The sequence below is a fragment of the Azospirillum sp. TSO22-1 genome, assembly GCF_003116015.1.
Lineage (GTDB): Bacteria > Pseudomonadota > Alphaproteobacteria > Azospirillales > Azospirillaceae > Azospirillum.
In genome coordinates, this window is sequence record NZ_LGQZ01000025.1 from 1 (window position 1) to 42,653 (window position 42,653).

The 42,653-nt window shown below is 70.6% G+C and carries 38 protein-coding genes and 1 pseudogene; 12 read left to right on the plus strand and 27 right to left on the minus strand.

The annotated features are described in order from the left end of the window. Positions 1-482 (plus strand): annotated as a pseudogene (locus TSO221_RS07090) (acetyl-CoA C-acetyltransferase); the annotation flags it as partial. 98 nt (positions 483-580) lie between these two features. Then, positions 581-1,303, plus strand: a complete 723-nt coding sequence (gene phbB, locus TSO221_RS07095; RefSeq protein WP_109117783.1) for an acetoacetyl-CoA reductase — start codon at positions 581-583, stop codon at positions 1,301-1,303. A gap of 212 nt (positions 1,304-1,515) precedes the next feature. On the opposite strand, the gene TSO221_RS07100 is transcribed toward phbB, so the two are convergent. The 4 genes from TSO221_RS07100 to TSO221_RS07115 all read right to left on the minus strand — a co-directional run bounded on the left by TSO221_RS07100 (position 1,516) and on the right by TSO221_RS07115 (position 4,514). Then, positions 1,516-1,920, minus strand: a complete 405-nt coding sequence (locus tag TSO221_RS07100) for a hypothetical protein (protein WP_109117818.1) — start codon at positions 1,918-1,920, stop codon at positions 1,516-1,518. Positions 1,921-1,930: 10 nt separating this feature from the next. Continuing rightward, complete coding sequence (locus TSO221_RS07105) at positions 1,931-3,184, minus strand: MFS transporter (RefSeq protein ID WP_109117784.1); 1,254 nt, start codon at positions 3,182-3,184, stop codon at positions 1,931-1,933. A gap of 103 nt (positions 3,185-3,287) precedes the next feature. Further along, complete coding sequence (locus TSO221_RS07110) at positions 3,288-4,211, minus strand: LysR family transcriptional regulator (protein ID WP_109117785.1); 924 nt, start codon at positions 4,209-4,211, stop codon at positions 3,288-3,290. Positions 4,212-4,250: 39 nt separating this feature from the next. Beyond that, complete coding sequence (locus tag TSO221_RS07115; RefSeq protein WP_109117786.1) at positions 4,251-4,514, minus strand: hypothetical protein; 264 nt, start codon at positions 4,512-4,514, stop codon at positions 4,251-4,253. Positions 4,515-4,643: 129 nt separating this feature from the next. Here TSO221_RS07115 and TSO221_RS07120 point away from each other — a divergent pair, with 129 nt between their 5' ends. Continuing rightward, positions 4,644-5,117 carry an NUDIX hydrolase gene (locus TSO221_RS07120; RefSeq protein ID WP_109117787.1) on the plus strand — a complete coding sequence of 158 codons (474 nt, stop codon included), beginning with the start codon at positions 4,644-4,646 and terminating at the stop codon, positions 5,115-5,117. Here the strand turns inward: TSO221_RS07120 and TSO221_RS07125 are convergent. Beyond that, the gene (locus tag TSO221_RS07125; protein WP_109117788.1) at positions 5,065-5,946 is read right to left on the minus strand and encodes an EAL domain-containing protein; all 882 of its coding nucleotides are present in this window, start codon (positions 5,944-5,946) and stop codon (positions 5,065-5,067) included. The two genes, TSO221_RS07120 and TSO221_RS07125, sit on opposite strands and share 53 nt — an antisense overlap. Before the next feature lie 197 nt (positions 5,947-6,143). Then, entirely contained in the window at positions 6,144-7,244 is a 1,101-nt protein-coding gene (gene ychF / locus TSO221_RS07130; RefSeq protein WP_109117789.1) for a redox-regulated ATPase YchF, read from the minus strand. A 196-nt stretch (positions 7,245-7,440) separates the two neighbouring features. Between ychF and TSO221_RS07135 the strand changes: the two genes are divergently transcribed. Beyond that, on the plus strand, positions 7,441-7,947 hold the full coding sequence (locus tag TSO221_RS07135) for a pentapeptide repeat-containing protein (protein WP_109117790.1): 507 nt from the start codon (positions 7,441-7,443) through the stop codon (positions 7,945-7,947). A 20-nt stretch (positions 7,948-7,967) separates the two neighbouring features. Here the strand turns inward: TSO221_RS07135 and pth are convergent, their stop codons facing one another. From pth to dacB, 3 genes are all read right to left on the minus strand, one after another. Next, complete coding sequence (gene pth / locus TSO221_RS07140) at positions 7,968-8,543, minus strand: aminoacyl-tRNA hydrolase (RefSeq protein WP_109117791.1); 576 nt, start codon at positions 8,541-8,543, stop codon at positions 7,968-7,970. Between the two features lie 83 nt (positions 8,544-8,626). Further along, positions 8,627-9,232 carry a 50S ribosomal protein L25/general stress protein Ctc gene (locus TSO221_RS07145; protein WP_109117792.1) on the minus strand — a complete coding sequence of 202 codons (606 nt, stop codon included), beginning with the start codon at positions 9,230-9,232 and terminating at the stop codon, positions 8,627-8,629. Between the two features lie 85 nt (positions 9,233-9,317). After that, on the minus strand, positions 9,318-10,745 hold the full coding sequence (dacB, locus tag TSO221_RS07150) for a D-alanyl-D-alanine carboxypeptidase/D-alanyl-D-alanine-endopeptidase (protein WP_109117793.1): 1,428 nt from the start codon (positions 10,743-10,745) through the stop codon (positions 9,318-9,320). Between the two features lie 78 nt (positions 10,746-10,823). On the opposite strand from dacB, the gene TSO221_RS07155 reads away from it, so the two are divergent. Next, a complete protein-coding gene (locus tag TSO221_RS07155; protein WP_109117794.1) occupies positions 10,824-12,638 on the plus strand; it encodes an FHA domain-containing protein in 1,815 nt (604 codons plus the stop codon). Position 12,639: 1 nt separating this feature from the next. Here TSO221_RS07155 and TSO221_RS07160 read toward each other — a convergent pair whose 3' ends face one another. The 3 genes from TSO221_RS07160 to TSO221_RS07170 form a co-directional block, all read right to left on the minus strand. Next, entirely contained in the window at positions 12,640-13,563 is a 924-nt protein-coding gene (locus TSO221_RS07160) for a PleD family two-component system response regulator (protein WP_109117795.1), read from the minus strand. 7 nt (positions 13,564-13,570) lie between these two features. After that, positions 13,571-17,308 carry a response regulator gene (locus TSO221_RS07165; RefSeq protein WP_109117796.1) on the minus strand — a complete coding sequence of 1,246 codons (3,738 nt, stop codon included), beginning with the start codon at positions 17,306-17,308 and terminating at the stop codon, positions 13,571-13,573. 127 nt (positions 17,309-17,435) lie between these two features. Continuing rightward, positions 17,436-18,410, minus strand: a complete 975-nt coding sequence (locus TSO221_RS07170) for a phosphoribosylaminoimidazolesuccinocarboxamide synthase (protein ID WP_109117797.1) — start codon at positions 18,408-18,410, stop codon at positions 17,436-17,438. A gap of 220 nt (positions 18,411-18,630) precedes the next feature. On the opposite strand from TSO221_RS07170, the gene TSO221_RS07175 reads away from it, so the two are divergent. Then, complete coding sequence (locus TSO221_RS07175) at positions 18,631-19,080, plus strand: hypothetical protein (protein ID WP_109117798.1); 450 nt, start codon at positions 18,631-18,633, stop codon at positions 19,078-19,080. A 12-nt stretch (positions 19,081-19,092) separates the two neighbouring features. On the opposite strand, the gene TSO221_RS07180 is transcribed toward TSO221_RS07175, so the two are convergent. The 5 genes from TSO221_RS07180 to TSO221_RS07200 form a co-directional block, all read right to left on the minus strand. Continuing rightward, positions 19,093-21,687: an ATP-binding protein gene (locus TSO221_RS07180; protein WP_109117799.1), complete on the minus strand. Its 2,595-nt coding sequence runs from the start codon at positions 21,685-21,687 to the stop codon at positions 19,093-19,095. Between the two features lie 94 nt (positions 21,688-21,781). Beyond that, on the minus strand, positions 21,782-22,627 hold the full coding sequence (locus tag TSO221_RS07185; protein ID WP_247877947.1) for an ABC transporter permease subunit: 846 nt from the start codon (positions 22,625-22,627) through the stop codon (positions 21,782-21,784). Positions 22,628-22,653: 26 nt separating this feature from the next. Then, positions 22,654-23,736, minus strand: a complete 1,083-nt coding sequence (locus tag TSO221_RS07190; protein ID WP_109117800.1) for an extracellular solute-binding protein — start codon at positions 23,734-23,736, stop codon at positions 22,654-22,656. Between the two features lie 27 nt (positions 23,737-23,763). Then, positions 23,764-24,807 (minus strand): ABC transporter ATP-binding protein, encoded by a 1,044-nt coding sequence (locus TSO221_RS07195; RefSeq protein ID WP_109117801.1) that lies wholly within the window; start codon positions 24,805-24,807, stop codon positions 23,764-23,766. Then, positions 24,804-25,583 (minus strand): ABC transporter permease subunit, encoded by a 780-nt coding sequence (locus tag TSO221_RS07200; RefSeq protein ID WP_109117802.1) that lies wholly within the window; start codon positions 25,581-25,583, stop codon positions 24,804-24,806. The genes TSO221_RS07195 and TSO221_RS07200 overlap by 4 nt, the downstream gene beginning before the upstream one ends. A gap of 189 nt (positions 25,584-25,772) precedes the next feature. Here TSO221_RS07200 and hypD point away from each other — a divergent pair, with 189 nt between their 5' ends. Then, a complete protein-coding gene (gene hypD / locus TSO221_RS07205; protein ID WP_109117803.1) occupies positions 25,773-26,909 on the plus strand; it encodes a hydrogenase formation protein HypD in 1,137 nt (378 codons plus the stop codon). Next, positions 26,909-28,564: a hydrogenase maturation protein gene (locus tag TSO221_RS07210; RefSeq protein WP_109117804.1), complete on the plus strand. Its 1,656-nt coding sequence runs from the start codon at positions 26,909-26,911 to the stop codon at positions 28,562-28,564. Before hypD ends, TSO221_RS07210 begins: the two co-directional genes overlap by 1 nt. 87 nt (positions 28,565-28,651) lie before the next feature. On the opposite strand, the gene TSO221_RS07215 is transcribed toward TSO221_RS07210, so the two are convergent. Genes TSO221_RS07215 through TSO221_RS07235 form a run of 5 tightly spaced genes read right to left on the minus strand, consistent with a single transcriptional unit; the run spans position 28,652 to position 34,898 of the window. Next, entirely contained in the window at positions 28,652-29,176 is a 525-nt protein-coding gene (locus TSO221_RS07215) for a gamma carbonic anhydrase family protein (protein WP_109117805.1), read from the minus strand. A 23-nt stretch (positions 29,177-29,199) separates the two neighbouring features. Continuing rightward, positions 29,200-29,859 carry a lactate utilization protein gene (locus TSO221_RS07220; protein ID WP_109117806.1) on the minus strand — a complete coding sequence of 220 codons (660 nt, stop codon included), beginning with the start codon at positions 29,857-29,859 and terminating at the stop codon, positions 29,200-29,202. Continuing rightward, positions 29,852-31,276 (minus strand): LutB/LldF family L-lactate oxidation iron-sulfur protein, encoded by a 1,425-nt coding sequence (locus TSO221_RS07225; RefSeq protein WP_109117807.1) that lies wholly within the window; start codon positions 31,274-31,276, stop codon positions 29,852-29,854. The genes TSO221_RS07220 and TSO221_RS07225 overlap by 8 nt, the downstream gene beginning before the upstream one ends. Beyond that, on the minus strand, positions 31,263-32,012 hold the full coding sequence (locus TSO221_RS07230) for a (Fe-S)-binding protein (protein WP_109117808.1): 750 nt from the start codon (positions 32,010-32,012) through the stop codon (positions 31,263-31,265). The genes TSO221_RS07225 and TSO221_RS07230 overlap by 14 nt, the downstream gene beginning before the upstream one ends. A 24-nt stretch (positions 32,013-32,036) precedes the next feature. Continuing rightward, entirely contained in the window at positions 32,037-34,898 is a 2,862-nt protein-coding gene (locus TSO221_RS07235; RefSeq protein WP_109117809.1) for an FAD-binding and (Fe-S)-binding domain-containing protein, read from the minus strand. Positions 34,899-35,099: 201 nt separating this feature from the next. Here TSO221_RS07235 and TSO221_RS07240 point away from each other — a divergent pair, with 201 nt between their 5' ends. Continuing rightward, positions 35,100-35,648: an FCD domain-containing protein gene (locus TSO221_RS07240; protein WP_109117810.1), complete on the plus strand. Its 549-nt coding sequence runs from the start codon at positions 35,100-35,102 to the stop codon at positions 35,646-35,648. A gap of 86 nt (positions 35,649-35,734) precedes the next feature. Here the strand turns inward: TSO221_RS07240 and lldP are convergent, their stop codons facing one another. Next, positions 35,735-37,420 (minus strand): L-lactate permease, encoded by a 1,686-nt coding sequence (gene lldP / locus TSO221_RS07245; protein ID WP_109117811.1) that lies wholly within the window; start codon positions 37,418-37,420, stop codon positions 35,735-35,737. Positions 37,421-37,750: 330 nt separating this feature from the next. On the opposite strand from lldP, the gene TSO221_RS07250 reads away from it, so the two are divergent. Together TSO221_RS07250 and TSO221_RS07255 are read left to right on the plus strand one after the other, a co-directional pair. Beyond that, positions 37,751-38,545, plus strand: coding sequence for an FCD domain-containing protein (locus TSO221_RS07250; RefSeq protein WP_109117812.1), 795 nt, complete (start codon positions 37,751-37,753; stop codon positions 38,543-38,545). Between the two features lie 85 nt (positions 38,546-38,630). After that, complete coding sequence (locus tag TSO221_RS07255; protein WP_109117813.1) at positions 38,631-39,629, plus strand: hypothetical protein; 999 nt, start codon at positions 38,631-38,633, stop codon at positions 39,627-39,629. Positions 39,630-39,642: 13 nt separating this feature from the next. Here TSO221_RS07255 and TSO221_RS07260 read toward each other — a convergent pair whose 3' ends face one another. Next, on the minus strand, positions 39,643-40,326 hold the full coding sequence (locus tag TSO221_RS07260; RefSeq protein WP_109117814.1) for a histidine kinase dimerization/phosphoacceptor domain -containing protein: 684 nt from the start codon (positions 40,324-40,326) through the stop codon (positions 39,643-39,645). 304 nt (positions 40,327-40,630) lie between these two features. Here TSO221_RS07260 and TSO221_RS07265 point away from each other — a divergent pair, with 304 nt between their 5' ends. Next, positions 40,631-41,662, plus strand: a complete 1,032-nt coding sequence (locus TSO221_RS07265; protein ID WP_158284018.1) for an esterase-like activity of phytase family protein — start codon at positions 40,631-40,633, stop codon at positions 41,660-41,662. On the opposite strand, the gene TSO221_RS36795 is transcribed toward TSO221_RS07265, so the two are convergent. The 3 genes from TSO221_RS36795 to TSO221_RS07275 form a co-directional block, all read right to left on the minus strand. Next, complete coding sequence (locus tag TSO221_RS36795; RefSeq protein ID WP_282187735.1) at positions 41,659-41,781, minus strand: hypothetical protein; 123 nt, start codon at positions 41,779-41,781, stop codon at positions 41,659-41,661. The two genes, TSO221_RS07265 and TSO221_RS36795, sit on opposite strands and share 4 nt — an antisense overlap. Before the next feature lie 135 nt (positions 41,782-41,916). Next, positions 41,917-42,111, minus strand: coding sequence for a hypothetical protein (locus TSO221_RS07270; protein WP_109117816.1), 195 nt, complete (start codon positions 42,109-42,111; stop codon positions 41,917-41,919). A 179-nt stretch (positions 42,112-42,290) separates the two neighbouring features. Further along, on the minus strand, positions 42,291-42,653 hold a 363-nt coding region (locus TSO221_RS07275), incomplete at its 5' end, for a c-type cytochrome (protein ID WP_109117817.1).

Consider the following 42,653-nt stretch of genomic DNA (forward strand, 5'->3'; position numbering starts at 1 on the left):
CGGCCTTCGCCAAGGACGGCACGGTGACCGCCGGCAACGCCTCGGGCATCAACGACGGCGCCGCCGCGCTGGTGCTGATGAGCGCCGACAACGCCGCCAAGCGCGGCGTCGCGCCGCTCGCCCGCATCGTCGCCTGGGCGACCGCCGGCGTCGATCCGGCGATCATGGGTACGGGTCCGATCCCGGCCTCCCGCCTCGCCCTGCAGAAGGCCGGCTGGAAGATCGAGGACCTCGACCTGATCGAGGCGAACGAGGCGTTCGCCGCCCAGGCCCTGGCGGTCAACAAGGACCTCGGCTGGGACACCTCGAAGGTGAACGTCAACGGCGGCGCCATCGCGCTCGGCCATCCGGTCGGCGCCTCGGGTGCCCGCGTGCTGACCACGCTGCTGTTCGAGATGCAGAAGCGCGACGCCAAGAAGGGCCTCGCCACGCTGTGCATCGGCGGCGGCATGGGCATCGCCCTCTGCGTCCAGCGCGACTGATCCGGGGTACGGGCCGTTTCTGAGGGGGAACGGCCCGTTTCCCTTTCCGGTTAAGACAAGAAACGAAAACCGACAAACTTTACGACGGGGGAGCAGAAATGGCTCGAGTTGCAGTAGTCACCGGTGGTACGCGCGGCATTGGCGAGGCGATCTCGGTCGCCCTGAAGGCGGCGGGCTACATCGTCGCCGCCAACTATGCCGGCAACGACGAGCGCGCCAAGGAGTTCTCGGCGCGCACGGGCATTGCCGTCTTCAAGTTCGACGTCTCCGACTTCGAGGCGTGCAAGGCCGGCATCGAGAAGGTCACCGCCGAGCTGGGCCCGGTCGACGTGCTGATCAACAACGCCGGCATCACCCGTGACGGCGTCATGCACCGGATGACCTACCAGCAGTGGGAGGAGGTGATCCACACCAACCTCTCGTCCTGCTTCAACATGTGCCGCAACGTCATCGACGGCATGCGCGAGCGCGGCTTCGGCCGCATCGTCAACATCGGCTCGGTGAACGGCCAGGCCGGCCAGTACGGCCAGGTCAACTACGCCGCCGCCAAGTCGGGCATCCACGGCTTCACCAAGGCGCTCGCTCAGGAGAGCGCGGCCAAGGGCATCACCGTGAACGCCATCGCGCCGGGCTACATCGACACCGACATGGTGCGCGCGGTGCCGGCCCACGTGCTCGAGAAGATCGTTGCCCGCATCCCGGTCGGTCGCCTCGGCCGCGCCGACGAGATCGCCAAGGCGGTGCTCTACCTCGTGGACGACGAGAACGGCTTCATGACCGGCTCGACCCTGTCGGTCAACGGTGGCCAGCACATGTACTAAGAGCCGGCTTCCGGCTGAAACGCGAAAGGCCTCGTCCTTCGGGACGGGGCCTTTTCCGTTTGCGCGCTCCGGGCAAAATCCCGCGATGTAGGGATTCACCACAGAGACACAGAGGCACAGAGGCACAGAGGCACAGAGATAATATTTTCTGTGTTTCTCTGTGTCTCTGTGTTTTTTGCCTTCAAAGCGTGGATTTGCGGTGCCGGGGAACCTCACGGCCGCAGCTTGTAGATCTCCGCTCGCTTGTGGTCGTCCGTCACCACGGCGCAGCCGCCGAGCGCCGGGCCGACCGGCAGCTCGCCGAAGGCGGCCACCGCGCCCTCGTCCTTCAGCCGGCCGACGAACCCCGCCTCGCGGCCACGGGCCACCCAGGCGAAGCCCAGCCACGTCGGCCGCACCGGTTCGCCGCCGGCCCGCACCATGGCGGTGAAGGCCGCGTCGTCCGGCGTGCCCGGCGGGAAGACGGCGAGGACCAGCCCGTCCGTCTCCTCCGGCAGCGCCGCCTGCCGCAGCGACACCGTCATCAGTCCCAGCCACACCGCCACCACCACCCCGAAGAAGGTGAGGGCGAAGCCGTGGCCCAATCCCGTGGGGCCGATGGGCGATGTGGGCTGCATGGCCATCGACTTAGGCGCGCGCCTCGGCGTTCGCCAGGGACGGCGCCGGCTGTTCGGCGATCGGCCAGTGCACGATGGCGGCGAACATCGCCAGCGCCACGCTCAGCCACCACACCACGTCGTAGGAGCCGGTGCGCTCGTACAGCACGCCGCCCAGCCAGACGCCGATGAAGGCGCCGACCTGATGGCTGAAGAAGGCGAAGCCGTAGAGCATGCCCAGGTACCGCGTGCCGAACATCAGCGCCACGAGGCCGGAGGTCGGCGGCACCGTGGACAGCCACAGCAGGCCCATCACCGCGGCGTAGACGATCACCGACGCCGGCGTGACCGGCAGCAGCAGGAACACCGCCGTCGCCACGCCGCGGAAGAAGTAGTTGGCGACCAGCAGGGTGCGCCGGCTCATCTTGCCGCCCAGCACGCCCGAGGTGTAGGAGCCCGCCACGTTGAACAGCCCGATCAGCGCCAGCGCCCAGGCGGCCAGCCCCGGGCTGATGCCGGCGGCGGTCAGGTAGGGCGGCAGGTGCGTGGTGACGAAGGCGAGCTGGAAGCCGCACACGAAGAAGCCGGTGACCAGCAGCACGTAGCTGCGGTGGCGGAACGCCTGCCGGATCGCCTCGGCGAAGCCGACGTTGGCGCCGGTCACCGCGACCTTGGAGTTGTGGGCGGCGCCGGAGCCGATGAAGGCGCTGGCCAGCAGCGGCACCAGCAGCATCGAGGCGCCCAGCAGCAGCAGGGCCGTCTGCCACCCGTAGCCGGCGATGAAGGCCTGCCCCATGGGGGCGAACAGGAACTGCCCCATGGAGCCCGCCGCGGTGGCGATGCCCATGGACCAGGACCGCTTCTCGGCCGGCACCAGCCGGCTGAAGCCGGCGATGACGATGCCGAACGAGGCGCCGGCGAGGCCCAGGCCGATCAGCACGCCGGCCGCCAGATGCAGCGTCAGCTGCGTATCGGCCACCGACATCAGGGCGAGGCCCGCCGCGTACAGCAGGCCGCCGCCGGCCAGCACCGGCGCCGGGCCGTAGCGGTCGGCGAGCGCGCCGGCGAAGGGGCCGCCGGCTCCCCACAGGATGTTCTGGATCGCCATGGCCAAACCGAACACGTCGCGGCCCCAGCCGCGCGTCTCGGTCAGTGGGCCGATGAACAGGCCCATGCTGGAGCGCGGCCCGAAGGCCAGCATGGCGATCAGGCAGCCGCAGACGATGATGATGGCCGGCGTGCGCCAACCGGACGCGCGGTCGGCCACGGGGGTGCTGGTGCTCATATCCGTAAATCCCTCCCGCCGGGGCCTGCGAACGGGTCCGGCTTGTTGCCCGCGATCCTACGTGGGGTTCGCGGCTTCCGCCAATTCATAATGGGAAAGTGAATTATTCCGCTGCGGAATGTACGAGGCCCAGCGGCTGCGGGGCGAGCCGGCGCAGCAGGCTGCGCTCCAGCCCGTCGAACACGCGGTCGAGCCGGCCGCTGTGCCGCGCCCGCACCAGCCACACCCCGACGGTCAGCCGGAATCCGTCCACCGCCACCGGGCGCAGCCGTGCCGCCAGCGGCGTTCCCTCCACCAGCCGCAGCGGCCCGGTGCCGAAGCCGACGCCGCGGGCGGCCAGGTTGAGCAGCAGCTCCTGGTCGAAGGATTCGACGGCCACGTTGAGGCGCAGCCCGGCGCGGTGCAGCGTCTCCGTCAGCGTGGTGCGGTAGCGGCAGCCCTCGGGCTGCAGCACCCAGCCGACCGCGTTCATGGCGGCCAGCGAGCCGCGCGTGCGGGCGACGAGATCCGGCGCACCGACGACGCTGATCTCCTCCTGGGAGAGGCGGCGGCCCTGCAGTTCCGCCCGCGGCCGGCCGTCCTCGGCGGTCAGCACCAGCGCGCCGTCCAGCGCGCCGCCGTCGAGCTGGTCGAGCAGCGCGTTGCTCCAGTCCGAGCTGAGCCGCACGGTGAGTCCGGGGAAGGAGCTCCGCACGTCGTCCAGCGCGTCGCCGCTCAGCAGCCGCGACAGCACGTGGGTGGCGCCCAGGCGCAGAATGCCGGCCGGCTGCCCGCTGCCGGCGAACGCCTCGCCCAGCCCGTCCACCGCCTCCAGCACGCGCCTGGCGTGCGCCAGCGCGGTCTCGCCGTCGCGGGTCAGCGCCAGCGGCTTGCTCTGCCGGTCGAACAGGGTGGCGCCGACCTCGGCCTCCAGGCGCTGGATCAGGCGCGACACGGCCGACTGGGTGAGGTGCAGGCGGTTCGCCGCCTCCTGCACCGACTGCGCCTCGGCCACCGCCACGAAGGTGCGGATCTCGTTGAGCTTCATGGCGGCACTCCCCGGTCGGTGGGCTCCCGGGGAATGACGTTAATCGTAATCCTGGTCCTGCGCCAGTTCGTCGGCCAGCTCGCCCGCCAGCTCGGCGAACAGGCCGGCGTCGACGGTCAGGCCGCGCTGCTCGCAGATGCGCACGAAGATGCGCCAGGCGTGCAGGATCGCCACGTCCAGCACCGCCTCGTCGGCCTCCTCGCTGTGGCTGTCCTTGATGGCGCGCTCCTGGAGCGTGGCCACGACGTCGTGCTCGGCGGCTTGAAGCACCGCTTCCATGGCGCGCTTGTGGAGGTCCGACATGGCGTTCGTCCGTTGGTCCGTTTGAAATAAGCTTTGGCTTCCGCGCCGGCTCGTCCATGCTGGCAAGCCGGGGAACCCCGGAAGGGGCCTTCATAGAGACCCCCTCCACCGGAAGCAACACCGACGCGCATGACCGAGACCGTTACCGACCGTTCGGCCCGCGAATACCCCGACCGTCCGTGGGTGGGCGTCGGCGTCATCGTCTGGAAGGGTGACCGCCTGCTGCTGATCCGCCGCGGCCGGGCGCCGCGCCTCGGCCAGTGGAGCATCCCCGGCGGCGCCCAGCACATCGGCGAGACCGTGTTCGCGGCGGCGGCGCGCGAGGTGCTGGAGGAGACCGGGCTGACCGTCCGCCCCACCCACGTGGTCACCGTGGTGGACGCCATCACCCGCGACGCCGCGGACGCCGTGCACTACCACTACACGCTGGTCGAGGTCGCGGCGGACTGGCAGGCCGGCGAGGCGGCGGCCATGGACGACGCGCTGGAGGTGCGCTGGGCGACGGTGGAGGAGGCGGTGGGCCTCGTCCCCTGGGAGGAGACCGACAAGGTCATCCGGCTGGCGGCGTCCCAGCGTTCCCAATCTTCATGTTCCGGGAAATGAAATCCGGCACGTCGACGGCGGCCAGCGGCCGGGAGAAATGGTAGCCCTGGATGCGGTCGCAGCGGTAGGCGCGCAGGAACAGCAGCTGCTCGGCGGTCTCCACTCCCTCGGCGATGACCTGGAGGCCGAGCGCGTGCGCCAGCGCCACGATGGCGTGCACGATGGCGGCGGCGTCGCGGTCCTCGACCATCGCCTCGACGAAGTGCTTGTCGATCTTCAGCGCCTCCACCGGCACTTTGCGCAGCAGCGCCAGCGACGAATAGCCGGTGCCGAAATCGTCCAGCACCAGCCGCACCCCAGCGCCGCGCAGCTCCAGCAGGCTCTGCCGCGCCGTGTCGCCGCCCTGGAACAGCACGGTCTCGGTCAGCTCCAGCTTCAGGTTGGCGGCCGGCAACCCGGTCTCGGTCAGCACGCCCAGCACGGTACGGGCCAGGGCAGGGTCCTCCAGCTGGCGCGAGGACAGGTTCACCGCCACCGGCACGTCGGCCAGCCCCGCCCGCAGCCAGCCGGCGGTCGTCTCGCAGGCGCGCCGCAGCACCCAGTCGCCGAGGATGTGGATGCCGTCGCCGGCCTCGGCCATCGGCACGAAGACGTCCGGCGGCACCACCGTGCCGTCGGGCAGGCGCCAGCGCACCAGCGCCTCGAACCCGGTCAGCCGGCCGGTGTGGGCGTCGGCCTGCGGCTGGTAGGCGAGCCACAGCTCGTCGCGCGCGACGGCTTCGCGCAGCCGGTCGGCGAACGCGGCGGCGACATCCCCGTCCGGCGGAACGCCCCCGGGCAACGGGCCGAGGAGGCCCGCCTCCGTCAACGCCTTGATGCCCGCCGCCATGACACCTCCTGGTCCCACCCTGGCTATAACAGCCGGAATAGGAGTTTGTTAACCATAAATCCGGGGTAGTTAAGCCGGATTCGATTGGTTACGGAAGCGTTAACGGCGTTGGGCATGGTGACAAGAATGGGGGTGGAATCGAAAAGGGCGCCGCCCCTAGCGGAGCGGCGCCCTTCCAGCGGGAAAATCCCGGACCGTCAGACGTTGAAGCGGAAGTGGAAGATGTCGCCGTCCTGGACGACGTACTCCTTGCCTTCCTGGCGCATCTTGCCGGCGTCCTTGGCGCCCTGCTCGCCGCCCAGGGTGACGAAGCTGTCGTAGTCGATGGTCTCGGCGCGGATGAAGCCGCGCTCGAAGTCGGTGTGGATGACGCCCGCGGCTTCCGGCGCCTTGGCGCCGCGGCGCACGGTCCAGGCGCGCGCCTCCTTCGGGCCGACGGTGAAGAAGGTGATGAGGTCGAGCAGCTTGAACCCGGCGCGGATCAGGCGGTTCAGGCCGGTCTCCTCCAGGCCCATGGAGGACAGGAACTCCTGCTTCTCCTCCGGGTCGGCCAGCTGCGCCACCTCGGACTCGATGGCGGCGGAGATGACGACCATGCCGGCGTTCTCCGCCTCGGCCTTCTTCGCCACCAGGGCGGAGAAGCTGTTGCCGGTGGCGGCCGAGGCCTCCTCGACGTTGCAGACGTACAGCACCGGCTTGGCCGTCAGCAGCATGAACTGCTTGAAGACCGGCAGTTCCTCGGCGTCCAGCTCGACCACGCGGGCCGGCTTGCCGTCCTGCAGGACCTTCAGCGCGCGCTCCATCAGGTCGGCCTTGACCTTGGCGTCCTTGTCGCCGCCCTTGGCCTTCTTTTGGAGGTTGGTGATCTGGCGCTCCAGGCTCTCCATGTCGGCGAGCATCAGCTCGGTCTCGACCACCTCGGCGTCGCGCAGCGGATCGACGTTGCCCTCCACGTGGGTGACGTCGTCGTCCTCGAAGCAGCGCAGCACATGGACGATGGCGTCCACCTCGCGGATGTTGGCGAGGAACTGGTTGCCCAGGCCCTCACCCTTCGAGGCGCCGCGGATCAGGCCGGCGATGTCCACGAACTCCAGCTGGGTCGGGATGATCTTCTGCGACTTGGAGATCGCCGCGAGCTTCTCCAACCGCGGGTCGGGCACGCCGACGCGGCCGACGTTCGGCTCCTTGGTGCAGAAGGGGAAGTTGGCCGCCTCCGCCGCCTGGGTGGCGGTCAGCGCGTTGAACAGGGTCGACTTGCCGACGTTGGGCAGGCCGACGATGCCGCAGTTGAAACCCATGGGAGATTCTTCGGTTCGCTCGGTGTCCGGGACGCGCGCTTTATCCTACGTGCGGGTGCAAAGCGCAAACGCGAAGTGGGGTTGGTGCGCCGCTTGATCAAAATCAAAGCCGCCGCGGCGGGTTCGCGCGACCATCCGGGGAAATTCCCCGGTGTCGCTGTGAAAACATGCCGGGCTTGTACATCAGGAGGTTCTCATGAGCGTGCGCGTCTCCGTCGGTTGCGTCCTGTCCCTTGCCGCCGCGCTTGTGGTGTGGAGTGGGCCGGCGCCGGCCCAGACCGTTTCGCTGACGCCGAACTGCGTCGATGCGAAGGAGTTCAACTGCACGCTGGCCGACCTGCGCGGCAAGGACTTCTCCAACGTCAAGGCGCCGGAGGCGAACTTCGAGGCGGCGCGGCTGGACGGCGCCAAGTTCCGCGGCGCCGACCTGCGCAGGGCCAACTTCCAGGTGGCGATCGCGCCGGAGGTCGACCTGTCCGGCGCCGACCTGGAGAACGCCCCGGCCTTCGCCACCTACATGAAGGACGCCAATCTGGCGGGCGCCAACCTGAAGGGCGTCAACTTCACCCGCGCGACGCTGGCCGGCGCCAACCTCAAGGGCGCCAACCTGGAGGGGGCGGTGCTGGTCGGCACGCGGCTCGGCGGCGCCATCTGGACGGACGGCCGGGTGTGCGCGGCGGAGTCGATCGGGGAATGCAAGTAGGCCCGGTCGGGGCGCAGCCGTCACTTCGGCGGCTGCGTCGCCAGGGTCACCTTGTTCATGAAGTTCTCGGGCTGGCCCTGGACCAGCAGCGGGAAGCTGGCGGCGCAGGCGTCGATCAGCGGCTCCAGCCAGGTCTGGTCGGCCTTGGCGAAGTCGTGCAGCACGTAGTTGGAGACGGCGTTCTTGTCGCCGGGGTGGCCGATGCCCAGGCGCACCCGCCAGTACTCCTTGCCGATGTGCGCGTCCATCGAGCGCAGGCCGTTGTGCCCGCCATGGCCGCCGCCCTTCTTGACGCGGATGCGGCCGGGCGGCAGGTCGAGTTCGTCGTGGAAGACGACGACCTGCTCGGGCTTCAGCTTGAAGAACTGGAGCGCGGCGCCGACCGACTGGCCGGACAGGTTCATATAGGTGAGGGGTTCGAGCGCCAGCACCTTGTCGCCGGCGGCGGTGCCTTCGCAGGTCTGGCCCTGGAAGCGCTTCTTCCACGGCGAGAAGCCGTGGCGGCGGGCGATCTCCTCGACCGCCATGAAACCGATGTTGTGCCGGTTGCGCGCGTACTCCGCGCCGGGATTGCCGAGTCCGACCAGCAGCAGCATGGTGATTTCCGGATGGGGTCAAGGGGCCTCGCGGCCCCTTGCAGGAGAGCGCGAGAGGGCGGCGCCCTCTCGCAGGCCCTTCTTTAGGACGCGGCAGTCTCGCCCTCGGCGGCCTCGGACTTCAGGCCCGACGGCGCGGCGATGGTGGCGATGGTGAAGTCGCGGTCGATGGTCGGCTTAACGCCCTCCGGCAGCTTGACGGAGGAGATGTGGATCGAATCGCCGACGTCGAAGCCCTCGCACGACACGGTGATGTGCTCGGGGATGTTGTCGGCGACGGCGGTCACCTCGATCTCGTGGCGGACGATGTTCAGCACGCCGCCCTTCTTGAGGCCGGCCGACTTGTCCTGGTTCACGAACTCGACCGGTACCATGACGGTGATGCGGGTGTCGCCCGACACGCGCAGGAAGTCCACGTGCAGCGCAACGTCGCTGACCGGGTGGAACTGCACGTCGCGCGGCAGCACGCGGTGCGTGGCGCCATCGACGGTCACGTCGAACAGGTGCGTGAAGAAGCCCGGCTGGTGCAGGATGCGGGTGAAGCCGCGCAGGTCCAGCGAAATGGTGAGCGGGGCCTGCTTGTTGCCGTAGATCACGGCAGGGATGCGGCCGTCGCGGCGGGTCTGGCGGGCGGTCCCCTTGCCGGCCCGCTCACGCACCTCGGCGGCGAGCGCGATAACCTGAGTCATGGTGTGCTCCTCAACGGAAAAAGGCGCCCGCCTCCAGGGGTGCGGACGCATGAGCCGCGGTGTTTACGCCCCACGCGGTGAAACGTCAAGGGGCAGGGGCGTCGCGCCACGCCGCCAGCAGCTCGGACTGCAGGCCGCGCGCGCGGGCGAGCCACGCCCGCGCCTCCGGCGGTATCTCGGCGACGCGGCGGTCCATGGCGGCGTCGAGGGCGGCGCGGGCGCGGTCGTCCCCGGCATAGTAGACGAAGCCGAGGCTGCGGCCCGAGGCGGTGCGCAGCCAGCCGGCGAGGCCCTTGGCGTAGGCCAGCGTGCCGGACTTGGCGCGCACGCCGGGCAGCGGCCCGCCTTCGTCGTCGCCGGCCAGCAGCGCGGCCAGCAGCTCGCCGCCGAGCGTCAGGACCGCCGCCGTCTGCCGCGCCGTCATCCGCGAGCCCGACGTCAGGCCGGAGTGGTTGAGCAGCCGGAAGCCGGTCCAGTCCACGTCCGGCCGCTGCGCGCGGAGCCAGCCGGCCAGCAGCGCGGCCGAGCCCGCCAGCGTGGCGACGTTGGCGTCGAGCGTGCGCGCCGCCGCCAGTCCGATGAGTTCGGCCGACAGGTTGTTGGAGTGCTTCAGCACCCGTGCCGCCAGCTCGGCCAGCGGCGGGCTCTCGTGCATCACCAGCAGGCGGGCCTCGGGCGGCAGCTGGCCGGCGGACGGGCGGGGGAGCGCGATGCCGCGCTCGGCGGCCATGGCGTGCACCACTGCGGCGGTCATGGCGCCCGGCCGCGCCACCGGCAGCCAGACGCGGGCGGGGGCGCCCCGGTGCGGCGCCAGTTGCCAGCGCTCGCCGCCGCGGTCGGGCAGGGGGGCGACCAGCACCGTGTCCGGCAGGGCGGAGGCGGGCACCACCTCGACGCCGATGCCGTCCACCGGGTGGCGGCCGATGTCGGAAACGCTCCACACGCCGGCCTCCACCGCGCCGCCGGGCAGGCGCCGCCACGCCAGCTGCACCCGGTTGAAGTTCAGCGACAGCGCGCCGAGGCCGGTGTTGTAGCCGGCGGTGCGCGGCTGGCCGGCGTCGATCTCCGGCAGTTCGGGCAGCGCCGAGGCGTCGTGGAGGAAGCGGCCCGCCACCCGCCGCACGCCCTTCTCGATCAAGCCGTCGAGCATCGCCGCCACGTCCTCGCCGACCAGCGACGGGTCGCCGCCGCCCTTGAGGATCAGGTTGCCGCGCAGCGTACCCTCCACCACGGCGCCGGTCCCGTGCAGGCCGGTGGTGAAGCGGTGGCCGGGGCCGAGCAGCGCCAGCGCCGCCACCACGGTCGGCAGCTTGGCGACCGAGGCCGGGGCGAAGGGGCGGTCGGCCAGCCGCGCGTCCAGCACGCGCCCGTCGGCGGGATCGAACAGCAGCCAGCCGGCCTCCGAGGCCGGGCCGAGGCGGGCGGCGGGGTCGGCCCCCTTCGCCGCGGCCAGCAGCGGCAGCAGCAAAGGCGTGGCGAGCAGCCGGCGGCGGGACAGGGAGCGCGTCGTCATGAGGCGGAAGCTTGCGTTGCGATCCGGCGCAATGCCATAAAATTAGTGAGAGAAGTCTCCGCATCTGGGCACGCCGGCATGATCCCCCCGAAACGCGCGTACCGCTACGAGGTTGTCGTCGAGTTGGGCGGACGGCCGAACATCGACGGCGTGTTCGACGACGAGAAGCTGGCGATGGAGCGGGCGAAGTACCTGCTCACCCTTGCCAAGTACCAGATCATCCGGGTCGTCAAGGTCAACAAGGACGGCAAGGAAGAGACGCTGTTCGAGAAGGCCATCGCCGGTGGCGGCAAGGTCACCACCATCTCGCACATCGAAGAGGCGGCGTTCTGCAAGGACGTGCTGGAGGTCTTCTCGTTCCAGAGCCGGATGACGCTGCTGCGCCTGTTCCGCGCCTACTGCGACGAGCAGACGGTGATCCCGGCCGAGCAGCTGCACCGCTATTTCCCGCTCCGCTACTTCGAGCGCGAGGCGACGCTGTTCAACCCCGGCATCAGCCGCCTCGCCACGCTGCAGGCGCCGGTCGCCGGCGTCAAGGTGTTCGACCGCCAGGACCAGATCCTCCGCATGTTCAAGGATCTGAAGGACCTGGCGCAGAACGCCGACGTGCTGAAGCCGTTCGACGGGACGCTGCTGCAGCTGGGTGTCGCCGGCCTGCTGTCGCAGGCGCGCAACGACCGCCCGGCGGAGGAGCTGGACCGCATCGTCACCCACGCCTTCGCCAGCGCGCTGGAGGAGGCCCGCGACTGGGGCGAGAAGCTGTCGGGAATCCTGCGCTTCAACGTCGAGGGCGACCCGGAGACGGTCACCATCGTCGACCAGCTGCTGTGCGAGACCATCGACGGGCGCGAGCCGGTGAGGGCGCTGATCGGCTACGCGCCCGACCTCGCCACCGCGTTGCAGGCGCTGCTGGCGACGCTGCGCGGCGACCTCGACGACCGGCTGCCGCACACCGAGCCGCTGCTCGACCTCTCCAACGCCGTCGCGGCCGGCGGCTTCACGCACGTCCGCGAGGCGCTGCTGCGCCGGGTGCGTGGCGGCATCGAGGGCAAGAACCCGCTGACCCGCCAGGGCGGCGACGCCAAGGCGTTCCAGACCATCGTCGACCAGCTCGCCGCCTTCGACGGCTTCATGGGCGGGCCGGAGATGGCGTCGGCGCTGATGAAGCGCGCCAAGATCGCCTGGGGGGCGGAGCACCGCGACATGCCCTTCGAGGAGGCGGTGATGCGGCTCTCCAACCGCCTCGGCTCGGCGGCGGCGCGCATCGGCTTCCTGCTCGATCTGGCGGCCAGCGAGTTCGGGCGGCGGCGCATGACCTATCTGGTCGAGCAGGTCGCCAACATGTTCGCCCGCGTCCGCTCGGCCCGCGAGCTGGCGCCGGCCGGCGCCTCGCTGGAGGAGGTGCGCGCCGGCCTCGGCCACCGGCTGCGCAACGCCGGCATCCCGCGCATGCTGGCCGACGGGCTGGTCGCCAAGATCGCCACCATCCCGGACGAGGAGCGCGTGATCGTCCCGCTGATCCAGGAGGAGGTGACGGTCGACCTCTCCACGCCGAAGATCGTCGTGCCGAAGCTGGTGGTGAACCACAAGGGCAACCGCCACGTGCTGCCCGACGAGGGGACGGAGCTGTTCGTCGGCCGCTCGCGCGAGTGCCAACTGATGATCGAGGTGCCCTCGGCGTCGCGCCGCCACGCGCGCTTCGCGGTGGAGGGGGTGAACTTCGTCGTCTCCGACCTCAGCCGCAACGGCACCCGCCTGATCCTCGAGGAGGGGGAGGCGCGCGTGCTGATGAACGGCGAGACGGCGGTGCTCTCCGGCAAGGGCGAGATCGTCATCGGCGCGAAGGACGCCGGCGAGAAGCCGGCGACGATCCATTGGGAGGTGCGGCGGTAGCCTATTCCGCCACCATCCCCATCTCCGCCATGCGGTAGCGGTTGCGCCCGCCGCGCTTCGCCTCGTACAGCGCCTGGTCGGCGAGGTCGAGCAGCTCGTCGGGCGGGTGGTCGTCCGGCGGCACGGTGCCGGCGCAGCCCAGGCTGATCGTCACGTGGCCGGCCGTCGGCGAGGCGGCGTGCGGGATGGCCTCCGTCTCGACGGCGGCGCGCAGGCGCTCGGCGACGCGGGCGGCGCCCCCGGCGTCGGTTTCGGGCAGCAGGCAGACGAACTCCTCGCCGCCGAAGCGCGCCACCAGGTCGCCGGGGCGCATCACGTGCTCGCTCAGCAGGCGCGACACCGCGCGCAGGCAATCGTCGCCGGACTGGTGGCCGTAGCGGTCGTTGAAGGCCTTGAAGTGGTCGACGTCCAGCATGATGACCGACAGCGGCAGCTTCGAACGGCCACAGCGCCGCCATTCCAGCGCCAGCACCTCGTCGAAGCGGCGGCGGTTGGGGATGCCGGTCAACCCGTCGAGGAAGGAGAGCTGGCGCAGCAGGTCGGTCTGCCGCTTCAGCAGGATGTGGTTGCGCACGCGGGCCTGCACGATGGGCGGGCTGATCGGCTTGGTGATGAAGTCGATGGCGCCGACCTCCAGCCCGCGCGTCTCGTCCTCCACCTCGCCGCGCGCCGAGATGAAGATGACGGGGATGTCGGCTGTGGCCGGGTTCTCCTTGATGCGCGTGCACACCTCGAAGCCGTCCATGCCCGGCATCATGATGTCGAGCAGAACGAGGTCGGGCAGGCGCGCCTGCACCAGTTCCAGCGCCTTGTCGCCGTTGGTGGCGAAGTAGATCTCGTACTCGTCGCGCAGGATGCGGCTCAGCACGTGGACGTTGCTGGGCACGTCATCGACGATCAGGATCTTGGCGCGGGTGTCGGGCATCTCGGGCTCACGCGGCCGGAGGGAAGGCGGGGAGGACGACGTGCAGTTCGTCCGCCAGCCGGCGGACAAGGCCCTGCGCCTTGGCGAAGTCCAGCGAATCGACGGCGGCGGTGATCGCCTCCACCCGGCCGGTTCCGGCGCGCGCCCCCAGCGGGCCGGCCAGCGCCAGCCATTCCTCGGCGGCGGCGAAATTGTTGTCGGCCAGCAGTCCGTCCAGCCGGGCCAGCGCCGCGCCCAGCGGCCCGGCGTCGGCCGGCGCTGGCGCCGGCGGATTGGCGGGGGCCTGGGCCTGGAGGTGCGCGGTCTCCAGCACGGCGGCGAGCTCGCGGTGCAGCTCGGGCAGAGTGGCCTGCGCGGCGGCGCGTTCGCCGCGGCCGGCGGCGATCTGCACGGCGTCGGCGATCGCCGACAGGCGGCGGGCGCCCAGGCTGCCGGACATGCTCTTGAGGTCGTGCGCCAGCTTGCGTGCGTCGCCGAGGCGCTCCTCGGCCAGCGCGTCGCCGACCGCGTCGCCGATGCCGGCGTGCGCGGCGGCGAAGCCCTGCAGGATGCGCTGGAACAGCTCGGCGTCGCCGTCCACGCGGCGCATGGCGTCGGCCATGTCGATGCCGGACGGCGCGGCAGGGGCGGCGGGGACGGGCGTCGGCAGGGCGGCGGGTGGCAGCGAGACGGCGCCGCCGGTCCAGCGCAGCAGCGTGTCGATGAGCTGCGGCGGGTCGAGCGGCTTGGCGACGTGGTCGTTCATGCCGGCCTCGATGCAGTGCTCACGGTCGCTGGGCAGCACGCTGGCGGTGATGGCGATGATCGGCAGGTGGGCGAAGCGTGGCTCGGCCCGCAGCGTCCGGGTGGCGGCGAAGCCGTCGAGGCGCGGCATCTGCACGTCCATCAGCACGGCGTCGAACGGCGCGTCCGACGCCCGCACCAGGTCGATCGCCTGTTGGCCGTCGCCGGCCACGGTGACGGCGGCACCGGCGCGCTCCAGGATCTCGCGGGCCACCTGCTGGCCGATGGCGTTGTCCTCGGCCAGCAGCAGGCGCTTGCCGGCCAGCGGCCGGGCCGGCAGGGTGACGGGTGCCGGCGCGCATGGGGCGCTGCCGTCCGGGCTGAGCGCATAGGCGTTGGCGATCGCGTCGAGCAGGACGGACCCGGTGACCGGCTTGACGATGATGCCGTCGAGGCCGAGGTCGATCACCCGCTGCACCGCCTGCTCCTGGCCGAAGGCGGTGACGACGATGATGATCGGGCCGGTCAGCGTGTGGTCGGAGCGGATGCGCTGGCTGGCCTCGATGCCGTCCATGCCGGGCATGCGCCAGTCCATCAGCACCACCTCGTACGGCTCGCCGGCCGCCGCGGCGTGCGACAACTCGTCGATCGCCGCCTCGGCGGAGGGGGCCGTGGCGGCGCTCCAGCCGAAGCCGCGGATCAGCGAGGCGAGGCTCTCGCGCGCCGTGTCGTTGTCGTCGACCACCAGGACGCGCAGGTTGCGCGGCAGCGTCCGCGCGCGGACGGGCCGCGCCAGCGGCTGGGCCGGGCGGTCGAACACCGCGGTGAAGCGGAAGTCGCTGCCCACGCCGGGTTCGCTGGTCACGCCCATGGCGCCGCCCATCATGCCGACCAGGCGGGTGCAGATCGCCAGCCCCAGCCCGGTGCCGCCGTAGCGCCGGGTGGTCGAGCTGTCGGCCTGGCTGAAGGCAGCGAACAGGGCGCGCTGCTGGTCCGGCGCGATGCCGATGCCGGTGTCGCGGATGGAGAAGGCCAGCGTGGCGCGCTCCGCCGTCACCTCCGCAGCCTCCACGGTGACGACCACCTCGCCCTTCTCGGTGAACTTGATGGCGTTGCCGGCGAGGTTGATGAGCACCTGCTGGAGGCGCAGCGGGTCGCCGATCAGTTCCAGCGGCACCTCCGGCTTCACCAGGAACAGCACCTCGATGTCCTTCTCGCGCGCCGCCGTCGACACGATGGTGGCGAGGTTGTCGAGCAGCTCGTCGAGGCGGAAGTCGGCGTGCTCCAGTTCCATCTTGCCGGCCTCGACCTTGGAGAAGTCGAGGATGTCGTTGAGGATGCCGAGCAGCGACTGCGCCGAGCCGCGGATCTTCTGCGCGTAGTCCTTCTGCCGGGGCGACAGCTCGGTCTGCTGCAGCAGATGGACGAGGCCGAGGATGGCGTTCATCGGCGTGCGGATCTCGTGGCTCATGTTGGCCAGGAACTCGCTCTTCGCCCGGCTCGCCGCCTCGGCCGCGGTCTTGGCCTCCAGCAGCGCCTGCTCGCCCGCCTTGCGCTCGGTGACGTCGGAGAAATAGACGACGATGCCTTCCGCCGACGGCGTGCAGGTGCCCTCGTACCACGCCTCGTGCGGGGGGTAGAAGATGGTGTCGATGACCTCCGCCTGCGCGTCCATGGCGTGGCGGAAGTGCGCTTCGATGGGGGTGCCGAGCGTCGCCGGGAACGCGTCCCAGAACACCGCGCCGGACAGGTCGCGGCTCTGGGCGAGGCGGTCCCGCGCACGCTGGTTCATGTAGACGACGCGCCAGTCGCGGTCGAGCGAGAGGATGAAGTCGGAGGTGCTCTCCAGCACCTCGGCCAGCCGCTCGCCGGCGCGGCGGGCCTCGCGCTCGGCCGTCTCGGCGTCGCGGCGGGCGGCGTCCAGCTCGCGCTCGCGGGTGGCGAGGTTGCGCGCCATGCCGTTGAAGGTCTCGGCCAGGGCGACGATCTCGTGCGGCGCGCCGCTGGTCTCCACCGCCTCGACGGTCCGGCCGGCGCCGATCCGCTCGGCGGCGTCGCACAGCCGCTGCATCCAGCGCAGCACCGAGCGGCGCACCAGCAGCCACACCGCCAGGAAGCCGACCAGCGCCGCCAGCGCCGCCACCGCCAGCCCGTTCAGCATCTCACCGCGCGCCTGCGCCCAGATCCGATCCATCGGCAGGCCGACCGTGAAGGTCTTGTCGGTGCCGGGGATGCGCCGGTAGCTCCAGATGCGATCCCGTCCGTCGGCGCCGACCGCCTCGAACGTGCCGCTTTCCGTGGAAATCATCGTCCGCACGTGCGGGAAGGAGCCGAAGTTCTTGCCGATCCAGCCTTCGGGATCGGGCTGGCGGGCGATCACGGTTCCCTCGCCGTCGATTACGGTGATGCGCACGTCCTCCTGCCGGGTGACGGCGATCAGATCCTCGTACCAGGTCAGGTCGATGTTGGCGCCGACCAGGGCGGTCACCCGGCCCTGGTCGACGATGGGGTGCACCGCCACCATCATCCGCCGGCCGGACAGCTTGCCGACGATGAAGCCGCTGAGCTGGAACTCGCGGCTGGCCATGGCCTTCTGGAAATAGGCACGGTCGCCGATGTCGAGGCCGAAGCCGGTGCCGGTGTTGTCGCAGATCACCCGGCCGTCTGGCCCGGCGACCCACAGCCCGGCCGCCCAGGTCTGCTGCCCGGCGATCGGCTTAAGAAGGTTCACGCAGGCCTGCGGCGCGGCGGCGGCGCCATGGATCTCCGGCACGATGGCCAGCACGCCGAGCAGCGTGCGCGCGTCGCCGATCACCGCCTGCTGGCGGCGCACGCCCTCGTCGGTCAGGTGGGCGGCGAAGTCGACGGCGGCGGCGCGGCGCTGCGCCACGTCCTCGTTCAGGTGGTACACCGACGCCGCCAGCGGCAGCGCCAGCGCGCCCAGCACGATGGCCAGCATACGGCCGCGCAGGCTGTCGAAGCGCACGGCGCGCGGGAGGCGGGAAGCGAAGCTGAGCGGCATGACGTGCGCGGAAGTGGGCGAGCGGACGGGGGATATTACCCCGTCCGGGCGGTTCGCGCTCGGCTTATGTCGGCGTGGACAAAATTTGCCTCGAATGGTGCATGCCTGCAGCGGACGGTGCTGCCGCCTAGAAGAACCGCGCCAGGTTGCCGCGGATGCGCTCCAGCACCGGCATCACCTCGGCCGGGACCTCGAAGGTCTGGCCGGTGATGGTCTCGTAGGCGTGGATGTAGACCGCGGCGGTGTCCAGCACCAGCTGGTCGGGGATTTCCGGGATCGGGTCCTTGTACGGGTCGCAGCGCTGGCTGACCCAGGTGCGCACGAAGTCCTTGTCGAAGCTCTCCGGCCGCTGGCCAGCCTGAAGGCGCTCCGCGTAGCTGCCGGCCATCCAGTAGCGGCTGCTGTCGGGCGTGTGGATCTCGTCGGCCAGGATGACGTTGCCGTCCTCGTCCACGCCGAACTCGTACTTGGTGTCGACCAGGATGAGGCCGTGCTGGGCGGCGATCTCGCGGCCGCGGGCGAACAGTTTCAGCGCCACGTCGGAGACGCGCTCCCACTGTTCCTTCGGCAGCAGGCCCTGCTCGACGATCTCCTTCGGCGACAGCGGCGTGTCGTGGCTGCCCAGTTCGGCCTTGGTGGTGGGGGTGATGATGGTCTCGGGCAGCTTCTGGTGCTCGTGCATGCCGTCGGGCAGGCGCACGCCGTACATCGCGCGCTGGCCGGCCTTGTACATCGACCAGATCGAGGTCGAGGTGGTGCCGGTCAGGTAGTCGCGCACGACGATTTCGACCGGCAGGATCTTCAGGCGCTTGGCGATCACCACGTTGGGGTCCGGATACTCCAGCACGTGGTTGGCGACGATGTCCTTCGTCCGCTCGAACCAGAAGCGGGCGGTCTGCGTCAGCACCTGGCCCTTGAAGGGGATGCAGGTGAGGATGATGTCGAAGGCGCTCAGCCGGTCGGTGGCGACGATGATCCGCCGGCCGTCCGGCAGGTCGTAGTTGTCGCGCACCTTGCCGGCGTAATGGTTCGGCAGTTCGGGGATGGTGCCGTCCGTCAGCACGTTGTGCAGGTGCGGGGCCAGCGAGCGCGCGTCGATCATCGGAAAATGCCTAGCCGGAAAGAGGGGGCCGAAAGCCGGCATGTAGCACAGGACGCGCCGGGCGAACAGGGCCGAGCATCGGCTATCGAATTCGGGAATGGGGGTAGGGGAATCCCGGAATCGGCAAGCGACGCCCGGCCGTTCGGGCCGCAATCGCCCGGAATCCCTCTGGCATGCCCCCTGCAATGGCCCGCGGCGGATCATGCAAGGAGGTGCCAGCGTGCACACCAAGGACGAAGCCCCGCGGTGCGACGGCGCGGGGGAGCGCAACGGGATCGGCGTGGTTCTCGCGGTCTGTGCGTTCGCGCTGTTCGGCTTCGCGCTCGTCGAGCGCACCGATGCCTTCCCGCGCTTCAGCCAGCCGGCGGGCTGCGCCACGGCGGCCAGCCTGAAGGCGCCGGACGGCCTGGCGCAGGCGCGCGCGCAGGGCGCCTTCATCCGCGTGCTGCCGTCGGCGGTGCAGCGCGGCGGCGTCGATCCGAAGCGCGGCGGGCAGATGCTGCTGACGGTGTCGGTCGAGGTGGTGAAGGCCGGCTGCCCGACGGTGCGGGCCGACGGCCGGTTCGACGCGGCGTTCGAGATGGTGGACGGGGTGCCGAAGATCACCCGCGTCGTCGAGCGCGTCGCCGGCGTGCCGCTGGGCACCGCCGCGGTCGTGGCGAACAAGTAGGCGACCGGCCAATCAGCGCCGGGCCGTCAGCATCGCGGCGACCGCCTTGCGCAGTTCCACCGCGACCACCGGCTTGTGCAGCATCCGGATGCCGCTGGCGCGCGCCTCGGCGAGGCGTTCCGGCGCGGTGTCGCCGGTGATCATCGCCGCCGGCGGGCGGACGCCGAAGTGTTCCTCGATGCTGCGGATCGCCTGGATGCCGGTCTCGCCGTCGCGCAGGCGGTAGTCGGCGAGGATGGCGTCCGGCGCGCGGCGGCGCTCCTCCATCCGCTGCACCGCCTCGCCGATGGAGCCGGCGGCGACCACCGTGTGGCCCCAGGACTCCAGCATCGCCTTCAGGCCCAGCCGGATCAGCGCCTCGTCATCGACCACCAGCAGCAGCCCGTGCGGCTCGCCCCCGTTGGCCGGACGCCCGGGGGTGGGGGCGTTGGGCGTGCAGGGCTCGGCCAGCGGCAGCTCGACGCTGAACACCGAGCCGTGTTCGGGCCAGGAGCGCACCTCGATTCCGTGGCCGAGCAGCCGGCTGAGCCGCTTCACCACCGCCAGCCCGAGGCCGAGGCCCTTGCCGCGGTCGCGCTCCGGGTTGCCGAGCTGGAAGAACTCCTCGAAGATCTCGGCCTGCTTGTCCGGCTCGATGCCGATGCCGGTGTCGTAGACCTCGATCCGCAGACGGCCGCCGCGTTGCCGCCCGCCGACCACCACGCCGCCGCGGCGGGTGTAACGCAGCGCGTTCTCGATCAGGTTGCGCAGGATGCGCTCCAGCAGCGTCGGGTCGCTGACCACCGTGGCCCGCGAGCGCACCACCCGGAAACGCAGCCCGAGCGCCGCCGCGCGCGGTCCGTACTCGGCCGCCAGACGGTCGAACAGCTCGGCCAGCGGCATGGCGACCGGCTGCGGCTCGATCAGGCCGGCGTCGAGGCGCGAGATGTCCAGCAGGCTGTCGAGCAGCAGGCGCAACGCGTCCAGCGAGCGGTCCATGGCGTCCAGCGCGGCGCCGGCGGCCGGCTCCTGCCCCAGCCGCTCCTTCAGCACCTCCATGAACAGCAGCAGCGACTGCACCGGCTGGCGCAGGTCGTGGCTGGCGGCGGCGAGGAAGCGGGTCTTGGCATGGTCGGCGCGCTCGGCGTTCTCCTTGGCGGCGGCCAGCGCCTGCTCCATGGCGCGCCGGCGCTCGATGTCGCGGCCGACCGCCTGCACCTCGCTGAAACGCCCGGCGCCGTCGAACACCGCGTAGCCCTCCCAGGCGAACCAGCGCGGACCGTCGATGGTCAGCATGCGGTTCTCCAGCGCGGCGCGCGGGTACGGCGGCGCCATGATGCGCGCCAGCGCGTCGCTGGCGGCGGCGATGCTGTCGGGATGCACGAAGTCGGTCCAGGGGCGGCCGCGGAGCGCGCCCGCGGTGGTGCCGAACAGGCGCGCCGTGGTGTCGTTGGCGAAGCTCAGCGTGCCGTCGGCGGCGAGGCGCAGCACCATGTCCGACTGCGATTCCACCAGCCCGCGGTAGCGCGCCTCGCTGGCCCGCAGCGCCTCCTCGGCGGCACGGCGCGCGGCGCGCAGCCGCTCGCGCTCCTCCAGGCCGGCGGCCATCTCGTTGAAGATGTGGGCGAGGCGCCGGGTCTCCGGCGTGCCGGCGCGGGTTTCCGCGCGCGCAGCGAGGTCGCCGTCGCGCCAGCGCGCCGCCGCCTCGCCCAGCGCGTCCAGCGGCCGCACGATCAGGCGCCGGCCGCCGATCCCCGCTGCCAGTGCCGTCGCCAGCAGCCCGGCGGCGAGCAGCACCAGGCTCCAGCGCGTCGCCTCGTTGATCGGCGCGAGCCGCGCCTCCTTGTCGAGGCCGACGGCGAGGAAGACATCGCCCAGCCCGGCCACCGCCGGCGAATAGGCGAAGATGCGCTGCTGGTCGTCCAACCCCGGAAGCTCGGCCAGCCCCGGCCCGGCGGCGTGCAGGAGCGTGGCCAGCTCCGGGCTCAACAGCTTGCCGCGCCACCCCGCGGCGCTCGCGGTGACGGCCAGGATGGTGCCGTTGCGGTCGGCCAGCACCACGCAGGTGTTGGGGGGCAGCCGCTTGACGGTCAGCGCCTCGCCCAGCCAGTCCAGGTCGATGGTGAAGGTGACGACGCCGGCGATCGTGCCCAGCCGGTCGGTGTAGGGGACCGCGAAGGGCCACACCTGCCGGTCGATCGGCAGCCCGTTCACATAGTTGCCGACGGCGAAGGCGCCGCTCTCGAACGCCCGGTGGACATGGGGAAGGTGGGCGATGGGCACATGCATGGCACGGGTGTCGCTGGCGCAGCGGACGACGCCCAGATCGTCGGTGATGTCCAGCGTGCCCATGCGGAAGGGCAGCGGCATGCGGTCCAGCAGTTGCTGGCATTCGGCCATGTCGCCACCGCGCACGGACTCGCTGACGGCCACCGTGTCGACCAGCTGGCGCACACCCTCCACGATGCGCGTCTGTTCGGCCAGGAGCAGGTCGCGCAGCTGTTGGGCCTCGGCGTTGATCTCGGCCATCCGTGTCCGGCGCAGCTCCACCACCGTGTAGGCGCCCAGCGCGATGGCGGGCAGCACCGCCAGGAGAACCAGCAGGAACAGCCGCTGGAACAGAGTCAATTCATTCGCCCTCTAATGAATGCGCCGGACGTTCTGCCCAATCCGCATGCAATCCGTCAACCGGCGCATGGCCGTCCTGCCGTTTTCGGTCCGTTCAGGTGCGGGGGCCGTTGCGCTCGCCGTAGGCCGCCGCCACCTCGCCGACCGCCATGACGGTCGAGCAGATGCCCGTGAGCACCAGCGCCAGCGCTGCCGCCGCCGGGAAGTCCGACCCGCTCTCCGACACCATGCTGTACAGCTGCAGCGGCAGGATGGTTAGCCGTGTGCCGACCAGCGCCAGCGCCGTGCCGTAGGCCCCGAACACCACCGCCGCCACCAGGCAGAAGGCGGTCAGCGCCGTGGTGCGCACCTGCGGCAGCAGGACGTGCAGCAGCGCCTCGCGCGGGGTGGCGCCCAGCGATTCCGCGGCGGCGAGCTGGGTGCGGTCGAAGTTGACCAGCACCGGCAGCATCAGCATCACCACCCGCGGGATCAGGTAGTAGGAGGTGGCGAAGGCCAGCCCCTGCGGGCTGTACAGGATGCCGGCGAACCACGCCGGATCGACGCCCAGCAGCCCCAGCAACTGCGTGACCAGCCCCGCCCGGCCGTAGGCGAGGATGAACCCGTACGCCACGATCAGGCCGGAGAAGGTCAGCGGCAGGGCGATGAGGAACGACAGCAGCGCCCGCCAGCGCGGCCCGATCCGCGACAGGTGCAGCGCCACGCAGAACCCCACCACCAGCGACGCCGTCGCCGCCACCAGGGTCAGCACGGCGCTGCCGCCCAGGCTGCGCAGGAACATCGGGTTGGCGAATACCCGGCGAAAGGAGCCGGGGTCGCTCAGCGCGTCCCAGGCGACGGTGGCCAGCGGCAGCGCGAAGAACAGCAGCAGCACGGCCACGCCGGGCGATGCCAGCGTCAGCAGCAGGCGGCGTGGCCGCAGCGACTGCGTTCTCTTCACGGGGCTTTTTCCTTATCACCCGCCCATCATTGACCAATCGCCACCTTGGCCCAGCCGGAGTCGATCTCGCCCTTCTTGGCGGCGGCGGCGCGGACGTCCAGCGGGTGCACCTGCGGGGCGGGCGGCAGCTTGTCGGCCACACTGTCCGGCAGCTTGACGCCCGGCACCGACGGGCGCACGTAGCCCTGCGCGAAGATGCCCTGGCCGAACTCGGTCATGATGAAGTTCAGCCACAGCTTGCCGGCGTTCGGGTTGGGGGCGTTCTTCACCAGACTGATGCCGTAGGGGGCGGCGACCGACGCCTCCCTGGGGATGACCACGGCGACGGCGTCGCCCAGGCCGTCCACGTACTTGGCCTTCAGGCCGTCGTTCTCGTAACTGATCCAGATCGGGATCTCGCCCTTGACGAACTGGGCGTACGGCGTGGTGCCGACGACGCGGAGCACGTTGCCCGACTTGTGCAGCTTGCCCAGGTAGTCGATGCCCGGCTGCACGTTGGTCATGTCGCCGCCGGCCGCGTAGTTGGCGGCGAAGGACAGCACCTGCCCGACGCCGGTCGAGCGCGGGTCGAGGTAGACGACCGAGTTCTTGTGCTCGGGCTTCAGCAGGTCGGCCCAGGACTGCGGCACCTCCTTGACCAGCTTCGTGTTGACCACGAAGGCGATGGTCAGGGAGTGGATGGTGAACCACTTGCCCTCGGGGTCGCGGAACACGTCGGGCAGCTTGTCGAAGTTCACCGGCTTGAACGGCGCCACCACGTCCTTCGCCATGGCGTCCACCGCCGAGGCGGCGAAGTAGTAGGCGGTGTCCGCCTGCGGGCGGTTGCGTGCCTTGTCCAGCGCCACCACCGTGGCCGCCGAGCCGAGGTCGTTGTAGGTGATCTCGACGTTCGGGTAGCGCTTCTTGAAGGCCGCGAACTGCGCCGCCCAGTTGGCCCAGGTCGGGCCGGTGTCGAAGGAGACGACCATGCCTTCCTTCGACGCGGCCTCGTAGAGGTCCTTCTCACCCGGGTACAGCTCGGGCGAGTCGGCGGCGGTCTGCGCCAGGGCGGCGCCGGCCAGACAGAACAGCGCGCCGATCGCCGCCGCCGCGGTCCGCAAGAGTTTCATGGCCGTCCTCCTTCGGGGTTGTCGGTGTTATCGGTTGCCTGGAATGATGTGGACGCTCTCCGCGGGAACATGAACGGCCCGGACGTCGCCGGGCTGCGCCGTCTCCGCGACCAGCACGCCGCCGGCGACCGACAGGTCGAAGCGGCGGACGGATCCCAGGAAACGGTCCTGCACGATGCTCCCGGCGAAGCCGTTCACTCCATCCGGCGGCGCGCCGAGGCGCACCCGTTCCGGGCGAATAAGTATCGTAACAGCTATTCCGGGAGGAAGCCCGTGCGGCATTGTGGCCAATCGGCCGATCGGCGTATCGACGCTGTCCGGGCCGGCCGCCGTGCCGTCCAGCAGGTTGGCGTGCCCGACGAAGGCCGCCACCGCGCGCGACGCCGGACGCTCGTACAGCTCACGCGGCGGGGCGATCTGCTCGATGCGGCCGGCGCGCATGACGACGACGCGGTCGGCGATGGACAGCGCCTCCTCCTGGTCGTGGGTGACGTGCAGGGTGGCGATGCCCTCGTCGCGCTGCAGGCGGCGGATCTCGTCGCGCATGCCGATGCGCAGCGCGGCGTCCAGCGCCGACAGCGGCTCGTCGAGCAGCAGGGCGTGCGGGCTGAACACCAGCGCGCGCGCCAGCGCCACGCGCTGCTGCTGACCGCCCGACAGCTCCGGCGGCCAGCGCTCGGCCAGTGCCGACAGGCCGACCCGCTCCAGCATCGCCAACGCCCGCCGCCGCCGCTCGCCGATCACCATTCCGCGCACCTTGAGCGGGTAGGCGACGTTCTCCCACGCCGCCATGTGCGGGAACAGCGCGTAGGTCTGAAACACCACCCCCAGGTTGCGCTCGCGTGCCGGCACGCCGGTGACGTCGACGCCGTCCAGCAGCACCGCGCCCTCTTGCGGTTCCAGGAAGCCGGCGATCAGGCGCAGCAGGGTGGACTTGCCGCAGCCGCTCGGCCCGATGACCGCGACCAACTCGCCGGGGGCGATGGCAAGGTCGATGCCGCTGACCGCCGCGGCGGCGGTGCCGGGGTAGGCGAAGCCGACGCCGCGCAGCTCGATGACCGGGGTGCTCATTGCGCGTGCCTCCCGGTGGCGCGGTGGGCGGTCAGCGCGCCGGCGGCCGACGCGGTGAGCGCCAGGGCCAGCAGGATCACCGTCGCCGCGCAGGCGAAGCCGGTGGCGCCGTAGAAGGCCTGCAGCAGCACGACCGGGTACGGCCGCGTCAGGAACCCGGCAACAAGGTTGGACAGCTGGAACTCCCCGATCGACAGTGCCGCCACCATGATCAACCCCGACGCCAGGCTGTGCCGCAGGCTGGGCATCACGATCTCGGCCAGCGTGCGCAGCGGCCCGGCGCCCAGCGATTCGGCGGCGGTTTCCAGCTCGGCGAGGCGCAGGTGGCGCATGTCGCCGACCAGCGTCTGCAGCAGGTAGGGCAGGGTGAGCACCACGTGCCCGCCGACCAGCACGCCGGCGCTGCCGAGGAAGGGCAGGGTGTCGCTGGAGAACACCAGCACGAAGCCGAAGGCCAGCACGATGGGCGGCACCGCGATGGGCAGCAGGTAGAGGATGCGCGCCGCCGCCCGCACTCCGCGCGACGCGGCGCCGTAGATGGCGTAGGCCAGCGGCAGACCGATCAGCGCGTCGATGACGCAGGTCGCGGCGCACACGCGCAAGCTGACCCAGAAGGCGCGCTGGAAGCTGCCATCCGTGTAGACGGCTTCGTACCACCGGTCGGTAAAACCGGAGGGTAGCATGCTGTTCAACCATACGTCGCCGAAGGAGCCGACGATCAGCAGAAGAATCGGCAGGAACAGATAGGCGAGGTAGACCCCTGTAATCCAGGCCATTGTGGCTCCGCTGGCGCGTTTGGTGCGCTTCGTGTTGCGTCTCCTAAAGCGAGCATACGGCAGTAGTTGCCACCGACAAAAGCCTTCTTAGGGCGGAGGGCGCACGCCGGTGGTGCATGTGCTCGTCCGACGGACGATGTTTGATGCGGATCATGGACCCGGCGGCGGCGCCGTGCGACAAGCACGGCCATGAAGTATGTCGAGGAATTCCGTGACGCCGCGCTTGCCCGCGGCTTGGCCGGGGCGATCCGCCGCGCGGCCGATCCGGCGCGCCGTTACCACATCATGGAATTCTGCGGCGGCCACACCCACGCCATCGCCCGCTACGGCATCCCCGACCTGCTTCCGCCGAACGTGCGGTTGATCCATGGGCCTGGCTGCCCGGTCTGCGTGTTGCCGGTGGGGCGAATCGACGACGCGATCAGCATCGCCCGGCGGCCCGGCGCGATTCTCTGCACCTACGGCGACGTGATGCGCGTCCCGGCGTCGGGGCGCATGAGCCTGATCAAGGCGAAGGCGGAGGGCGCCGACGTCCGCATGGTGCTGTCCACCACCGACGCGCTGAGGATCGCCGAGGCCAACCCGGGGCGGGAAGTCGTGTTCTTCGCCATCGGCTTCGAGACCACGACGCCGCCCACCGCGGTGGCGCTGCAACTGGCCAGGGCGAAGGGCATCGCCAATTTCTCGGTGTTCTGCAACCACGTGCTGACCCCGGCGGCGATCTCCAACATCCTGGAGAGCCCGGAGGTGCGCGAACTGGGCACGGTGCCGCTGGACGCCTTCATCGGGCCGGCGCACGTTTCGACCATCATCGGCAGCCGCCCCTACGAGTACTTCGCCGAGGAGTACCGGAAGCCGGTGGTGGTCGCCGGGTTCGAGCCGCTGGACGTCATGCAGGCGATCCTGATGCTGGTCACCCAGATCAACGAGGACCGGGCGGAGGTGGAGAACCAGTTCATCCGCGCCGTCACCCGCGACGGCAACCGCAAGGCGCAGGCGCTGGTCGCCGACGTGTTCGAGCTGCGCCGGTCGTTCGAGTGGCGCGGCCTCGGCCTCGTGCCGTACAGCGCGCTGAGGATCAAGGAGGCCTACGCCGCCTGGGACGCCGAGCGGCGCTTCGCCATCCCCAACGCCATGGTGCCCGACCACAAGGCCTGCGCCTGCGGCGCCATCCTGCGCGGGCTGAAGCGGCCGACCGACTGCAAGCTGTTCGGCACCGCCTGCACGCCGGAGAGCCCGATGGGCTCCTGCATGGTGTCGGCCGAGGGGGCGTGCGCGGCGCACTACACCTACGGCCGGTTCCGCGACCACACGGCGGTGGCCTGATGCGCATCCTGCTCCTCGTCCACGCCTTCAACAGCTTGGCGCAGCGCCTGTACGTAGACCTCGCCGAGCGCGGCCACACGCTGTCCATCGAGTTCGACGTCAACGACGGCGTGACCGCCGAAGCGGTGGAGCGCTTTCGTCCTGACCTGCTGCTGGCGCCGTTCCTCAAGCGCGCGATCCCCGAGGCGGTGTGGCGCCGGCTGCCCTGTCTGGTCGTCCACCCCGGCCCGCCGGGCGACCGCGGCCCGTCGTCGCTGGATTGGGCGGTGCTGGAGGGCGCTGCGGAGTGGGGCGTCACCGTCCTGCAGGCCAACGGGGAGTTCGACGCCGGCGACGTTTGGGCGTCACGCGCGTTCCCGATGCGCGCCGCGCCGAAGGCCAGCCTGTACCGCCGCGAGGTGACCGAGGCGGCCGTCGAGGCCGTGCTGGAGGCGCTGGAGCGTCTGGAGCGCGGCGAGTCCCCGACGCCCGTCGATCCGGCGCTCGTCCGGACACGCCCGCCGATGCGGCAGGCCGACCGGGCCATCGACTGGAGCCGTGACGCCACCGCCACCGTGCTGCGCAAGATCCGCAGTGGCGACGGCGTTCCCGGCGTGCGCGACGGCGGTCTCGGCCTGTTCGACGCCCATCCGGAGAGCCGACTGAAGGGCGTCCCCGGCGCGTGGCTGGCGCGATGGCAAGGCGCAGTGTGCCGGGCCACGGTGGACGGCGCGGTGTGGATCGGCGCGATGAAGGCACGCTCACCGGGGCCGCACGCGCCGACGCTGAAGCTGCCGGCATCGATGGTGCTGGCCGCCGACCTGCCGGAGGTGCAAGGCGATCATCGCGACCTCTGGTACGAGGAAGCCGACGGCGTCGGGTACCTGTATTTCCCGTTCACCAACGGCGCCATGAGCGCGGAGCAGTGCGCGCGCCTGCTGACGGCCTACCAGGAGGCGTGCAGGCGCGACACCCGCGTGCTGGTGCTGATGGGCGGCGAGGATTTCTGGAGCAACGGCATCCACCTCAACGTCATCGAGGCGGCCCCCAGCCCCGCTGACGAGTCCTGGCGCACCATCAACGCCATCGACGACGTGGCCCGCGCTGTGCTGACCACCACGGACAAGCTCACCGTCTCGGCGTTGTCCGGCAACGCCGGGGCGGGCGGGGTCTTCCTGGCGCTGGCGGCCGATCAGGTGTGGGCGCGCGGCGGCGTGGTGCTCAACCCGCACTACAAGGGCATGGGCAACCTGTACGGCTCCGAGTACTGGACCTACGTGCTGCCCCGCCGCGTCGGCGAGGAGCGCGCCCGCGCCGTTACCGAGGCGCGCCTACCCATGGGCATGCCGGAGGCGCGGCGCCTCGCCCTCGTGGACGCGGCGTTCGGCGTGTGCGTTGCCAACTTCCGCGCCGAGGTGGTGGAGCGCGCCCGCGCATTGGCGGCCGACCCGGCCCTGCCGGCGCTGCTCGCCGACAAGCGCGCCCGCCGCGCCGCCGACGAGGCCGCCAAGCCGCTGGAGCAATACCGCGCCGAGGAACTGGAGCGCATGCGCTTCAACTTCTACGGCTTCGACCCGAGCTACCACGTCGCGCGGTACAACTTCGTCTTCAAGGTGCCGAAGTCGCGCACGCCGCTGTACCTGGCGGCGCATCGGCGCACGTGCCCCCACCCCTGACCCCTCCCCCGCTTCGCAGGGGAGGGGAACTCCGCCGCCAGCCGTGAAAGCCCTCCCCCGCCCAGCGGGGGAGGGTTAGGGTGGGGGTTATCGTTCGACGGGTTTGAGCCCGCGCGCGTACTGCTTCGCCCGCTCGCGGTAGACCAGCGCCGGCCCGGCCAGCCGCGCGAGGTCGTCGTCGCCGACCTGCCGCATGATCTTGCCGGGCATGCCCATGACCACCGAGCCGTCGGGGATCACCTTGCCCTCGGCGATCAGCGCGTGCGCGCCGATCAGGCAGTTGCGGCCGATCTTCGCGCCGTTGAGGACCGTGGCGCCGATGCCGATCAGCGTGCCGTCGCCGATGGTGCAGCCGTGCAGCATCGCCTGATGCCCGACCGTCACGTTCTTTCCCATGGTCAGGGGAAAGCCCGGATCGACGTGCAGCACCGCGTTGTCCTGCACGTTGCTGCCTTCGCCGATCAGGATGCGTTCCGCCTCGGCGCGCAGCACGGCGCCCCACCACACCGACGCCTCGTCCTCCAGCACCACGTCGCCGACCAGCGCGGCGTTGGGCGCCGCCCAGCTCGACGCCGCGAGCTGCGGCGCCTTTCCGTCGATCTCGTAGAGCACCCCGACCCTCCCTTATGGTGTCGTCAGCGGATGACCACCACGATCAGCCGCTTCGGTCCGTGCACACCATAAGCCAAGGTCTGCTCGATGTCGGCGGTCTTCGACGGGCCGGAGATCAGCAGGGCGTTGGTCGGCATGCCTTCCGCCCAGCGGTTCTCGGTCATCACCTGCCAGAAGGTGTCGTACAGCGCATCCGCCTTCAGCAGGGCGATGTGGATGTGCGGTACGAGCGACAGCAGGCGCGGCTCGTCGGCGCTCGGCCACAGCACGAGGCTGCCGGTGTCGGCGATGGCGCCCAGGGTCTGGGTGATGCCGGCGTCGATGCCGGTGAACATCTCCTCCTTGAACTCGTCCACCGGGCGGTCGTAGCGCACCAGTTCCGGCCCGCCGTCGGCCCACGAGGACTCGAGCCGCGCGCCGGCCTCGGTTGCGGGGGCATAGAGCACGGTCTTGGCCCCGGCATCCTTCAGGAAGGCCTGGACCACCGCCGGCCAGTCCTGTTCGGTGGCGTCCACGAACTCGGTGTGGACGGCCTCCATCATGCGCTTGACGCGCTCCAGCCGTTCGGCGGGGCCCCAGCGCTTCTCCCGCAGCACGGTGAAGTCGGAGGCCACCGTCTCCACCGGGTGGGCGTCGCGGCTGGCGCGGAGGGAGGCGAGGATCGAGCTACGGGCGTCAGACATCGGGAATCCCCCGGTCGCGGGCGAGATCGTGCAGCGTGCGGCCGGCGAAGCGAGGCTTGGCGCGCACGCTGGTCCATTCCTTGAGAAGTGGCAGCGAGGCCGGCGCGGCGTTGCCGACCGCCGACAGCACCGTCGTCGCCATCCGGTAGGCGGTCGGCGAGGAGAAGGTGGCGGCCCAGCCCTTCCACACCAACGCCTCGGCCTTCGAGGCCTGGGCGCCGGCGTCCTTCACCGCGGGGCCGGGGTGCACGGCTTCCTCGCGCAGGCGGTTCATCAGCCCGGCGATGGGAATCTGCACCGGGCAGATCTCGACGCAGGCGTTGCACATGGTGCAGGCGTGCGGCATGGCCCCGCGCTTGTCGAGGCCTTCCATCTGCGGCACCAGGATCTTGCCGATCGGGCCGGGGTAGGGCGCCTGGTAGGCGTGGCCGCCGACACGGGTGTAGACCGGACAGTGGTTCATGCAGGCGCCGCAGCGGATGCAGCGCAGCGTGTGGCGCAGCTCCTCGTCGGCGTAGATCTTTGAGCGGCCGTTGTCGAGGATCACCAGATGGATCTCGCGCGGGCCGTCCTTCTCGCCGTCCTTGCGCGGGCTGGTGATCATGTTGACGTAGGTGGTGATCGGCTGCGCGGTGGCCGAGCGGGTGAGCAGGCTCAGCACCGGCGGCACGTCCTCCAGCTTCTCGACCACCTTCTCCAGGCCCATGACGGCGATGTGCACCGGCGGCACGGTGGTGACCATGCGCCCGTTGCCCTCGTTCTCGACGAGGCAGAGCGTGCCGGTCTCCGCCACCGCGGCGTTGACGCCCGAGATGCCGACGTCGGCGTTCATGAACTTCTTGCGCAGCACCCGGCGGGCGAGGCCGGTCAGCTGGTCCACGTCCTCGGTGTATTCCGCCTCCTTGATCTTGTCGCGGAACAGCTGGGCGATCTGCTTGGTGTTCTTGTGGATCGCCGGCATGATGATGTGCGAGGGCATCTCGTGGTCGAGCTGGATGATGTACTCGCCCAGGTCCGCCTCGATCGCCTCGATGCCGTGCTTCTCCAGGAAGGCGTTGAGGTGCATCTCCTCGGAGACCATGGACTTGCCCTTGACCGCCAGCTTGGCGTTCACGCGCAGCATGATCTCCAGGACGATGGCGTTCGCCTCGTCGGTGGTGGAGGCCCAGTGGACGGTGATGCCGTTCCGGGTGCAGTTCTCCTCCAGCTTCTCCAGCAGTTCCGGCAGCTTCGACAGCGCGCGCAGGCGCACCGAGGCGCCCAGCGCCCGCATGCTGTGCCACTCCGCGCTGTCGGCGAACTGCGCGGCGCGCTTGGACATCAGGCCGTCCATGGCGCGGCGGAAGTTGGCGCGCAGCTGCGGGTCCTGCAGCGCGGCGCGCGACGCCTTCCCGAAGTCGATCTCAGCGTGTGCCATGGGTCCGCTCCAGCAGGAATTCGGCGATGTGCTTGCCCTGGACCGGCTTGCGGCCGGCCTCGAGCGCGCCGTTGATGTTCATCAGGCAGCCGCAGTCGCCCGACACCACCGCTTTGGCGCCCGTGCCCTCGATGTCCGCCACCTTGTCCTCGACCATGGCGGCGGAGATCTCCGGGTGGCGCACGGCGAAGGTGCCGCCGAAGCCGCAGCACTCCTTCTCGCGCTTCAGCTCCACCAGCTCGACGTTGGCGAGCTGGCGCAGCAGCGCCTTCGGCTCGTCCGTCACGCCCATCTCGCGCTGGGCGTGGCAGGAGGCGTGCCAGGTGACGCGCACCGGCTCCCCCTTGTCCTCCAGCCGGACCTTCAGGACGTTGGCCAGGAACTGCGTCAGCTCGAACACCCGGCCGGCGACGGCCGTGGCGCGCGCCTCCTCCGGCGTGCCCTTGAACAGGTCCGGCCAGTGCGTCTTCATCATGCCGGCGCACGAGCCCGAGGGGACCACCACCGGCCAGTCCTCGGTGAACAGCGCCAGCTGGGCGCGCGCCACCTTCAGCGCCTCGTCCTTGTAGCCGGAGTTGTAGGCGGGCTGGCCGCAGCAGCTCTGCCCCTGCGGGAAGACGACGCGGATGCCCTCCCGCTGCAACAGCTCGATGCCGGCCATGCCGGCCTGCGGGTAGAACAGGTCGACCAGGCAGGTGCCGAAGAAATAGACGGTCGTGGGACGTGTGGCGTCCATGGGGCGTTTCCTCCTGTCCCGCTTTTAGAACGCGGGTTCCGCGGCGCGGGCCGCTTGTGCCTCGGGGACCTTCGCCGTCGTGCAGGCGTCCACGAGGTAGACGATGGAACGGTACGGCATGCCGGAGTGATGCGCCAAGCCGATCTCGCAGGTCCGGCTGGTCGAATAGCCGGCTTTTCCGTCCTGCGGCACGCCGGCCTTCAGGTGGCGCAGCGCGTGGGCGTTGAGATCGGGCTGGGTGAAGCCCTTGTCGCCGGCGAAGCCGCAGCACCCCACCCCGTCCGGCACCACCACCTGCTCGGCGCACTTCGCGGCCACGGCCTGCAGCTTGCCCTCCAGGCCCATCCGCCGCAGCGAGCAGGCGAGGTGCAGCACCGCGGGCTCGCTGCGCTTGGTGAAGTCCAGGCGGTCGAGCAGGTGGTCGTGGATGAACTCCACCAGATCCAGCACCTTCAGCCCGTCCTCGGCGAGGTGGCGCTTCAGGCGGAAGGCGCAGGGGCTGGTGTCGATGACCACCGGCAGGTGGCCGTCGTTGCTGGCGGCGCGGATGGCGGCCACCATCTCGTCGGCCTTGGCGTCGGCTTCCTGGGCGAAGCCCTTGCTCTCCAGCGCCATGCCGCAGCACAGGCCGGACAGGCCCTCGGGGTAGAGCACGCGGAAGCCGGCCTTGCGGAACAGCCCCTCGACCTTCTGCGGCAGCGGCGTCTTCTCGGGATCGTCGGCGGCCGGGCCCATGGTGCGGCTGGAGCAGCTCGGCACGTACACCACGGCCGGGCCGCCGCCGGCCGCCGGCCCCGGCACGAAGTTCAGCGGCGTGGGCAGCGAGCGCGGCACGTGCGGCAGGCGGTCGCCGGACAGGCGGCGCAGCGCCCCGGCGGTGGCGGTCACGGCGTCGTTGCCCACGACCTTGCGGGCGAGGTCGGCGATCTTCAGGCCGGTGCGGGCGACGCCCAGCGCGGTCTCGAAGTGCTCGGCGGCGAAGCGGCCGAGGCGGCGCTGCGCCGGCGTGGCGCGCCGGCCGCGCAGCGCCTTGATGAGCAGTCCCGTCTCGATGCCGACCGGGCAGGCGGTGGAGCACAGGCCGCAGGCCGCGCAGGTATCGATGCCCTGGTGGTCGTAGGCAGCGTGCAGCGCCTCCCGCCGCGCCTGCTCGCCGCTGCCGGACAGCCGGGCGATCTCGCGCCAGCCGGCGATGCGCTGGCGCGGGCTGAGCGTGAAGGTGTGCGACGGGCAGGTCGGCTCGCAGAAGCCGCACTCGATGCACTTGTCGACCAGCGGATCGGCCGCCGGCAGCGACTTCAAGTGCTTGAGGTGCGCCTCCGGGTCGTCGTTGAGGATGACACCGGGGTTCAGCAGCCCGTGCGGGTCGAGGAGCGCCTTGATCTCCTTCATCAGGCCGTAGGCCTGGGCGCCCCACTCCATCTCGACGAAGGGGGCCATGTTGCGGCCCGTCCCGTGCTCGGCCTTCAGCGAGCCTTCGTAGGTGTTCACCACCATGGCGGCCACCGCGTCCATGAAGCGGCGGTAGCGGTCGACCTCGGCGTCGGTGTCGAAGGCCTGCGTGAAGACGAAGTGCAGGTTCCCCTCCAGCGCGTGGCCGAAGATGATCGCCTCGTGATAGCCGTAGTGCTCGAACAGGTGCTGCAGCTCGACCGTGGCCTCGGCGAGGCGGTCGATGGGGAAGGCGACGTCCTCGATGATCACCGTGGTGCCGGTCTTGCGCACGGCGCCAACCGCCGGGAACAGGCCCTTGCGGATCTTCCAGTACTTTTCGCACTCCGCCGGGTCGGTGCTGAATTCGGCGGGGTGCAGCAGCGTGCAGCCCGCCAGCACCGCGTTGATCGCGGTGATGTTGCCGGTCAGCGCGGCGGCGTCCGCGGCGCGGGTCTCGACCAGCAGGCAGGCGGCGCGCTCGTCCAGGCCGCGGATCACTGCCGGCATGCCGGGCTTGCCCTGCACCGAGTGCAGCGCGGCGCGGTCCATCAGTTCCACCGCATCGACCGGCGCCGCCTTCAGCAGCGCCACGGCGCGGCAGGCCTCGGCGATGTCGGGGAAGAGCAGCAGCGCGCTCGCCTTGTCGGCGTACTCGGGCACCGTGCGGTAGGTGATCTCGGCGATGAAGCCCAGCGTGCCTTCCGAGCCGATCATCAGGTGCTGGAGGATCTCGAACGGGTCTTCGAAATCGACCAGCGCGTTCAGGCTGTAGCCGGTGGTGTTCTTGATGGCGAACTTGCGGTGAATGCGGGCGGCGAGGTCCGCGTCGGCGCGGGTGCGCTCGCCCAGGTCGCGCAGCGTCGCCAGCAGCGGGCCGTGGCTCTTCCCGAAGGCGGCGCGGCTGGCCGCGTCGCCGGTGTCCAGCAGCGTGCCGTCGGCCAGCAGCAGGCGCATGGAGGCCAGCGTGCGGTAGCTGTTCTGCGCCGTGCCGCAGCACATGCCGCTGGAGTTGTTGGCGGCGATGCCGCCGATCTTGGCGGTGGCGATGGAGGCCGGGTCGGGGCCGATCTTGCGGCCGAAGGGGGCGAGCTTGCGGTTCGCCTCGGCGCCGATGATGCCGGGCTGCAGCGTGACCGTCGCGGCGCCCGGCGGGATCGTGCAGCCGCGCCAACCCTCGCCCAGCAGGACGAGCACGCTGTCGCTGACCGCCTGTCCGGACAGGCTGGTGCCGGCGGCGCGGAAGGTGACCGGGGTGCCGAGCGCGCGGGCGTGGTGCAGTAGGCGCGCCACCTCGTCCTCGTTCTGCACCACGGCGACGATCTTCGGGATCAGGCGGTAGAAGCTGGCGTCGGTGCCGTAGGCCAGCGTGCGCAGCGGATCGACGATCAGGCGCTCGGCCGGGATGAACGCGCGGAGATCGGCGTGCAGGCGGTCGTAGGGCGTGGGCAGCATCGGTTTCCTCCGGATCGCTGGGCTTTGGCGGCGGCCTTGTTGCCGCCCCGCGGGCGGCCGGCATCTCGTGTGCCACGGCTGGGATCAGTGGATAACCTCTTTGCCCAAATGAGGCAATGGTAAAATCAATTGACCAACGATCTGCGCCGTGGACAACTTGCGCCCGCGCCTGTTGGGCGTGGAACGACGAGGGGGTGGGCCATGGAGTCCGATCCGCTGACAGACCTGCTGCGCCGGCATCCGGAAGCGGCCTTCGACTATCTGGAGTTCCGCAACGCCGTCGCCGGTGCGGCGGCCTACCACGCCGCCAGACGCGCCACCGAGCATGACCGGCGGGCCATCGCCGCCTGCCTGGAGCGCATGGTGGCGGCGCACGAGAAGGAAGACCCGATGGAGGAGGCGGAAGCCGACATCGACTTCCACCGCGCCACCTACGAGGCGACGCACAACGTGGTGATGCAGACCGTCATGCACGGGCTGTCCGACCTGATGCGGGCGGACGTCTTCTTCAGCCGGCGCAAGCTGTACGGCTACAAGGGGGTGCGTCACCTGCTGCTGCATCAGCACCTGGCCATCGGCGAGGCCATCCTGGCCGGCGACGCCGAGCGGGCGCGGGACGCCGCGACCCAGCACATCGGCTACGCGCGGGGAGCGCTGGAGGAGATCGAGAAGGCCGAGGCGCGGCTGGAGGTGTCGCTGCGCCGCATGGGCCGCGGCGATCTGGTGGCCGGGCCGCGGCGGCGGGGCTGAAAAACGGGGCCTGAAAACGGATCGGCCCGGCCCGCGAGGTTGTCGCGGACCGGGCCGGCCGTCGAGGACGTAGAGGACTTACCGGCTTACGGGATCATCCACGGCACGATGTAGGCCTGGATGGCGGTGATCACGCCGATGATCGCCACGAAGAACAGGCTGTGCTTGACGGTGAAGCGGAACAGCTCCGACTCCCGGCCGACCAGCCCGACCGCCGCGCAGGCCACCGCGATGGACTGCGGGGAGATCATCTTGCCGGTCACGCCGCCGGTGGTGTTGGCGGCCACCATCAGCGTGTCGGACACGCCGACCTGCTGCGCCGTCGTCGCCTGCAGGCCGCAGAACAGCGCGTTGGACGAGGTGTCGGACCCGGTCAGGAACACGCCCAGCCAGCCCAGCACCGGCGAGAAGAACGGGAACAGCGCGCCCGTGCCGGCCAGCAGCAGTGCCAGCGTGGTGGACAGGCCCGAGTAGTTGGCGATGAAGGCGAAGGCCAGCACCATGCCGATCGAGTAGATCGGGCGCTTCAGCTCGTTCAGCGTCTCGCCGAAGGTCTTCAGGCCCTCCGCCGGGCGCATCTTCAGCATGACCATGGTGACGATGGCCGAGATGAGGATGGCGGTGCCGGTGGCCGACAGCAGGTCCAGCTTGTAGACCGCCTCGTACGGCTTGGGCGAGGCGACGATCGGGGCGGCCTTCAGCACCAGCTTGTCCAGCCCGGCGACCGGGAAGTACAGCACGGTGTCGGCCAGCGCGCCGCCCTTGGCGAACAGCGCCTTGAAGGGCTTCAAGCTCCAGATCGTGACGATCACGGTGAGGATCAGGAAGGGCGACCACGCCTTGGCGATCTCGCCGCCGGTGTAGCCGCGGGTGGCGGCGAACTCGCTGCTGGCCATGGCGCCGACCGAGGCCGGGACCGGCGTGGCGAGCGGCGAATGAGAGAAGCGGAACACCGCCTTCGGCTTCCAGACCTTCAGGAACAGCGTGATGCTGACCAGGCTGACCAGGGCGGAGGTGATGTCCGGCAGTTCGGGGCCGATGAAGTTGGCGGTGAAGTACTGCGTCACGGCGAAGGTGCCGCCGGCCACCAGGATGGCGGGCCACGTCTCGCGGACACCCTTCCAGCCGTCCATGATCATGATGATCCAGAACGGGACGAACACCGACAGCAGCGGCAGCTGGCGGCCGGCCATGGCGCCGATCTTGAACGGGTCCAGCCCGGTGACCTGGCCGGCGACGATGATCGGAATGCCCATGGCGCCGAACGCCACCGGGGCGGTGTTGGCGATCAGGCAGAGGCCGGCGGCGTACAGCGGGTTGAAGCCCAGGCCGACCAGCAGCGCCGCGGTGATCGCCACCGGCGCGCCGAAGCCGGCGGCACCCTCGAGGAAGGCGCCGAACGAGAAGCCGACCATCAGCATCTGCAGGCGCTGGTCCTCGGTGATCGACACCACCGACGAGCGGATGATCTCGAACTGCCCGGTCTTCACCGTGATCTTGTAGAGGAACACGGCGGCGACGATGATCCAGGCGATCGGCCACAGGCCGTACAGGAAGCCGTAGCCGGCCGAGGCGAACGCCATGCCGACCGGCATCTTGTAGAACAGCACCGCCACCGCCAGCGAAATCGCCACGGTGATCGTGCCGGCGATGTGGCCCTTCATGCGAAGAACCGTCAGCGCCACGAAGAAGAAAATGATCGGCAGAGCGGCGACGAACGCTGAGAGCCACAGATTGCCGGCCGGGTCGTAGACTTGCGTCCAGGTCTGCATGTTTCCTACCTATGTTTGTGTTCTGTACGGCATTTGCACGGCGTGCCGCCGCGCGCCGGGGCGCGGGCGGTGGCCGGGGTGTCTGGAAACATGCCTTCCCAGGACCCGGCGTATGGTCAAAAGATCTGACCACGAACGGCGATACGGATACAATGTGTTCCCAACGATTGCAATCTGGAAAATTATGCTCACATCATTCCGGATTGGGTGCATTTATGTCGCCAGGCCCGAAGCCCGCGGTGTGTGACATTTTCCGCGTTGCCAACAGGGCCGGGGTTTGTAGGATCGGGCGGCGCGGATGCGCGGACGTGACGGGGACGGGTGCAGGCGATGAAGGCGGATTCCATCAAACCGGCGAAGCTGGCGGACACGGTGGCCGAGCACCTGGAACGCCTGATCCTGGAAGGCGCGCTGCGCCCGGGCGAGCGCCTGCTGGCCGAGCGCGAGCTGGCCGGCAAGCTGGACATCTCACGCCCCAGCCTGCGCGACGCGCTGGCCAAGCTGGTCGAGCGCGGCGTGCTCACCACCGACCAGAACGGCGCGTGCTACGTGGCGGAGACGCTGGGCGCCACCTTCCGCGACCCGCTGACCCGGCTGATGCGCGAGAACCCCGAGGCGACCTTCGACTACCTGGAGTTCCGCAGCACGGTGGAGGGCTCGGCCGCCTACTACGCCGCCAAGCGCGCCAACGCGGTGGACCGCGAGGCGATCAAGGAGTGCTTCGACCGCATGGTCGCTGAGCACGGCAACGACGATTCCAGCGAGGAGGCGGACGCCGACGCCGACTTCCACCTGGCGGTCTACGAGGCGACGCACAACGTCGTGATGCTGCACATCATGCGGAGCCTGTCGGAGCTGCTGCGCAACGACATCTTCTACAACCGCGCCAAGCTGTACGAGCGCAAGGGCGTGCGCGACCTGCTGCTCGACCAGCACCGCGCGGTGTACGAGGCGGTGATGGACGGCGACCCGGAACGCGCCCGCGCCGCTGCCGAGCATCACATCACCTACATCAACGCCGCCCTCCAGGAGATCCGCGACGCCGAGGCGCGGCTGGAGGTCTCGCTGCGCCGCATGGGCCGCGGCGACCTGGTGGACATCGGCGGGCGGCGGCGGAAGGGGTAGCTTGCGACCCTCTCACGGAAGAGTCGACGCGCCGCACTCAGGTCCCTAAGATCCCCCGCCGCAGGGAGCTTACGGGAGGCCGCGCGTGGCTAAGAGGGACGACGGACAGGGGGGCGACCGCTTCCAGGGCACGCTGGCCGATCGGCTGGCGCGGCTGTGGCGCGCCGAGGACCCGCGCTTCGACGAGCTGCTGGACGAGGTGCTCGACGGCGGCCGGCAGGCGGTGATCGAGGCGGCGCTGGGCAAGCTGCGCGAAGGCGAGCACATGCCCTTCATGGACGACGTCGAGACGCTGGCCGAGATCGTCGAGCGCACCGGCGAGGACGGCGAGCGGCTGTCCACCAGCCTGTACTGGTTCGTCGCCGAGGTGGACGGCGACGCCCACACCCCGCCGCCGGCCGCGCAGATCGAGGAGGCCTTCAGCTCGGTGGACCTGCTGAAGCCGGGCGAGCGGGTGCGCCTGCTGCCGGTGTGGCTGGACCCCGAGCAGCTCTCCTACCTGGAGGCGACCGACCGCCGGGCGCTGCTGCGCCGGATGCTGGCGTCCTTCGACGCGGCGGTGCGCTTCGCCGCCGACCAGGAGGTCACCGCCGAGACCGACGAGGGGCCGCGCCTGCTGGCGCTGGTCGGCCTGTTCGACGAGGTCGTCGAGGACGGCGCCGAGGACGAGGACTGGGACGACGAGGAGAGTTCCGAGGAGGTCGAGCGCATCGGCGCCGCTGTCGACACCTTCTCGGCCGGCGTGGCGCGGGCGGACTCGCGCATCGTGCGCTGCCGGCCGGTCGGCGGGTTGACCGACCTGCTGGAGTTCGTCGCCGAGGAGCCCTGGGACGAGGCCGCCGACCTGGAGGACCTGGAGCGCTTCATCGACGTGGCGCTGGCCGAGGTCAGCGACGGCCTGCTCGACGCCGAGGTGCGCTGGACCCCCGGCGCGCTGGAGGTGGGGCTGAGCGGCTCGGACGGCCGCTGGGTGGACAGCGCCACCTTCGAGGTGCCGGAGACCCAGCTGCCCGCCGCCATCGACACGCTGAAGCGGCTGTGCCGGTCGGTGCGGCCGGCGAACGGGCCGTCGGGGACGGCGTAAGGGAACGGTCCTCTCAGATCGGAAAGCTCACCGCCGCCGTGGTTCCCGCGGCGTCGGAGTCGGTCGACAGCGTGTCGCCCAGCTGCGAAGCCAGTGCCTCGGCCAGCATCAGGCCGTCGTCCGACGTGGTGTCGAAGCCGGCGGGCAGCGCGCGGCCGTTGTCCTCCACCACCAGCCGGGCGCGGGTGTCGCTCGCCTTGGTGACCATCACCTGGATCCAGCCCTGCTCGGGGAAGGCGTGGTGCAGGCTGTTCGACACCAGCTCGGCGATGATCAGGCCGAGCGGCATCGCCTCGTACAGGCCGACGGCCACCGGCTCGGCCTTCACCGTGATCGGGATGTTGGCGAGCCCGCCCGGCGTGCCGGCCTTCACCACCTCGCACAGCGTCTCGACGTAGCGGCCGAGGTCGACGTGGGTGCCGGCGCCGGACTCGTGGAGCTGGCGGTAGAGGATCGCCAGCGCCTCGATGCGCACCATGGTCTGCTCGTAGGCGACGCGGGCGTCCGGGTCGCGGATGCGGCCGGCCTGCAGCTTCAGCAGGCTGATGACCAGCTGCAGGCTGTTCTTGGCGCGGTGCTGCAGCTCGCGCAGCTCGGCTTCCAGCTCGCGGATGCGCGCGCCCGCATCCTCGGCCGACGTCGCCGGCGCGGCGGCGCGGTCCGGCGGCAGGTGGGGCGGGTACGGCGTCGAAGGCATCGCGATGGACCTGTGGCTGCGCGAACCGCGGTTCGCTTTCACATCAACTGCGGTCAATTTATGCACTTGCGGCCAGTATCGGGGAGGCTCAGAAGAAGTAGCCCTGTCGGTATAAGCGGGAGGGCAAGGAGAACAAACCCTATGATTTTAAAGGCATAGCCGAAAGGCCCCGGTGCGCGCCGGCCTCACCCGAAGGGGTGGGTACGCCCCGCCTGGAACGGATCTTGCCAGCGCCGGGGTAGCGCGGACGCCGTAGGCGGGAAAAGGCGTTTGCATGCCGTGGTTGCTGTGCTTGAGTGGCGCCATGATCCGGATTCCATCGCTCCTGCCCCGGCGCCGCGCTGCGGCGCTGCTGATCGGCATGCTCGCCGCGGGCGCCTGCGCCGATCCCTCGGGCGGCGCCGAACGCCGGGCCGCCTCCCACCCGATGCCTTTGACGCGCGAGGCCCCCGAGCCTGAGCGCATCGGCGCCTTCGAGTTCCGCGGCGCGGTCGAGCTGTCGGGCGACCCCGCGGTCGGTGGCCTGTCCGGTCTGGCGATCACCGATGGTGGGCGGCAGTTCGTGGCCGTCGAGGACGTTGGCCGGGTGGTGCTCGGCCGCCTGCGGCACGAGAACGGCCGCCTCGTCGGCGTCGCCGACCTGCGGGTGAAGGGCCTGCCCGGCATCGGACCGCGCCACGGCCGGGCGCGCGAGAACGATTCCGAGGAGATCGTCGCGCTGCCGGACGGCGGCTGGCTGATCTCGTTCGAGGGGCGCCACCGCATCCTGCGCTACCCGCCGGGCTTCGACGGCGAGCCGACGCCGCTGCCGCTCGCCGTGGGAATGGCGGACCTGCCGCTCAACGGCGGGATGGAGGCGCTGACCCGGCTGCCCGATGGCCGCCTGCTGGCGCTGGCCGAAGGGCCGGACGACGGTGTGCCGGAGCGTCGGGCGTGGATCTCCCGCGTGCCGCTCAAAGGGGCGGGCGACTGGGGTGCCTTGACCTACCGCGCCGCGCCGGGCTTCCGCCCGACCGGCGCCACGGCGCTGCCCAACGGCGACGTGCTGGTGCTGGAGCGCTACTTCTCGATGCTGGGCGGACTGGCGGCGCGCATCGCGCGGGTGCCCGGCACGGCGCTGGTGCCGGGCGCGGTGGTCGAGGGCGAGGAACTCGCCCGCATCCAGCCGCCGCTGCTGCTCGACAACTACGAGGGCATCGCCGCCGTTCCCGGCCCGGCCGGGGAGACGCTGGTCTACGTCGTCTCCGACGACAACTTCAACACCACGCTGCAGCGGACCTACCTGCTGCTGCTGGCGCTGCCCGACCGCCCGCTGGCGCAGGCGCCCGGCCGTTAGCGCCGCACCGCGGCGGTGGAATAGACCTCGGCGGTGGTGTGCTGCATGGTGCCGAGCACCATCGACGCGCCGACGGCGATCACGACGGCCGCGGCGAATCCGAAGAACATCGCCTTCATGTCATTCCTCCCGTTTGCGGGCGCCGTCTTCGGCAACCCTTGTCCAAAGAGGTAGAGCGGTGGTCCTGATCCCGCCAGGGGCGGGCCAAGCGAATGGCTTCACCTTTTGCCCGGCTGCCCTTTGGGCGCTCGCCGCTAATGCAGCACTGGCTTGCTGTCGATGGACACGATCGCCACCGTCGCGCCCTCGTCCATTTCCTTCACGAAGGCGTACGACACTTCATTGCCGGTGATTTTTTTCCACCGATTGGGCGCCCCGACAAAGCTGAAGCCGGTCAAGACTAGGAACGACATCGCGTCTTCGAGCGACTTGAATCGCATCGCCTCCATGTCTTTCCCCCTTTGGGCGCTGGCGTTCCTTCCCCTTTGCTCATTGCACCAGAAATAACTTATAACAGTAAACTATCCTTTCGAAGATTCGTTCGGCTCTTTTTCATATGCGTGTTCGCTAATTTTGCGGTGCGGACGAGGTCCGGCGCCGCTCCGGCTCAGCCCATGAGGGGAATTCGTCAGGGACCGGTCGCCTGCCGCAGGTAGGCGATGAGGTCGGCGCGCTGCCGGGCGTCGTCGATCCGCTGCAGCGGCATCTTGCTGCCGGGGGTGAGCGTGTCCGGCCCCACCTCGAACAGGCGCGAGACGGTGTCCTCCGTCCACACGATGCCGCTGTTCTTCAGCGAGGCGGAGTAGCGGTAGCCCTCCACCGAGCCGGCCTTGCGGCCGAACAGGCCCCACAGCGTCGGGCCGGCGCGGCGGCCGCCGTCGGGGGTCAGCGTGTGGCACACCGCGCAGGCGCGGAACAGCGTCTGCCCGGCGGTCGGGTCGCCCGCCGCCGGCGGGTCCGCAGTGGCGGGGGGCCCCGCCGCCCCGACGAA

Coding starts and splice junctions, on each gene's coding strand:
- phbB (WP_109117783.1), top strand. CDS start 581: ATGGCTCGAGTTGCAGTAGTCACCGGTGGTACGCGCGGCATTGGCGAG.
- TSO221_RS07100 (WP_109117818.1), bottom strand. CDS start 1,920: ATGCAGCCCACATCGCCCATCGGCCCCACGGGATTGGGCCACGGCTTC.
- TSO221_RS07105 (WP_109117784.1), bottom strand. CDS start 3,184: ATGAGCACCAGCACCCCCGTGGCCGACCGCGCGTCCGGTTGGCGCACG.
- TSO221_RS07110 (WP_109117785.1), bottom strand. CDS start 4,211: ATGAAGCTCAACGAGATCCGCACCTTCGTGGCGGTGGCCGAGGCGCAG.
- TSO221_RS07115 (WP_109117786.1), bottom strand. CDS start 4,514: ATGTCGGACCTCCACAAGCGCGCCATGGAAGCGGTGCTTCAAGCCGCC.
- TSO221_RS07120 (WP_109117787.1), top strand. CDS start 4,644: ATGACCGAGACCGTTACCGACCGTTCGGCCCGCGAATACCCCGACCGT.
- TSO221_RS07125 (WP_109117788.1), bottom strand. CDS start 5,946: ATGGCGGCGGGCATCAAGGCGTTGACGGAGGCGGGCCTCCTCGGCCCG.
- ychF (WP_109117789.1), bottom strand. CDS start 7,244: ATGGGTTTCAACTGCGGCATCGTCGGCCTGCCCAACGTCGGCAAGTCG.
- TSO221_RS07135 (WP_109117790.1), top strand. CDS start 7,441: ATGAGCGTGCGCGTCTCCGTCGGTTGCGTCCTGTCCCTTGCCGCCGCG.
- pth (WP_109117791.1), bottom strand. CDS start 8,543: ATGCTGCTGCTGGTCGGACTCGGCAATCCCGGCGCGGAGTACGCGCGC.
- TSO221_RS07145 (WP_109117792.1), bottom strand. CDS start 9,232: ATGACTCAGGTTATCGCGCTCGCCGCCGAGGTGCGTGAGCGGGCCGGC.
- dacB (WP_109117793.1), bottom strand. CDS start 10,745: ATGACGACGCGCTCCCTGTCCCGCCGCCGGCTGCTCGCCACGCCTTTG.
- TSO221_RS07155 (WP_109117794.1), top strand. CDS start 10,824: ATGATCCCCCCGAAACGCGCGTACCGCTACGAGGTTGTCGTCGAGTTG.
- TSO221_RS07160 (WP_109117795.1), bottom strand. CDS start 13,563: ATGCCCGACACCCGCGCCAAGATCCTGATCGTCGATGACGTGCCCAGC.
- TSO221_RS07165 (WP_109117796.1), bottom strand. CDS start 17,308: ATGCCGCTCAGCTTCGCTTCCCGCCTCCCGCGCGCCGTGCGCTTCGAC.
- TSO221_RS07170 (WP_109117797.1), bottom strand. CDS start 18,410: ATGATCGACGCGCGCTCGCTGGCCCCGCACCTGCACAACGTGCTGACG.
- TSO221_RS07190 (WP_109117800.1), bottom strand. CDS start 23,736: ATGAAACTCTTGCGGACCGCGGCGGCGGCGATCGGCGCGCTGTTCTGT.
- TSO221_RS07195 (WP_109117801.1), bottom strand. CDS start 24,807: ATGAGCACCCCGGTCATCGAGCTGCGCGGCGTCGGCTTCGCCTACCCC.
- TSO221_RS07200 (WP_109117802.1), bottom strand. CDS start 25,583: ATGGCCTGGATTACAGGGGTCTACCTCGCCTATCTGTTCCTGCCGATT.
- hypD (WP_109117803.1), top strand. CDS start 25,773: ATGAAGTATGTCGAGGAATTCCGTGACGCCGCGCTTGCCCGCGGCTTG.
- TSO221_RS07210 (WP_109117804.1), top strand. CDS start 26,909: ATGCGCATCCTGCTCCTCGTCCACGCCTTCAACAGCTTGGCGCAGCGC.
- TSO221_RS07220 (WP_109117806.1), bottom strand. CDS start 29,859: ATGTCTGACGCCCGTAGCTCGATCCTCGCCTCCCTCCGCGCCAGCCGC.
- TSO221_RS07225 (WP_109117807.1), bottom strand. CDS start 31,276: ATGGCACACGCTGAGATCGACTTCGGGAAGGCGTCGCGCGCCGCGCTG.
- TSO221_RS07230 (WP_109117808.1), bottom strand. CDS start 32,012: ATGGACGCCACACGTCCCACGACCGTCTATTTCTTCGGCACCTGCCTG.
- TSO221_RS07235 (WP_109117809.1), bottom strand. CDS start 34,898: ATGCTGCCCACGCCCTACGACCGCCTGCACGCCGATCTCCGCGCGTTC.
- TSO221_RS07240 (WP_109117810.1), top strand. CDS start 35,100: ATGGAGTCCGATCCGCTGACAGACCTGCTGCGCCGGCATCCGGAAGCG.
- lldP (WP_109117811.1), bottom strand. CDS start 37,420: ATGCAGACCTGGACGCAAGTCTACGACCCGGCCGGCAATCTGTGGCTC.
- TSO221_RS07250 (WP_109117812.1), top strand. CDS start 37,751: ATGAAGGCGGATTCCATCAAACCGGCGAAGCTGGCGGACACGGTGGCC.
- TSO221_RS07260 (WP_109117814.1), bottom strand. CDS start 40,326: ATGCCTTCGACGCCGTACCCGCCCCACCTGCCGCCGGACCGCGCCGCC.
- TSO221_RS07265 (WP_158284018.1), top strand. CDS start 40,631: ATGATCCGGATTCCATCGCTCCTGCCCCGGCGCCGCGCTGCGGCGCTG.
- TSO221_RS36795 (WP_282187735.1), bottom strand. CDS start 41,781: ATGAAGGCGATGTTCTTCGGATTCGCCGCGGCCGTCGTGATCGCCGTC.
- TSO221_RS07270 (WP_109117816.1), bottom strand. CDS start 42,111: ATGGAGGCGATGCGATTCAAGTCGCTCGAAGACGCGATGTCGTTCCTA.